At 41.4% G+C, this 57,671-nt stretch carries 61 protein-coding genes and 2 pseudogenes (2 of these 63 cut by a window edge); 35 read left to right on the top strand and 28 right to left on the bottom strand.

Annotated features, from left to right (window positions below; all coding sequences use genetic code 11):
* The 8 genes and pseudogenes from MKY12_RS22580 to MKY12_RS22545 all read left to right on the top strand — a co-directional run.
* Positions 1-297: the 3' end of a carbohydrate ABC transporter permease gene (locus MKY12_RS22580; RefSeq protein ID WP_339310947.1), read on the top strand. 579 nt of this gene lie to the left of the window's left edge; 297 of the gene's 876 nt are visible here — the last part of the coding sequence; its start codon lies beyond the left edge, outside the window; it ends in the stop codon at positions 295-297.
* A 29-nt stretch (positions 298-326) separates the two neighbouring features.
* Positions 327-1,928, top strand: coding sequence for a hypothetical protein (locus MKY12_RS22575; RefSeq protein WP_339310945.1), 1,602 nt, complete (start codon positions 327-329; stop codon positions 1,926-1,928).
* Positions 1,929-2,271: 343 nt separating this feature from the next.
* The gene (locus MKY12_RS22570) at positions 2,272-4,179 is read left to right on the top strand and encodes a family 43 glycosylhydrolase (protein WP_339310943.1); all 1,908 of its coding nucleotides are present in this window, start codon (positions 2,272-2,274) and stop codon (positions 4,177-4,179) included.
* Between the two features lie 162 nt (positions 4,180-4,341).
* Complete coding sequence (locus MKY12_RS22565; protein WP_339310942.1) at positions 4,342-6,234, top strand: hypothetical protein; 1,893 nt, start codon at positions 4,342-4,344, stop codon at positions 6,232-6,234.
* A 113-nt stretch (positions 6,235-6,347) separates the two neighbouring features.
* A complete protein-coding gene (locus MKY12_RS22560; protein WP_339314953.1) occupies positions 6,348-6,647 on the top strand; it encodes an alpha/beta hydrolase in 300 nt (99 codons plus the stop codon).
* 49 nt (positions 6,648-6,696) lie between these two features.
* Positions 6,697-6,858, top strand: coding sequence for a hypothetical protein (locus tag MKY12_RS22555; protein ID WP_339310940.1), 162 nt, complete (start codon positions 6,697-6,699; stop codon positions 6,856-6,858).
* A gap of 58 nt (positions 6,859-6,916) precedes the next feature.
* Positions 6,917-7,841, top strand: a pseudogene (locus MKY12_RS22550) (glycoside hydrolase family 88 protein); the annotation flags it as partial.
* A gap of 12 nt (positions 7,842-7,853) precedes the next feature.
* Positions 7,854-8,009 carry a family 43 glycosylhydrolase gene (locus tag MKY12_RS22545; RefSeq protein WP_339310938.1) on the top strand — a complete coding sequence of 52 codons (156 nt, stop codon included), beginning with the start codon at positions 7,854-7,856 and terminating at the stop codon, positions 8,007-8,009.
* A gap of 489 nt (positions 8,010-8,498) precedes the next feature.
* On the opposite strand, the gene MKY12_RS22540 is transcribed toward MKY12_RS22545, so the two are convergent.
* Complete coding sequence (locus MKY12_RS22540; RefSeq protein WP_339310936.1) at positions 8,499-8,714, bottom strand: hypothetical protein; 216 nt, start codon at positions 8,712-8,714, stop codon at positions 8,499-8,501.
* A 341-nt stretch (positions 8,715-9,055) separates the two neighbouring features.
* Here MKY12_RS22540 and MKY12_RS22535 point away from each other — a divergent pair, with 341 nt between their 5' ends.
* Positions 9,056-9,322 carry a hypothetical protein gene (locus MKY12_RS22535; RefSeq protein ID WP_339310934.1) on the top strand — a complete coding sequence of 89 codons (267 nt, stop codon included), beginning with the start codon at positions 9,056-9,058 and terminating at the stop codon, positions 9,320-9,322.
* Positions 9,323-9,582: 260 nt separating this feature from the next.
* On the opposite strand, the gene MKY12_RS22530 is transcribed toward MKY12_RS22535, so the two are convergent.
* The 3 genes from MKY12_RS22530 to MKY12_RS22520 all read right to left on the bottom strand — a co-directional run bounded on the left by MKY12_RS22530 (position 9,583) and on the right by MKY12_RS22520 (position 12,590).
* On the bottom strand, positions 9,583-10,632 hold the full coding sequence (locus tag MKY12_RS22530; protein ID WP_339310932.1) for a tyrosine-type recombinase/integrase: 1,050 nt from the start codon (positions 10,630-10,632) through the stop codon (positions 9,583-9,585).
* Positions 10,633-10,837: 205 nt separating this feature from the next.
* On the bottom strand, positions 10,838-11,593 hold the full coding sequence (locus MKY12_RS22525) for a site-specific integrase (protein WP_339310930.1): 756 nt from the start codon (positions 11,591-11,593) through the stop codon (positions 10,838-10,840).
* Positions 11,594-11,756: 163 nt separating this feature from the next.
* On the bottom strand, positions 11,757-12,590 hold the full coding sequence (locus MKY12_RS22520) for a tyrosine-type recombinase/integrase (RefSeq protein WP_339310928.1): 834 nt from the start codon (positions 12,588-12,590) through the stop codon (positions 11,757-11,759).
* 1,037 nt (positions 12,591-13,627) lie between these two features.
* Here MKY12_RS22520 and MKY12_RS22515 point away from each other — a divergent pair.
* The 5 genes from MKY12_RS22515 (at position 13,628) to MKY12_RS22495 (ending at position 19,421) form a co-directional block, all read left to right on the top strand.
* Entirely contained in the window at positions 13,628-14,323 is a 696-nt protein-coding gene (locus MKY12_RS22515) for a response regulator transcription factor (protein WP_339310926.1), read from the top strand.
* Between the two features lie 3 nt (positions 14,324-14,326).
* On the top strand, positions 14,327-15,571 hold the full coding sequence (locus MKY12_RS22510; RefSeq protein ID WP_339310924.1) for a HAMP domain-containing sensor histidine kinase: 1,245 nt from the start codon (positions 14,327-14,329) through the stop codon (positions 15,569-15,571).
* 104 nt (positions 15,572-15,675) lie between these two features.
* Positions 15,676-16,362 carry an ABC transporter ATP-binding protein gene (locus tag MKY12_RS22505; protein ID WP_339310922.1) on the top strand — a complete coding sequence of 229 codons (687 nt, stop codon included), beginning with the start codon at positions 15,676-15,678 and terminating at the stop codon, positions 16,360-16,362.
* 8 nt (positions 16,363-16,370) lie between these two features.
* On the top strand, positions 16,371-19,013 hold the full coding sequence (locus MKY12_RS22500) for an FtsX-like permease family protein (protein ID WP_339310920.1): 2,643 nt from the start codon (positions 16,371-16,373) through the stop codon (positions 19,011-19,013).
* Between the two features lie 180 nt (positions 19,014-19,193).
* Positions 19,194-19,421: a hypothetical protein gene (locus MKY12_RS22495; RefSeq protein ID WP_339310919.1), complete on the top strand. Its 228-nt coding sequence runs from the start codon at positions 19,194-19,196 to the stop codon at positions 19,419-19,421.
* A 59-nt stretch (positions 19,422-19,480) separates the two neighbouring features.
* Here MKY12_RS22495 and MKY12_RS22490 read toward each other — a convergent pair whose 3' ends face one another.
* Entirely contained in the window at positions 19,481-19,942 is a 462-nt protein-coding gene (locus MKY12_RS22490; protein ID WP_339310918.1) for a helix-turn-helix domain-containing protein, read from the bottom strand.
* Positions 19,943-20,195: 253 nt separating this feature from the next.
* Here MKY12_RS22490 and MKY12_RS22485 point away from each other — a divergent pair, with 253 nt between their 5' ends.
* The 3 genes from MKY12_RS22485 to MKY12_RS22475 are packed head-to-tail and all read left to right on the top strand — an operon-like array spanning position 20,196 to position 21,473.
* Positions 20,196-20,483, top strand: coding sequence for a spore germination protein (locus tag MKY12_RS22485; protein WP_339314951.1), 288 nt, complete (start codon positions 20,196-20,198; stop codon positions 20,481-20,483).
* A 1-nt stretch (position 20,484) separates the two neighbouring features.
* Positions 20,485-21,186, top strand: a complete 702-nt coding sequence (locus MKY12_RS22480) for a hypothetical protein (RefSeq protein ID WP_339310917.1) — start codon at positions 20,485-20,487, stop codon at positions 21,184-21,186.
* A 41-nt stretch (positions 21,187-21,227) separates the two neighbouring features.
* Positions 21,228-21,473: a Ger(x)C family spore germination C-terminal domain-containing protein gene (locus MKY12_RS22475; RefSeq protein ID WP_339310915.1), complete on the top strand. Its 246-nt coding sequence runs from the start codon at positions 21,228-21,230 to the stop codon at positions 21,471-21,473.
* A gap of 975 nt (positions 21,474-22,448) precedes the next feature.
* Here MKY12_RS22475 and MKY12_RS22470 read toward each other — a convergent pair.
* Entirely contained in the window at positions 22,449-23,051 is a 603-nt protein-coding gene (locus MKY12_RS22470) for a TetR/AcrR family transcriptional regulator (protein ID WP_339310914.1), read from the bottom strand.
* A gap of 172 nt (positions 23,052-23,223) precedes the next feature.
* On the opposite strand from MKY12_RS22470, the gene MKY12_RS22465 reads away from it, so the two are divergent.
* From MKY12_RS22465 to MKY12_RS22455, 3 genes and pseudogenes are all read left to right on the top strand, one after another.
* Positions 23,224-23,778, top strand: coding sequence for a pyridoxamine 5'-phosphate oxidase family protein (locus MKY12_RS22465; RefSeq protein ID WP_339310912.1), 555 nt, complete (start codon positions 23,224-23,226; stop codon positions 23,776-23,778).
* Positions 23,779-23,901: 123 nt separating this feature from the next.
* Positions 23,902-24,345 carry a hypothetical protein gene (locus MKY12_RS22460; protein WP_339310910.1) on the top strand — a complete coding sequence of 148 codons (444 nt, stop codon included), beginning with the start codon at positions 23,902-23,904 and terminating at the stop codon, positions 24,343-24,345.
* Between the two features lie 7 nt (positions 24,346-24,352).
* Positions 24,353-24,472, top strand: a pseudogene (locus tag MKY12_RS22455) (sugar phosphate isomerase/epimerase); the annotation flags it as partial.
* Between the two features lie 110 nt (positions 24,473-24,582).
* Here the strand turns inward: MKY12_RS22455 and MKY12_RS22450 are convergent.
* Positions 24,583-24,924 (bottom strand): hypothetical protein, encoded by a 342-nt coding sequence (locus MKY12_RS22450; RefSeq protein ID WP_339310908.1) that lies wholly within the window; start codon positions 24,922-24,924, stop codon positions 24,583-24,585.
* 664 nt (positions 24,925-25,588) lie between these two features.
* On the opposite strand from MKY12_RS22450, the gene MKY12_RS22445 reads away from it, so the two are divergent.
* Positions 25,589-25,855 (top strand): hypothetical protein, encoded by a 267-nt coding sequence (locus MKY12_RS22445; protein ID WP_339310907.1) that lies wholly within the window; start codon positions 25,589-25,591, stop codon positions 25,853-25,855.
* A gap of 57 nt (positions 25,856-25,912) precedes the next feature.
* Here MKY12_RS22445 and MKY12_RS22440 read toward each other — a convergent pair whose 3' ends face one another.
* Complete coding sequence (locus MKY12_RS22440) at positions 25,913-26,542, bottom strand: TetR/AcrR family transcriptional regulator (protein ID WP_339310905.1); 630 nt, start codon at positions 26,540-26,542, stop codon at positions 25,913-25,915.
* 159 nt (positions 26,543-26,701) lie between these two features.
* Here MKY12_RS22440 and MKY12_RS22435 point away from each other — a divergent pair, with 159 nt between their 5' ends.
* The gene (locus MKY12_RS22435; protein WP_339310903.1) at positions 26,702-27,826 is read left to right on the top strand and encodes an alpha/beta fold hydrolase; all 1,125 of its coding nucleotides are present in this window, start codon (positions 26,702-26,704) and stop codon (positions 27,824-27,826) included.
* Between the two features lie 257 nt (positions 27,827-28,083).
* Here MKY12_RS22435 and MKY12_RS22430 read toward each other — a convergent pair whose 3' ends face one another.
* The 3 genes from MKY12_RS22430 to MKY12_RS22420 form a co-directional block, all read right to left on the bottom strand.
* A complete protein-coding gene (locus MKY12_RS22430; RefSeq protein WP_339314949.1) occupies positions 28,084-28,344 on the bottom strand; it encodes an AraC family transcriptional regulator in 261 nt (86 codons plus the stop codon).
* 691 nt (positions 28,345-29,035) lie between these two features.
* Positions 29,036-29,200, bottom strand: a complete 165-nt coding sequence (locus MKY12_RS22425) for a hypothetical protein (RefSeq protein ID WP_339310901.1) — start codon at positions 29,198-29,200, stop codon at positions 29,036-29,038.
* 141 nt (positions 29,201-29,341) lie between these two features.
* Positions 29,342-29,860 (bottom strand): type IV secretory system conjugative DNA transfer family protein, encoded by a 519-nt coding sequence (locus MKY12_RS22420; protein WP_339310900.1) that lies wholly within the window; start codon positions 29,858-29,860, stop codon positions 29,342-29,344.
* A 755-nt stretch (positions 29,861-30,615) separates the two neighbouring features.
* Here MKY12_RS22420 and MKY12_RS22415 point away from each other — a divergent pair.
* Entirely contained in the window at positions 30,616-30,894 is a 279-nt protein-coding gene (locus MKY12_RS22415; RefSeq protein WP_339310899.1) for a YolD-like family protein, read from the top strand.
* Positions 30,895-31,299: 405 nt separating this feature from the next.
* Positions 31,300-32,781: a DNA/RNA helicase domain-containing protein gene (locus MKY12_RS22410; protein WP_339310898.1), complete on the top strand. Its 1,482-nt coding sequence runs from the start codon at positions 31,300-31,302 to the stop codon at positions 32,779-32,781.
* Here the strand turns inward: MKY12_RS22410 and MKY12_RS22405 are convergent.
* Positions 32,761-33,243 carry a hypothetical protein gene (locus tag MKY12_RS22405; RefSeq protein ID WP_339310896.1) on the bottom strand — a complete coding sequence of 161 codons (483 nt, stop codon included), beginning with the start codon at positions 33,241-33,243 and terminating at the stop codon, positions 32,761-32,763. The genes MKY12_RS22410 and MKY12_RS22405 overlap by 21 nt on opposite strands.
* On the opposite strand from MKY12_RS22405, the gene MKY12_RS22400 reads away from it, so the two are divergent.
* From MKY12_RS22400 to MKY12_RS22355, 10 genes are all read left to right on the top strand, one after another.
* Positions 33,236-33,898, top strand: coding sequence for a transposase (locus tag MKY12_RS22400; protein WP_339310894.1), 663 nt, complete (start codon positions 33,236-33,238; stop codon positions 33,896-33,898). The genes MKY12_RS22405 and MKY12_RS22400 overlap by 8 nt on opposite strands.
* Before the next feature lie 100 nt (positions 33,899-33,998).
* Positions 33,999-34,760 (top strand): transposase, encoded by a 762-nt coding sequence (locus tag MKY12_RS22395; RefSeq protein ID WP_339310892.1) that lies wholly within the window; start codon positions 33,999-34,001, stop codon positions 34,758-34,760.
* 454 nt (positions 34,761-35,214) lie between these two features.
* Positions 35,215-36,345 carry an ABC-three component system protein gene (locus MKY12_RS22390; RefSeq protein WP_339310891.1) on the top strand — a complete coding sequence of 377 codons (1,131 nt, stop codon included), beginning with the start codon at positions 35,215-35,217 and terminating at the stop codon, positions 36,343-36,345.
* Complete coding sequence (locus MKY12_RS22385; RefSeq protein ID WP_339310889.1) at positions 36,327-36,824, top strand: three component ABC system middle component; 498 nt, start codon at positions 36,327-36,329, stop codon at positions 36,822-36,824. The genes MKY12_RS22390 and MKY12_RS22385 overlap by 19 nt, the downstream gene beginning before the upstream one ends.
* Positions 36,821-38,746 carry a DUF3732 domain-containing protein gene (locus MKY12_RS22380; protein ID WP_339310887.1) on the top strand — a complete coding sequence of 642 codons (1,926 nt, stop codon included), beginning with the start codon at positions 36,821-36,823 and terminating at the stop codon, positions 38,744-38,746. The genes MKY12_RS22385 and MKY12_RS22380 overlap by 4 nt, the downstream gene beginning before the upstream one ends.
* A gap of 34 nt (positions 38,747-38,780) precedes the next feature.
* Positions 38,781-39,743 carry a hypothetical protein gene (locus MKY12_RS22375; RefSeq protein ID WP_339310885.1) on the top strand — a complete coding sequence of 321 codons (963 nt, stop codon included), beginning with the start codon at positions 38,781-38,783 and terminating at the stop codon, positions 39,741-39,743.
* Complete coding sequence (locus tag MKY12_RS22370; protein ID WP_339310883.1) at positions 39,736-40,245, top strand: hypothetical protein; 510 nt, start codon at positions 39,736-39,738, stop codon at positions 40,243-40,245. Before MKY12_RS22375 ends, MKY12_RS22370 begins: the two co-directional genes overlap by 8 nt.
* Before the next feature lie 74 nt (positions 40,246-40,319).
* Positions 40,320-40,868 (top strand): hypothetical protein, encoded by a 549-nt coding sequence (locus MKY12_RS22365; RefSeq protein WP_339310882.1) that lies wholly within the window; start codon positions 40,320-40,322, stop codon positions 40,866-40,868.
* Between the two features lie 128 nt (positions 40,869-40,996).
* Entirely contained in the window at positions 40,997-41,740 is a 744-nt protein-coding gene (locus MKY12_RS22360; RefSeq protein ID WP_339310881.1) for a nucleotide-binding protein, read from the top strand.
* A 245-nt stretch (positions 41,741-41,985) separates the two neighbouring features.
* Entirely contained in the window at positions 41,986-43,308 is a 1,323-nt protein-coding gene (locus MKY12_RS22355; protein WP_339310879.1) for an IS4 family transposase, read from the top strand.
* Positions 43,309-43,745: 437 nt separating this feature from the next.
* Here MKY12_RS22355 and MKY12_RS22350 read toward each other — a convergent pair whose 3' ends face one another.
* Positions 43,746-43,940, bottom strand: a complete 195-nt coding sequence (locus MKY12_RS22350; RefSeq protein WP_339310877.1) for a hypothetical protein — start codon at positions 43,938-43,940, stop codon at positions 43,746-43,748.
* Positions 43,941-44,041: 101 nt separating this feature from the next.
* Here MKY12_RS22350 and MKY12_RS22345 point away from each other — a divergent pair, with 101 nt between their 5' ends.
* Positions 44,042-44,299, top strand: a complete 258-nt coding sequence (locus MKY12_RS22345) for a hypothetical protein (RefSeq protein ID WP_339310875.1) — start codon at positions 44,042-44,044, stop codon at positions 44,297-44,299.
* Positions 44,300-44,446: 147 nt separating this feature from the next.
* Here the strand turns inward: MKY12_RS22345 and MKY12_RS22340 are convergent, their stop codons facing one another.
* The 15 genes from MKY12_RS22340 to cpaB all read right to left on the bottom strand — a co-directional run.
* Positions 44,447-45,466 (bottom strand): hypothetical protein, encoded by a 1,020-nt coding sequence (locus MKY12_RS22340; protein WP_339310873.1) that lies wholly within the window; start codon positions 45,464-45,466, stop codon positions 44,447-44,449.
* Between the two features lie 96 nt (positions 45,467-45,562).
* Positions 45,563-47,377 (bottom strand): hypothetical protein, encoded by a 1,815-nt coding sequence (locus MKY12_RS22335; RefSeq protein ID WP_339310872.1) that lies wholly within the window; start codon positions 47,375-47,377, stop codon positions 45,563-45,565.
* 5 nt (positions 47,378-47,382) lie between these two features.
* Positions 47,383-48,216 carry a C39 family peptidase gene (locus MKY12_RS22330; protein WP_339310870.1) on the bottom strand — a complete coding sequence of 278 codons (834 nt, stop codon included), beginning with the start codon at positions 48,214-48,216 and terminating at the stop codon, positions 47,383-47,385.
* A 3-nt stretch (positions 48,217-48,219) separates the two neighbouring features.
* Complete coding sequence (locus MKY12_RS22325) at positions 48,220-48,900, bottom strand: hypothetical protein (protein WP_339310868.1); 681 nt, start codon at positions 48,898-48,900, stop codon at positions 48,220-48,222.
* A gap of 18 nt (positions 48,901-48,918) precedes the next feature.
* A complete protein-coding gene (locus MKY12_RS22320) occupies positions 48,919-50,667 on the bottom strand; it encodes a hypothetical protein (protein WP_339310866.1) in 1,749 nt (582 codons plus the stop codon).
* A 62-nt stretch (positions 50,668-50,729) separates the two neighbouring features.
* The gene (locus tag MKY12_RS22315; RefSeq protein ID WP_339310864.1) at positions 50,730-51,296 is read right to left on the bottom strand and encodes a DUF6550 family protein; all 567 of its coding nucleotides are present in this window, start codon (positions 51,294-51,296) and stop codon (positions 50,730-50,732) included.
* A gap of 117 nt (positions 51,297-51,413) precedes the next feature.
* A complete protein-coding gene (locus tag MKY12_RS22310) occupies positions 51,414-51,953 on the bottom strand; it encodes a hypothetical protein (protein ID WP_339310862.1) in 540 nt (179 codons plus the stop codon).
* Positions 51,950-52,342: a DUF4320 family protein gene (locus MKY12_RS22305; protein WP_339310861.1), complete on the bottom strand. Its 393-nt coding sequence runs from the start codon at positions 52,340-52,342 to the stop codon at positions 51,950-51,952. Before MKY12_RS22305 ends, MKY12_RS22310 begins: the two co-directional genes overlap by 4 nt.
* Before the next feature lie 33 nt (positions 52,343-52,375).
* On the bottom strand, positions 52,376-53,251 hold the full coding sequence (locus tag MKY12_RS22300; RefSeq protein WP_339310859.1) for a secretion protein F: 876 nt from the start codon (positions 53,249-53,251) through the stop codon (positions 52,376-52,378).
* Between the two features lie 15 nt (positions 53,252-53,266).
* Positions 53,267-54,016, bottom strand: coding sequence for a JAB domain-containing protein (locus tag MKY12_RS22295; protein ID WP_339310857.1), 750 nt, complete (start codon positions 54,014-54,016; stop codon positions 53,267-53,269).
* The gene (locus MKY12_RS22290) at positions 53,997-54,233 is read right to left on the bottom strand and encodes a hypothetical protein (protein ID WP_339310855.1); all 237 of its coding nucleotides are present in this window, start codon (positions 54,231-54,233) and stop codon (positions 53,997-53,999) included. Before MKY12_RS22290 ends, MKY12_RS22295 begins: the two co-directional genes overlap by 20 nt.
* A gap of 15 nt (positions 54,234-54,248) precedes the next feature.
* Positions 54,249-55,187 carry a hypothetical protein gene (locus tag MKY12_RS22285; protein WP_339310854.1) on the bottom strand — a complete coding sequence of 313 codons (939 nt, stop codon included), beginning with the start codon at positions 55,185-55,187 and terminating at the stop codon, positions 54,249-54,251.
* The gene (locus tag MKY12_RS22280) at positions 55,184-56,533 is read right to left on the bottom strand and encodes a CpaF/VirB11 family protein (protein ID WP_339310853.1); all 1,350 of its coding nucleotides are present in this window, start codon (positions 56,531-56,533) and stop codon (positions 55,184-55,186) included. Before MKY12_RS22280 ends, MKY12_RS22285 begins: the two co-directional genes overlap by 4 nt.
* Positions 56,530-57,396, bottom strand: a complete 867-nt coding sequence (locus MKY12_RS22275) for a hypothetical protein (protein ID WP_339310851.1) — start codon at positions 57,394-57,396, stop codon at positions 56,530-56,532. The genes MKY12_RS22280 and MKY12_RS22275 overlap by 4 nt, the downstream gene beginning before the upstream one ends.
* Positions 57,389-57,671, bottom strand: partial view of a Flp pilus assembly protein CpaB gene (cpaB, locus tag MKY12_RS22270; protein WP_339310850.1) — the 3' end only. It continues 467 nt past the right edge of the window; only the last 283 of its 750 coding nucleotides appear in the window; its start codon lies off the right edge, out of view; the stop codon is at positions 57,389-57,391. Before cpaB ends, MKY12_RS22275 begins: the two co-directional genes overlap by 8 nt.

Below are 57,671 nucleotides of genomic sequence, written 5' to 3'. Positions count from 1 at the left end.
ACCATAACTTTGTTCTATGCCGTTGACCGCTGGAATGAATGGTGGCTTGCGATGCTGTTTATTAACGATCCCAGCTATTATCCGCTGCAATTGGTGCTTCGTAACGCAATCACTAATCTGAGTTCGCTAATGACGAGTGCCACGGCTACCCAGATGGCCCAAGGCACGACACGAATATATGCCGATTCCGTTAAGTCTGCAATCATTATTATTTCTGCATTGCCTATTCTAATTATCTATCCATTTATCCAGCGGTTCTTTGCACAGGGTCTTATGCTTGGGTCAGTTAAAGGATGAAAGTAAAAGCCAAACAAGGGGGAATTAGCATGAAAAAAGGGATAATGATAAGTCAAGCAGCGGTTATTGCACTTTTGTCCACTGTACTGTCGGCATGTGGCGGTGACAATACTGGCAGGACTATGGAAAGCTCGGAAGTATCTTCGTCAACCGCATCGGTAGGCACAAACGAGGTAATAAAGGTAGCAATTTGGGGGATTCAGGATGCATTTAAAGCAAATGGCGCCACTAACGACACCGTCTTTAACAATCTTCAGCAAAAGCTGAATGTAACGATAGACCCTGTACAGATAACCTGGAACGATTGGCAGGAAAAGCTGAAGGTCTGGGCAGCATCCTCACAGCTTCCCGATATCTTTCCAAATGATCTCGCTGGCAACCTTGCACTTTATAAGACTTGGGCTAAACAAGGAATAATTAAAGCGCTTCCTGATGATCTAAGCCAGTATCCTAATATTCAAAAAGTCATGAGCGATTCTTCCATTCAATCCTTTAAGATAGATGGGAAGTTCTATATGATTCCGCGGATGACTTACTCCAGTTCCAGTGATTGGGTAATGGACAGACCGATATCTTATCGCAAGGACTGGGCGGCTCAAGCTGGATTCACAACGGCTCCGCAAACCTTCGATGAACTGGTTGCGATGATCAAAGCTGTTCAAGCGCAGCATCCTGGAGCAGCAGGGATTACAGTAACGGGGAAATCCTTTCTGCTTACCCATTTTCTTAGCAGCTTTCCAGAAGAAACGAACGATAAATCGTGGGTGAATGAGGACGGGAAATGGATTCCAGCCTATGCATCTGCCCGAATGTACGAAGGGGTTGAGCAATTGCGTACCCTGTACACAGAAGGTATTTTAGATAAGGATATCGCCATTCAAAAAGACAGCGACGGCGTAATGAAATTTGTAAACGGTCAATCCTTCATTCTCTTTGGCGCACTCGGCTATGCCAATATTGAAGCGTTCTTAAAGGCGAACCCGGACACTTCAATTGAAGACGCCTACGGCTTAATGGACTGGATGCCCGCAGCCGACGGTCAGCAATATACATTCTCCGAGACGCCGTTTTGGTCGGAAATTTACTTCAGCAATACGATGAGCGACGCCAAGTACACCAGGGCCTTGGAGTTGATTGATTACATGATGAGTGATGAATATGCGGAACTTGCAAGAAATGGAGTCGAAGGGACGGATTACAAAGTCGAGAACGGCCAAGCCATTTCACTATTACAAGATGGGCAGACGCTTGATAAAAAGTATCCGATTACCAATATCTTTTATCCGCTCGGTGCATGGTTCGGCGGGTTTCTATATTCGGGAAAACAGGTTGTGAACGCTAATCCGAATTATGCCGCATACGATCAAATGTTCATTGAAAAATACAATGAACTTAAGTCCAAAGCGAAGCCAGCACCGATTAATTTTGAAGTGATGACCTTGTCTACGCCGGCCAAAGACAAGGCAGCCAACTTAAGAACGGACGCTTTGGACAGCTTGTTCAAAGTCATTATGGGTAAAGAGGATCCGATTGAGATGTGGAAAAAAGAAATTAAGAATTTAGATGGTAAAGGGCTTTACGAGGCAATTGAGGAAACGACTCAGGCAGCGGAAGAACAAGGAATTAAATAGTGAGGAAGAGGTGATGCGGCATTGAGTTCTTTTACCCGCATCACCTTCTTTATTGGGAAGAGGCTGCTTTATATTTGGATATTTCTCTTGTCTAGCACGATGACAGCTTATAATTATAAGGAATCTATCAATATTACCATAGTAATAGCAATCTAAAGATTCATACAATATAGGTTGTAAGAGTATTTTAATAATTGGATGTATATGAACAACGAATACTAAGCCAGAGGAATTAAGCTTCTTTTGTGAAGAATACTGCTCAGGTCGTGGTCTACCAATTTCAGGGCAAACCTTCAAGGGAGCCGCAGGTAGAACAGTAGCTAAATAAGGAGATGATGGAGAAGTGAAGGACACATTACAAGCCTTTGGCTCAATCCTTACATATGTAAGTAAAGGCGATGGAGGATATTTATCTCCCGCAGACTCGAGAAGAACGGATGCATTATACATTGCTGCTAAAGAACTATTCGAAGATGAATACACCGTACTGAATAAAGGCAAACCCATAGTGTATGTGAAGTGGGAAGAGTCTGTCGATAACGCTCCGAATGCCCAGATGGGGTCACCCAGCTTCTTTCGCAAACCGGATGGCACCTATGGATTGTTAGCTTCCGAGAACAATAAGGGCAGCGCTATCTATTTGTGGGATTCAGCTGATCTGATTTCGTTCACAAATCAAAGGCGGGTTCCTGTCCATACGAGTGGACTGATCGTTAAGAATCCCAAGATGGTCTATGATGAGCGGGCGGATGCGTACCAGTTGTTCTGGGAAAATGGTGACGATGAAGCAACGTATGTTTCAGTCTCAAATGATCACTTACAATCATTCATAGCACCAGTCAAACATGACTTTAGAGCTGCCGAGATTAAAGGATTTCTCCCTTCCAATACGAAGCAGGACGAAGCCTCTATATTCGAGGTGACTAAGCCGGAATATGAACGAATCATCCGAAAATATGCGCCTGTAAGGAACACTGGTGTCCAGCCATGTGAAGAAATAACTGTTAGATCAGGCGATGACCTGCCATCACTGACTGATCGTGTCAAGCTATTCTACAGTGATGGCTCGTCTAAAGTTTTAGGTGTGGACTGGAACCAAGAAGATATTCGATCGATCAATGTGACTCAACCAGGAAGTTATACAATAAGAGGAACAATCGCTCAATCCGTATTTGATTACCCTTATATTGAAGAACGAGCCGACCCGTTCATTGCTTTTAATCAAGATGACGGTTATTACTATGTGACTGGCTCTTATTATCCTGAGTCAGACCCTTCCACTTGGGCAGATTTTGTTATGAAAGAGATAGATTATGACAGAATAACGTTACGCCGGGCAAAAACGCTTGCGGAATTGCGCTTGGCTGAAGAGTACGATGTATGGATACCTCGAGGTGAAGACGGATTCGTTCCGGTGCTCTGGGCACCTGAAATCCATAAGATTAATGGAAACTGGTATATTCTAGTCGGAGCTGGTCAGTCTGATAGCGGCAGACGTGGATGCAGTACAATGGTTCTCGTGAAATACACGGGAACATTGGAGGAAATGCAGCAGGGCGGTATGCTGAATCGTGACAACTGGAAGCCAAAAGCCATTCAAAACTCACCATGCGGTTTTGATATGACATTCGCCGAAATTAATGGTACGGGATATTATATTTGGCCACACGAATGCCAACTGCATATCCAGAGAACAGATCCGGCTAATCCGGCCAGACTTATTGGCGAAGCCACAGTAATTAAAGGGATCGAATGGCCCTTCGAGTATGGCAAGCATAATATTCACAATACAGACCAGGGGATTGTAGAAGGGGCTGCGGTTCTGCAATACGGAGATAAAATATACCTTAGCTATGCAGGGGCTACGGTAGATAAGTATTATTGTACAGCGGTTATGACAGCAAACGCATGCTCAGACATCATGGATCCTAATAGCTGGACACGTCCGACATATGCAGCACTAAGTACAGAAGACGTTCTAAATATTGTTGGGATTAATCCGCACTGCGGACCAGGTCATAATTCGTTTACTTTAGATGAATATGGTAATCCGATTAATGTTTATCATGCTAGGCCGGTTCCAGACCCACATGAAGGAGTTGGTGCAGGAGGACTTCACGATCCATGCCGGCATACGATGGTCAGGTCAGCGCACATTGCCTTCGACGGCACGTTAATTCTGAATATGACACAGGAAGAAGAATTGGCACCGCATAATAGAAATGTAGTCTTGAAGGTCAATGTGAACTAACTGTAGTGATTTTCTACAATGTTTATAAAAAAATGTAACATACCTTGAATAATTGCGATAGTAATGACGTCTGCAAATTTTTAGAATATGGGTTGTAAGCGCTACACAGCTGCACAAGAGAATAAGTATTTATTATTAATAACTGGAAAAAGGTGATCGATTATGAAAATCTACTGGAAGCAGCATGAGCAGGATACCGGCTATCAATTTCGATTAGGAAACAAGTATATCGGTGACGTATTGCCGTTCACGGACGAACGCTTCGCTGTAACGGATACGTTTGAACAGGCAAAAGAAGGACTGGTGCAGTGGACACGAAAGTTTACTTTTCTGGGTAAATCATCTGAGAGATGCCGTCTTTCAATGGATTTTTCTGCCAATTATAAGCCTGAATATTATATGATACCATCCGTCACGTATAACGGGAATGGTTGGGGCAGTGGTCAGGAGCCGAAGGGGTTGCTGAGGGATGGACAGCCTTGGGTATTCGCATGGCATCGAACAGCAGTGCCGGGTGCAACTTACTCCGAAGGAGGCGGGATTGCCGTTGCCCTGTTCGGTGAACCTCCTGATGATATGCAAGGATTTTCCTGTTCACTTGCACCGGCGCAAGGACAAGTCATTCATCGGCTGGTCTGGCCGGAGGCTGAGACGCCAGCGACTTATGATGACCGTGATCATTACGCTGAGGGATATGAAGAAGAGATGCTTTTTGCGGCAGGAGAGTCGTATACGACTCGGGCATTTCTGGTGCTTACTTCTTACACAGAACCGCGCACTTCATGGAGAACGATGCTTAAAGAGGCTTGGCAGATGCAGATGCGTCCACGACAGGTATGGTATGACCCAAAGCGTATCTGGGAACTTGGTATGACCTATGCCAAAAATGGCTTGTGGGCCGAAGATGGAGAGTTCCGGGGATTCGCAATTGGCCGGAGATGGAACGGTGAAGAGTGGGTACAAGCCCGCCATTACGAAATTGGATGGTGCGGACAGAATGCGTCATTGGCCAATTCTTTGCTAACGGATTATTTAAATAACGGCAATGAAGATTCGCTTCGCAGAGGTCTAGCCGTATTGGACGGTTGGACAGCTGGCGGCAAGCTGCCGAACGGAATGATCCATTGCCACTATGACTATGTGCTTCAATTCAAACCGGCAGAGGAGGAGGTTCAGGATGCCTGTAATCTGGGCACAGCTGCCATAAACCTGTTTGAGGCTGAAAAGTTGGCCCTTAAATGTGGTGTTGAACGTCCGATTTACTTAGAAACCGCACTTGGCATTTGTGATTTTGCTTTATCTGTGCAGTCGGCCGAGGGACGGATTGGTAAGTCGTGGAAAAATGATGGGACGCCGTACGATCCGGAAGGTACCGTCGGATGCTTTTTGGTGCCTCCTCTTGTTAAGGCATATGAAATTACAGGAAACGAGGCATATCTTCGCGGAGCAGAGGCTGGTTATTCCTTTTATATAAAGGAACTGCTTGATAACGGCTACACTACGGCAGGAGCGCTGGATACATATTGTGTTGATAAGGAATCCTCTATTCCCTTGTTGAAGGCGGGTCTTTCTCTATACCGGATCACTGGTGAACAGATGTATCTCAAATGGGCAGAGCTTGCCGCTTGGTATCTGGCCACTTGGCAGTGGCATCATACTGTTTCTTATGATGAGAAGAATCCATTGGGAGCCCTTGGCTACGATACATTTGGCGGTACATCCGTATCCACTCAGCACCATCATATTGATCCTTATGCTTTAGCCTTTATCGAGGACTGGCTTGAACTATCCACCATTACAGGGAATAAAATGTGGCGGGAGAGAGCGGTTGCCGTATGGGCGAATGCGACGATCGGTATTTCTGATGGCAGTCTGATTATCAATGAGAAGTTGCGGCCAGAGGGAAGTCAAAGTGAAGGCTTCTTCCATACTCGTTGGGCAAAGACGTTCGGCGTGTCGGACTGGCTGGTAGCATGGCCGACAGCCTTCCGTCTTGAAGTTCTGCGCCGAGTTGGTATAGAAGCTGTGGAATCATTTGAACTTAGTCTTACTTGAGAATTGCAGTAAAGCAATGAATCCGGGAATTATACTACATTCATATTCCCGCATGGATACAAGCACGCTACTATCCTTCCTATTACAATGGAAGAATATAAGAGGGTAAAAGCATAATCGAGGGCGAGGATTATCTGCATGCCGGGGACCTGAGACAGCTGCTGGAGCAATTGAATATTGAAGCGTTTCATCTGGTGGGTTTGTCGCTCGGTGCCTTCGTTGCACTTGATTATTGGGCCTTATACCCGGAGAAGGTGCGCTCCTTTGCCGTAGCCAGCGCCGGCATTCCAGATTCCAGAGTGGAAGATACGTCCACCGTCGATGTCGATAATTCAAGCGGGAAGGGTACGAGGGGCTGCTTATCCACTACGGATCGGATCATAACGGCTTTTGTCAGCGGCAGTGGAGCATGATCTCCGACTGGAAGGCAGATAGCCGACGCACCACGAGCCGGAATGCCTGTTGCGGAAGCGGCTGCTCGACCATGTGCCGCAGGCGGCAACCGCCGAGATTGCGGATGCCCGACATTTTTGCAGTATTGAAGTGCCGGAAGTGTTCAATCCGGAGCTGCGGAACTTCTGGCGGAAAGCGGAGTCCGTTCTGAACTTCCCGTCTGCTCCTTAAGACCCATTATCATTCGAAACAAAACGAGACCAACACTATGTATACGACAAATCCGCTTGCCTTGTATCAGCAAGCCGCTGAGCATCAGCTTGCCAGCTACAAGCAGCGGATTGAGGAGCAGATCCAGACCGATACGTATGATCTGGGCTTCCTGTACTCGTTGTCTGCGGTAGCCGAATTTAAAATAACGGGCAAGCCGCTGGCCAGAGCGACTGCGCTTCAGGCGGCTGATCTGCTGGCCGGAAGATATTTTCCGCAGGCGGGCATTATCCAGGCTTGGGGCGATTTGAGCGATCCCGAGCAATGCGGGCGGATGATCATCGATTGCCTGCTTAATCTGCCGCTGCTCTATTGGGCGACAGAGACGGGTGGCGATCCGCGCTACGCGGAGTATGCCCGAACGCATGTTGCGCAGGCGGCGCGTTATCTGGTGCGCCCAGATTACAGCACCTATCATACGTATTATATGGATGTGGAAACCGGAGCGCCAAGGTATGGGAACACCCATCAGGGCTATGCCGATGATTCCTGCTGGTCCCGAGGGCAGGCCTGGGGCATTTACGGCTTCCTGCTAAGCTATAAGTATACCGGCGATGCTTCACTGGTTGAACTGTCAAAGGAGCTAGCCCGTTACTTTCTGGGCCGCACACCGGCAGACGGGGTAGTGTACTGGGATTTGATCTTCACCGAGGGAACGGAGCAGGAGAAGGACTCGTCTGCGTCGGCTGTGGCTGCCTGCGGCCTGCTGGAGCTGGCGGAGCGACCCGGACAAGGCGCTGTTCCGGAGTGAGGCATTGGCCATTCTGCAGGCACTGGCCGCTGCGTATACGACCGGCGATCAGCCGGAATCCAACGGCGTGCTGAAGCATGGCGTATACAACAAGCCGCGCGGCATGGGTATCGACGAATGGACCATCTGGGGCGACTACTATTATTTTGAAGGCCTAGTGCGGGTGTTAACGAAGCACCGGCTATATTGTTAAAGAGGGATGGAGATGACGATGACAACAATTCACAATCCGGTGCTGCGCGGCTTTAACCCCGACGCTTCGATGATTCAGATAGGCGATGATTATTATATAGCCACCTCAACGTTCGAGTGGTTTCCGGGCGTAGTGATTCGCCATTCGCGGCTGACAGGCGACCGCTGAGACGTCCCGGCCAGCTTGATCTGCGAGGTGTATCCAGCTCTGAGGCGTCTGGGGGCCGGCGCTCAGCTATGGCGTATATCGTGCTTTTATTTATAAAAAAGGGGTGACCCAAGCAGGAGATTTATGTTGGGTTAGCCCCTATAGGCGACATCCTGGATGGAGTGGCGGCGCAGCTGCAACAGACGCCCGGCTTCATAGACGCGGAGCATATTGATATATTCAATTAATGTCTTTCCGGTTGTTTTCTTGAACAGGGAACAAAAACAATTGGGGGTAACACAGCACATACGGGCAGCCTCGTCCACTGTGATCGGTTCCTAAAGTGATTACCCAGATGTATAAGCTAGGGATGTACGCCCTTTTCTTGACGTTCTGCCTGCCTGCGTGAAGGCTTCGATTTGCCCAGTTGAAAAGCATAACCCAGAGAGGAGAGCAACTCTCCCTTGATCTGTAACTCCCTCCCCGGTCCATTCTCCTGATAGCTGAGAATTATTCGCTCAATACTTTCTTGATCAGTCTGGTAATCTGAATATCTGCAGTATAAAAAGCCTGGAGCAGCAGCTCTCCCGCCAGCAGCGGCCGGATATACTGAACTTCCGTATAGTCGTGTATTCCATGCAGCAGTGCTTCGTTAAAGACGACAGCGTACAGCTCACTCCCTTCCTCGTTCGGATAAGCAGCATGCATCCGGGGACCGCAGGCCAACGCGGATTCTCCTGCACAGAGCTCCCGGGAAAGGGACCCTACCTGCACATGGAATCTGCCCCTGGTAACCAGGATCCATTCCAGATGGTCATGCCAAAGGGGCGGTATGATCGACCTGTCGGGGAAATAAATATGAAAAATATTAACCGGAAATGTGTATTCAGGAATTTCGGTATGTTCTTTTCTCCACGGACGTCAAGTGATTCCATAGCTCTAAATTCTTCCGCTTATAATCGTAATATCGTATGAATAATGCATATTTTTATAGATACTCTGCCAGGAGATAGTTGACTATAATTTGGCATATACGCACATTATATTTCCATTGGAGGATTGCCGCTATGTTTCGTTCAGAAAATGGAAGACTGATTAGAGAATACGACCACGACGAGAAGGTCTGGATTGAGCCTTGGGGAGCAAATTCCCTGCGGATCCGCGCCTCTTATGCAGCAGTACAGGATGATGACTGGGCGCTGCTGCCAGCCCCGCCCGTTGAAGCCGGAATTACGATTGAAGAACATAAGGCGATAATTGTTAACGGAAAGATCAAGGCTGAGATTACAAAGCAGGGGCAAATCTTCTTCTACAACACGGAAAACTGCTGCTGAATGAAACTTAAGATACGTACCAGCTGAAGTATGGCGGCCGGGAGCTGAAGGCTAGCCCGGCCGCTTTGCCAGTGATCTGTCGGGTATTGAAATCCAAAACTCATCCTAAAATTACAGCCCTCATCTTGGTGTCAAGGTGTGGGCTTTATCCCGAAGATTATGTTATCCCGAAGTTTTTAAAGTCGATGTTTAGAATCCTCAATATTTCTGAGATTTCTTGAATTTTCCCTTAAAAACATTGGGATAATATTTTTTGGAAATTAAGATTTAAAGCCGAATAATATTTTGAGAAACTCTTCATCATTCTCCATCCTCCACACTGGAAGTTCAGGCTCAGAGCTTTGATTCGTATTGGTTGCTGCAAGAATGGCAGCCCGTTTCATCTCCGTATCCGCATAAGCATAGACACTGGTTGTTTTAATGTCAACATGTCCAAGGTATTCCGCGAGCAGTGGCATCGGCATACCGCCTCTGTATAGATGAATCGCCCTCGAGTTTCTGAGTTGATGAGGATGCACCTGATCTGGAACTTCAGAGCATATCTTTTTTGCTAATTTACCGTAACGCATCATGAAGCTAGCAGAGTTATCTGGTGACATGCGATGTATCTTACCATGAATGATGGTGTAGAATAACGGATCATCCGATCTTCGTTTTTCAACGGGATGGAACAGTTCCAGATAATTTTGAAAATGCTTCATCGTCTTTTCCATAAGAGGAACGAGACGTTGCTTTGAACCTTTACCAGTAATACGAACATATGGATTCTTCGGGCTAACAGTTACATCACCAACAGATAAATCCAAAATCTTTTGATTTCGCCCAGCCAGATCATACATCAGAATCATGAAGAATTGGTCGCGTATGTTCAGCTTTTTCGTAGTATCCGGTTGCTGGAACAGAGTTTTTAGTGCGTTCTCAGTAAGAAACTCAACGATAGTAGCTGGCACTCTCTTTGACGGTATATTGTTAATTTCCATACTGCATGCTATGCGTGCTGGGTTTCGAATTCCTGCATATTTAAAAAAGGATTTCAGGGCAGCTAAACGCTGATTCCTTGTTGAAGTAGAACAATTCCTAATACACTCAATCCATTCAAGAAACTCGGTAACAAGGGAGTTATTAAAAAGTTGAAACGTTACATTTGAATAGGGAATACTCTTAATCTGCTTAAGAAATTCCAATAGGAGAGTAATGGTTTCTCGATATGATTTTATAGTTAGCGGACTGCAGCATTTTTGCTTCGGGAGAAAGACGGTAAGGAAATCACGTATTGTTGTGAACAGTTCTTCATCATAAGGTTTCTTCATGATGGCACATCTGGAATAAGGTCTGCGAACCTCGATAAATCCATCTCAGCCATCTGAGGAAAGAATTCCGGAACCAAGTGAATATAGTAAGCTGTATAAGAAAGGTTAGAATGACCCAAATAAATACTCAGATATGGCAACCAAGCATTGAGGTCTCTCCCGTCCTCCATCCAGTTGTACATGCAGTTTGTCGCGAAATTATGCCTCATGTCATATACACGAGGTGAGGGACATTGTCCGGTGGTATGCCTGCAGAATTCCAGCATTGCTTGAACGTTTTGTCCAATAGATAAGGAGAATATATCATCCCTTTGTGATTCGGGAAGAAATATTCACTTTCTGAAAAGATGGAAACCGTCTTCTTTCTATAGATCCTACATAAAGCGCGCATGTCATCTGAAACCACGATTACGCGGTCTGTATGCCCCTTGGACTCTCTGATATAAAGGGTTCCGGTTTCAAGATCAACATCTGAAACCATTAACTGACGTGCTTCAATTGGGCGGAGACCACAGGTATATAAAAGACGAAACATAACAGGGACCACAAGATGACGCGCTGGACTATTTGGGGTGTATCTCAGCCGGTCGGCAGCCCTAAAAAACAAATATAATTCCTCACGTGTAAAAAAGTGGGGTACATATTTATTTCTTCTTCCTGTAAGCCCATCGGGTATGACAAATGCCTGTATTCCAATTCTTTGCATATATTTCCCTAGCTGCCTAACCGGTATAATTCGATTACTGAGCGTCGCATTACATTCAGAAGGCCGTCGCTCTGCCCAACGCATGCACATGTCTCTTGTAAGTTCGGTTTCTTCTGAATAGTGTTCAATACAGAATCTTTCAAAAGCTGCAAGTAGGGTCTGACTATGTTCATACAAAAATCCTAAGGCCTGCTTTTCTTTGATTAGCCCTTCGATGTAAAGTTTGAAGTTCCCCGAGAAAATGCAATTAATCATATCGAATCTTCTGATGTCACTTTAATACCTTGGAGACTCAAAGAACAGAGCTTAAGTTTCTCAAGGTTTATTGAGAGATAGGGTTTGGAAGAATTCATATGTGAATGACCCAGTACTTCCTTAATTGTACCCAAAGGAACTTCGTTCTCTAGCATCCACGTACCTAGACTACGAAGGAAACTGTGAAACCCTTTCCTTTCACCTGGTTTTGGGATACACCGACTGCATTCATGTACTTACATATGATAGAATGCATCGATGAACTATGGTTCGTCAGTTTTGTGAATGGTGGGCGCATTCGAAGAAAAATATAAAGGGATTCTGAGGTAGGTCTGCCGTGAAGAACGTAATCATAAATGGCATTACCAACATCCGTTTCTAATGGGAGAATTAAGGGTCTGTTTGTTTTACGTTGAATGATATGTATCTCATCGTTCTTCCAGTCTATGTTAGTAAACTTCAGATTTACAATATCCGTGGAACGAAGACCGGTGTTCTTTGTCAACAGTAAAATAGCATAATCTCTCTTTCCGATAGCTGCCTCTTTATCTACTGCATTGAGGAGTGCATCAACTTCGTCTCGCGTAAATCCAAAAATAACTTTCCTCCTAGGTGCGACAACAGTCTGGAAGGCTGATAACAGATTATTCTCTGTAAGATATGTTTCCTTAAGGAATTTGCAAAAGGAGCGCAACGCGGTCATTACTCCATGCATCCCAGATGGATGCTTATTGGATATATAGGGGATGAAACCACTTGCAGTTTTCTGTGTTACAGTAGAAAAATTCAAATGCCCAATATCTTGAACATACTTTAAAAACTGAAAATTAATTCCTTTATAGATTTCGACAGTACTGTCTGAAAGACATCCCTCTTTTTTCTTAGTGGTTACATAAGTTTGTAATATTACCGCGAAGTTAGTTTTCAGATCATTAATTTTCCAATTGCGTAGTTCTCTCCACTCAAGGGTTCCAGTCATAAAAACTTCTTCCATCATAGAAGTAGCTTTCCGAAGATAACTGAAACCATGATAAGATAACTGACCATTTTCGTATTTTAGCGAGCCTGAAGTACACAGCATTTCAAGGACTCAACTGAAATATTTTCCTGATTACAGGTAGCAAAATACGAAAGGATTGGTTGAATTCCTGTTTTTTCATAGTACTCTAAGGTTGCAGGACTGAAACCGAATGTAACCATAGCCGCTTTAATTTGATCACAAAGAACCGAGAACTCAAAATTTTTCAAAGAGAATTGCCACCATACTTTATAAAGTCAGGGATTTTATTTCCTGCTATTATAACTAAGTGCCCTGGCGGATGGTGACTTAATCATTTTGAATGTAACATTATTGGGTTGGGAAATTTCAAACTTAGACAAAACAGAAAAATATTATCCCGAAGTTTCTTAAGCGAAATCCGAAGAAAACCTAGTAAACAAGGTTATTCTGAGGGTATGTTTCAATAAATTCGGGATAACATAATCTTCGGGATAAAGCCCCTTATCCCGAATTCAAGATAAGGGGCTATTTGACGCTTACGCTTACACGCTTTTTACGTATAACGTGCTTTCTTTGCATATTGCTAATACTCTTCTTGTTAAACGGATTTCCTTCTGCGAAAGCTACAACCCAAGTTGCGAGCTATGAAAAAATTGATCATTTGCTGTGGTTCTCATGGTTTTTGGCGGGGCAAAAAGTGCAAGTTACTTTAGGGGCTAGCAATACCGCCGCGCGGAACACTTAGGTGCATTATTCGAGTCACGTTAGGTACCAGAGTTCGATTCCTCAGTCCGCTAATTTCCGTGAAAAATGGTAGCTGTTATCCGCTGTGCTTATTTGATTTAAGCTAACTATCAGAGAAGTTGTTTCGCTATAATTAAGTTAATGCTAGGATGAAATAGAATGCATGTATTGCCTTAGGATTTTATTACGCATTCACACTTTTCACCAGACGATATAACCACCCCAATCAAGACATTAAAATGAATAGAACCACCCTATACGTGTGAAAATAATGAAAGATGAGGTGCATAATGAATCGAATATTGCTTGTTGAAGATGATGAAAATTTGGTGTTTGGTATTGAATATACCTTAACGAGTGAAGGATATACCGTTGTTGTTGCTGGTAGCTTAGAAGAAGCCAAAAAGGCATTCAAGACAAATGTCGTCGATCTAATTTTGTTAGATGTGAATTTACCGGATGGTTCTGGGTACGAACTCTGTAGGGAAATCCGGGCATCGTCTCAGGTTCCCATCATATTCTTGACTGCTTTGGATGAGGAGACAAATGTTGTTGTAGGGCTTGATTTGGGAGCAGATGATTATATGACCAAACCGATCCGGACCAAAGAACTTCTATCCAGAATGAAAGCCGTATTAAGGCGAAATCATAAACCTAAGGATGAAGTAAATAGATGGATATCCGACGATATTGAAGTCCGAGTTCTCGAAGGAACTGTCTTCAAGTGCAATCAAGAGCTTTTGTTGACGGGGTTGGAATATCGATTACTATTAATGCTAATAACTCACCCGAAACAAATTTGCAGCAGAAGTACCCTTCTTCACAGTCTTTGGGATATGTCAGGAGAATTCATTGATGACAATACCCTTTCGGTCCACATCAGAAGGTTAAGAGAGAAAATTGAGGATGTTCCTGCTGCACCGAAATATATCATTACCAATCGAGGAGTCGGATACAAATGGAATGCAGATGTCATAGGACGATAAACCATGATTGAAGTCGTCCGTAATCCAGAGTGGAAGTCCATCGCCGGTAAAGTCATTGTATTACAAGTATTGTTAGCGGTACTCGTGTTCGTTTTTATGAGTCAGCAAGTCGGGCATATCAATAAGGCCATAGTTAATCAGAATGTTGCGCTGATTGGTCACGTTTTAAAGAAAGAGCCGCAATTAGAAAATGAAATCATACACTACATCACTCAGGGAGCCCAAGAACATGAAGTAACAGAAGGCAAAAGGATATTGGCGCAATATGGTTACAACGAAGAGATGTCAGTCGAAGATCAACCAGCCCTTTCAGGCATCGCATTGCCCAAGATTACGGCAGCTCTCGTTTTTCTTCTTGTCATTCCATTCATGCTGTTGTTGCTATGGGAATATCGTAAATTGTTTGGCAAGATCAGGACCGTTGCCGTTGCCGCGGAGGAGGTCGTAGAACATCATTTCGACAAACCGCTTCCCGAGAACGATGAGGGCGACTTTGGTTTTTTAGGACGCAGCTTCAACGCCATGGCGGGAAGGTTGCACAACAGTCTCGAACAACTGAAACAAGAAAAAAGATTTCTGCGCAACTTACTCTCCGATATTTCGCATCAGCTCAAAACGCCGTTGGCATCGCTAATTGTTTTTAATGAGAATTTGCTAAATGGTCCAAATATGAAAAATGAAATGAAAATGAAATTTCTAGAACGGAGCCAACAGCAACTTGAACGAATGGAATGGCTGATTATCAGTTTACTGAAGCTGGCGCGGGTCGAAGCGGGTGCAATCGTGTTTCACAAGGAAGAGACTCGATTAAGGGAACTGATCGAAGATGCAGTACAGTCGTTGCGATTGTTATCTGAGCAAAAGAGGCAAACGATCTGTATCAGCGGTGGCGAAGAAATGCTCGTAAAAGCGGATGCGGAATGGCTGACAGAAGCTTTTATTAATTTGATCAAAAATGCACTGGAGCATACCCAGAGAGACGGGGAAATCAAGATCGTTTTGGAAGAAAAAGCACTATTTTTTACGGTCAGTGTTCGCGATAACGGGGAGGGTATTTCCCAGGAAGACCTGCCTCATATTTTCAAACGATTTTATAGCGGGAGAAGCGCAACAAAGCCACAAAGCATTGGCATTGGATTGTCGTTAACCAAGTCAATCATTGAAGGACAAGGCGGGATCATAACGGTTGATAGTAAACCAGGAGAGGGGACCGAATTCAAGATTTCGTTCATTAGAGGAAACGGGTGAAGAGGAAGCTTACGAAAAAGTAAGCTTCCTCTTCACTTTATCGTAAGCTTCGAGGCTTATACTAACAAAGAGAAACGTGAAACATAAGCTTAGGAGGTAGACAGGTGGATATACTAAAAACCGTGAATTTATGCAAAACCTATGGAAGCGCAGAGGCGAAGGTTGAAGCATTAAAAGATGCAAATTTCTCCGTTCAACAGGGAGAATTTGTTGCTATCGTAGGGGCCAGCGGATCAGGGAAGAGCACTTTGATGCATCTATTAGGCGGGGTGGACCGCCCGTCTGGCGGACAAGTCATCATCGATGGTACGGATATTTATAACAAAAAAGAAGCGGAGCTCGCTATATTCCGGAGACGAAAGATTGGATTTATTTTTCAATCCTACAACCTGATCCCGGTCCTATCTACGGAGGAAAATATTAAGTTGCCGCTATTATTGGAGAACAAAAAGGGTGATGAAACATATGTGCAGGAATTAATGGGGATATTAGGCCTCACCGAGCGAAGGCACCATCTTCCATCCGAATTGTCAGGCGGACAACAGCAAAGAACAGCTATTGGACGTGCTTTAATCAATAAACCCTCGATTATTTTAGCGGATGAGCCCACCGGAAATCTGGATAGTAAAAGCAGTAAGGAAATCATGGAGTTACTAACGTTCTCCGTTAAAAAATATCATCAGACATTAATTATGATCACGCATGATCTAAATATTGCCAAAACCGCAGATCGAGTCGTAAGAATCGAAGACGGCCTCCTTCAACAGCCAAATGAGGTGAATGAACGTTGAATAGCTACATGGGTCTTACCGGGAAATATTTAAAGGGACAGAAAAAAAGATCGCTGCTTACGATTTTCGGTATTATCTTGTCGGTTACGTTGCTCACATCCATTGGAACGATCGGGATGAGCTATTGGGATAAATTAATCAGACAAACCATAAATCACTACGGAGATTACCACGTCTCCATCAATGGCATTTCAGGAGAAGCCGTCCCGAAGGTAAAAAACAATGCATCCGTGGAAAGTGCCGGCGTCATCAGTAGGGAAGGATACGCCATCATTAAGGAAACAAACGAGAAGGAAATGCACGAAAATCCGTTTGCCGCACCCTACCGATACTTGAATGTCAAGGGATATGATGCGAATGCGATATCCATGCTTCAAGTACAGCTCGACTCAGGCAGGCTGCCTAAAAATCCGAATGAGATTGTCCTTTCATCATCGAGTTTGAGTCTCTTTTCAGAAAAACCGAAACTTGGCGATACGATGGAGCTCAAGCTTGGGATTCGGAAGGTGGCGTCCACCGGTGAAGACAAGAAAATTAACGGACTTGGTGATTTTGGCTGGGATCTTGACGAAGCTTTCCAAGCTCAATCTCAAAAAGAATATACCATCGTCGGCTTTATGAAGCCGCCAACGGGGAATTGGTCTTCCAGTTACATCTTTCCTGCCATTACTTTCAACGATTACAAGACCATCGACAACAAGAAAAAGTACTTCGTTTATGTCAAAATGAAATCTTTGAATGGAATCCAAAAGAAAACGGAAACCATCATGTCCTCTTTACAGCTGGGTAATGCCGAACAAGGTTCTGCTATGCAACTGGATAAGGATAATTTTATTAAGAATGTAAGAATTGAGTACAATAATGAGCTACTTAAATTGTATGGCAAAAGTATTTATAAGGGGGTAAACAACAGTCTAACCCTTGCGTTTGTCGCAGTTATTGTGATTATTATGATTTGTACGATTGCTGTAATCTATAATACTTTTCATATTTCTGTACTGGAACGAATTTTGCAATTTGGCATGCTGAGATGTATTGGAGCTACACCAACCCAAATTCGCAAAATTGTGATGCAAGAAGCGAGACTATTGAGCTTGATCGGCATACCTATCGGGCTTCTTACGGGGACCCTTTTTATGAAGTTATTGTTCTACAATATCAGCTTGTTAACATTAGGTTTCTTAAACGATATGAGAATGGTCATCTCCATACCGATTCTGATTGCTGCCGGTTTATTAGGCTTGCTGAGCGTATTTTTTTCCGCCATTGGACCAGCAAAACAAGCAGCTCGCGTATCACCTCTGGAAGCGCTAAAAAGTACGGGGAACACGAAGGTTGAACATATCACGAAGGTCAAAAAGTCCCGGTTCGTTAAAAAGCTGTTTGGCATCGTAGGGCAATTCGCCAGCAGGAACTTGCAGCGGAACAAAAAACGGTTCCGGATAACAGCCTTTTCCATGATTATTAGCATTACTTTGTTTATTGTATTTAGCGGTTTGGTTGATTTTCTGCGGCAAGCAACACAGATCTCTGGTGCTCAGTATTCTTATTCGCTTTCCTATGATGGCCCTTCAAAACGAATAGATGATACCGTGTATCAGCATATTGCTAAGCTTGATGCTGTTCAACAAGCTTACAAGTATTACAATGATCAAGTAGAGGCAATCATCCCTAAGGATAAGGTTGATCCCAAATATTATGAATTAAGAAAGGGTCGATATGTCGTTGCTGAAGGCGAGGGGTATCGAACAGATAATAATTTCCTTACGTCCTATGGAGACAATGGCTTGGATGCTCTGCAATTCAAACTCACGGCCGGAAAGATCGACAAGGAGAAAATGAACCAAGAAAACGGAGTTGTCGTTCTACAAAAAGTAAGCACGAATACGGAAAGTGGAAAACAACTGATTATCGATCAAACCCGCTTTAAGGTTGGAGATCGCATCAAAATTCGAGCAACGAACGGAGACCGAAAAGTTTACCAAACCGTGACAGTGGCCGGAATCGTTGATCAAGATTTGTTGATGAAGGGATATACTAGCAGTGAAATTATTTCATTCATTACGACGTCGGAAGTTTATTCCAAGATTATGGGGATCGACGCATATTCCAGAATCTTCATTCTTGCAAATCCGGATATATCGAACCAGCCTATAACAGACTATCTCAAATCGTTAAATGAAAAAGACGCAGGATTTAACTACAATGATCGAGTGGCGGAAGTAGCCCAAGCCAAAAACGACGCAATGACTTTCAGCATCTTGCTTTACGGTTTTATTGGTGTCATTGTGTTAATTGCTTTCTTGAACATTGTGAATACAGTGAGTACGAATCTCATTCTTCGTACGAAAGAGTTTGCGGTTCTCAAGGCTATCGGCATGACGCAGCATGAAGTGAGGAAAATGATTGTTTTAGAAGGCATATTTTATGGTCTGTTTGCCGCCGTGATCGGGATTATCATAGGGACAGCTCTGAATTATGGAATACATGTTCTCTTCGCAGGTGCTTTGGATACAGCCTGGGTGATCCCATTGGACAGTATTGGCATTGCTTTCGCGGGTGCGATGATTACGACGCTCGTCGCAACGATTTGGCCGATGTACAGGTTAAATAAAGTAAATATCGTAGATGCTCTTCGGAGGGAGAATTAGATTATAGGGTACCCTGCAGCAAGTAGATGATGCCTTCTTTCAGGTAAGGCAGGTCGAATAAGGGAGACAGTGATCATGGGGCAAACAGCTCCAGACGAATCTCACCCTTATACCAGCGCGTGAAGGAATGTGAGACAACTAAATTGTATTAGCAGTAGCTTTGTAGTGGGGGAATAACCTATGAATATACAAGTCAAAGCATCAATATTACGACGACATGAAGCGTTATGTTATCAAATCTGTTATTACTACACCCAAGATGATGAGCTTTCCATTCAAGCAGCTTGTGAGGCTCTATTAGAGGTAGCTCACAATTCAGATTTCTTTACCGATACTCACGAGGGACAAAAGAAAAAAGTCATGTTGGCTGCGGTCCGCTCTACTTTGAAGATCGAGGCGATTGCGTGATTCACAAGGTGGTGAGAAGATGGGAATTGTGCCACTACAACGAGAAAAATGGTCTTGGTTCAGGAATTGATTTTATGCGGATCGATGGCCGCGGTGATCCCTATCCGGATAGAGAGGTGATTATACCGATGAAACACAATGGTATCATTTGATTTTAAGGTGTACTGCTGGTAGTGATAGCAGAACTGCGAATACATGAGTGGAATCTCTTGGCTGGACCGGCATTGCTCACAGTACTCGTTCCAGAGCAAACTAAGCGTTACGCCGCTTTTCGCCATCTCTTTGTGGATGTACGCGTAATCTGGTTGCTTGCGCCTGGAGGATTGGACTGGCTCGGCAAAGAGGCGCCCTCGAAGCTCTCCATCTGTGAGCTCCATTCCTAACGGCCAGGCGATTCCCAGTTCGCTTGCGCGTTCAATAATCTTGGAGACGGTGTTGCGTGAGCAGGCGCAACTGAGGGCGATGTTACGTTGGCTGATTCCTTGGCTGTGCAGCCGCAGGATTTCACGGTATTGGGTCATAGTGACCTCCTCTGAATGATTAGCGTTATCTTGCAACAACGCATAAGGTTCATTCTAGCAGGAGGTCATTTCGGTGGCTCATCCCGCCCGGAAGGGTGGCTCAAAAACGGCGGAGACGTGGCTCTCATTCACCGGAACGATGGCTCAATTTGCCCCGGAGTTAAATTCAAACACTTAATGAAAGAAGGCTCATATAAAATGTATGTTTATATGGGCCATCCTTCATTACGGTATTTCCTTTTGGTAATTTCGTATAGTACACGCTTACGTTGTAACCGCTCCTGTAATTCCCAACTACAATATGTCCATCTCAATCCGGCTAATCCGTTTTTTGTTCATGGGTGCAGCCGCCTCCTTTGGGATTTACGGCTTGACCATCGGCTTTCTCCTGCTTATCGTGCACTTATGCAGTCTGCAGTCGCTCGGTGTCCCATATATGCGTCCATATGCGCCGTATTCGAAGAAAGAACAGGTAGACGGTATGTTCCGTAGTCCCTATTGGTCAAGCTCACGGAATAAACGCTCGAAGGATGGAGTTTAAGATGAGAAGATCGGTAATGATGATCTGTGTCCTGACCTTAATGACAACACTATTGTCTGGCTGCTGGAGCAGAAAGGAGTTAGGTGATTTAGCTGTAGCAATCGGTCTCGGAATTGATAAATCCGACAAAGGGTATCGCGTGACGGTGCAGATTGTTGCACCCAGCATGGCTGCTGCCAGCACTGGAGGGGGGAACTCGGGATCACCTGCACTGGTTGTGGAAACGGAGGCGGTGACGGTTATGGAAGCCTTGCGCAAACTGACGACGAAGCTGCCGCGCAAGATTTATTTATCACATTTAAGCATCCTTCTGCTGGACGAAGCTACGGCCAAAGCAGGTATCCTTAAACCTCTGGATTTCATGTTCAGAGATCATGAGGTCAGACTTGATTTTAATGTTGCGATCGTCCGAAACGGAAGTGCTTCAGAGGCTTTGTCCATTATGACACCCCTTGAACGATTGCCCTCCAGGGATTTGTATGATTCTTTAAACGGCTCACATAAGTTTTGGGCTCCCACTTCCGCCGTGAGGCTGTTAGATCTGATGAAATGGTTTGATTCAGAAGGACAAGAAGCGGTGTTAACCGGCCTTTATTTAGAAGGTAACCTTGAGAAAGGGAAAACCAAGGAGAACGTGGAGGTTATTAACAGCCCACTCAAATTTGAGTTTAGAGGCATAGGTGTTTTTAAGTATGATTATTGATAGGTTGGCTTAATGAGGCTGACAGTAAAGCCTACAACTATGTGATAGGAAAGGTTAAGTCTACAGTTGGAAAAGTGGAATGTCCAGATGCCAAGGGGGATTTTGTAATGGAAGTCCTTAATGCAGAGTCTAAAATCACCCCCCATATAAAAGATGGGGAACCTTCTGTTACTGTGGAGATCAGAATTGAGGCCAATGTGGCTGAGGTAGAATGTAATCTTGATTTAGAGAGCAGGGAGGGCTTAAGAGCGATGAAGGAACTAGCCATACAAAAACACAGAAATTGATTTCAGAGGGAATACGTACGGTGCAGAAAGAGTATGGCGCAGACATTTTTGGGTTCGGGAAAAAGTTCCACCAAAAGTATCCTGTGTACTGGAGAAAATGGCATGATGTATGGAATGAGAAATTCAGTGAAATGGAAGTAGACGTCAATGTGCACTATGAGATCAAGGGAAGGGGAAGAATCGTGAGTCCAATTCTGAAGGCAGACGTCAAATGAATTTATTTCTGGTCCGGACTCCTCTACTGCTATGGGCATGGAAATTCCGGCAGTATCAGGGGGCGCGGGCAAAGGTACAAGAGAAAACGATTGTGTATAGCTTTTATGCCATTGCGTTTGGTCTCAGTATCATGTCTATGAAGCACTGGATAATCCCGGATTTAATGAGACCTTTAATTATATTGTACCCGAGCTCACACTTGGCACTGAATTTGGGCTAGCATGAATTTGAAGGAAGGGGAAATCAGGTGAGCTCTCGACAGTTTACTATGCTGCTTACACTGTATTATTGGGGAAGTGCTCTACTTACTCTTCCCTCTATGTTAATCGGGATCTCGGGAAAAGATGCCTGGGCCTCCATCCTTATTGGCTTGCTGGTCCAACTATTGATCATCCGCTTATCTGTGGCGCTTTTCGTCCAAATGAACGTGTCCGCTTATCGTGTTTACTGTTCATAAAATAAGGTATAGAGATAACTAAAACTCACCTAACTTTATAAGTGTCCTTATATACGACGATAACGCATTCTTTGCAATCGCTGCTGTAGGTTTCCGTCGGTACATCTATATTTATCCGAAGTTCACTCCCTAATAGAAAGTTCAATCATATGCTGTATCTCCAGCCGTGTCTCACAGGGATTACTGTACTCGTTGCTATAATCTCATGAATTTTAAACTAAGCCCAGAAGCGCTCGATGACAATATTGTCTTTTGCGCAGCCTTTGCTGTCCAGGTTACGCTTACCAGATACGAAAGTTGAGTTAGTTAGATAAATATGCATCCAAAAAAACACCAACACCTCGCTCAACGCACCCGCTGATTTGAGCATCGGATGGATCCTCAATCATGCCGAATAGACATTTTTCCACTAGCTCTGATTCGATCAAGGCTATATAGTGTGATACAACCATCCCTGTATTCCTCATTTTCATCTTTCGAGCATTCATTTCTTTCTCAAAGTGCGCGGATAACAAATCGAGAACTTTCCTTTGTCCCTCTTCAAAGAATAAAATTCCAATGTCAGAGCGCGCGGACTCCCCAATTAGCATCCGGTTGATGGCAATCGTATCCGGACTACATCGTTGATGCAAATAATGCTCCCCGAAAATCTGTAGCACTGTCTTAAGATCATCATTTTCTGTCAATATGGACTTTATTGTTGTTAATTCGGGTTGAACGGACTGTTTGACCAATTCTGCAAAGACTTCTTGTTTTGATGAAAAGTAGTTATATAAAGTTGCTTTAGAACCGCCTACACGCGCAGAAATTTCGGACATGGATACGTCATGTGAAGCACTTTCTTTTAGCAATTGTAATGCTACATCAATTATTTCTTTTCTCTTGTTTTCACTTTTGGTTCTCAAAAAAACAGCTCCTTATATAATCTGAAAATTCTGAATTCATTATAAAATTTGAAACCAGTATCGTCAAATAAGAAAATGCTAGCTCGTAAGCAAAATGGAAATATTGACGGTTAGTAATTTCCTCGTTATAATTAAACTGTACCGTACAGTTTAATTAATTGGAGGTTTGATTATGAGCGATAGTAAATCAAAGTATTGGATTGAAAACAGATTGGAACAAAAAGGACTTATGCCTAAGTTAGTTAAACAAGAAATTGAAAATGAAGTTAGGCAGGATATTTTGGAGTTTTTAAGAGTACAAGAGGTTGCTAGTCTGGCAACAGCAACTCCAACTCATTGGCCACTTGTTCATGCTGTACATTTTGCCACAGTCGCAGATGAAGAATACAGACCTGTGTTCTACTTATTTTCTGTTCCTGGTACCAGAAAGGTGCATAACATCAATGTAAATACACAGGTTTCATTATCCGTATATAATCTGCCAGGATATGAAAATAGAAAGCAGGCAAAGGCATTTCAATTTATGGGAATCGCCAAAATTGTTGATGACGCAGAGGAACTAAAAATAGCGTTGGCAGCTCAAAGAAGTAAGCCAGGGTATGAATTTACTGAATATTTACCTCTAGAAAAACAACCTTGCATACGAGTAGATGTTCTATATGGCACGTGGATGGATCAATCAAGGAAACACCCGCTTGTATCAATAGATTATCTGCGGCATGTATAGTATCATTTGCTGGAGCTTCATTTAAAGTCACTTTCTCTCTCTTGTTGCAAATCTAAGGGAATCGATCCTTATTATTTTCATCCGTACCCGCAACGTCTATATTACAGATGAGGGGATTAATATATGAAGAAACTACATGCGTTTGCTAGCATTATATCTTTTCTATGTATTTCCAGTTTTTTAATATCTACTATTATAGTAGATTTATTCTGTAGTTATGAAACGATCGCTATACTTAAAAGTTTGATTGTTCTACCAGGATTGATCGTTTTGATTCCAGCCATAGCACTAACTGGGGCAACGGGCTTCAGAATATCTAGGGGTAGAAAAGGAAAGATTATTGAAAAGAAAAAGAAACGTATGCCATTTATTGCTTTGATCGGTATATTAATTATGATACCTTCTGCAATATTACTTAATATGTGGGCATCAGCAGGTGAATTTGGCACGAAATTTTGGTGGGTTCAGCTGATTGAAGTCGTGGGCGGTGGTGTCAACCTATTCCTAATGAGTATAAACATGAAGGATGGATTCGTTCTTACTGGAAAGTTAAAACTTAAAAGATAAAAGCCTTCGTAACAGCGTTTCTGATATGCAATCCTACAATATGATGATGAATCGAGCATGGAAATTCCGCTTTGTAGGCTTTGGTCATGACATAAAAACTAGGGCGGACATTATGAGTGTCCTTCGGTGGCAGCATCACACCAAAGGGGATTTAATGCTGCCTTCTTTCCTATCTGAAATGATTACCGGAACAGTACGCAGATACCCGGCTCCCTGAAATAACGGGTCAGCTTCGGCTCACGGCCGCAGTTTAGTTTTTGGCCCAGACAGCCGATACATTGGAATTGCTGTACTGTCCTTGAGACAAGTTTTAAATATATAGCTATAATCCCACTGGTCTTGAATATCTGCTGTCGAGCGGTACATATGTGCGCCTGATTCCCGAATCCAATGATATACATCATCTTCTCCCCAGTTACATGCCGAGAAGAAAATATTTCGCCCACAGTTTTTAAGAGCCAGGCTCATCCATTTATACAGCAGTACTACGGAAATATGCCGCGGTTTGAAGCAATAGTCGTATTTAAGAAAATCTACGCCCCATTCAGCATACTGCTGCGTATCCGCAAATTCATGCATGAAACTTCCCAGATAACTGGCGCAAGTGTGGGTGCCGACGCAGGAATACATGCCGAAATTTCAAGCCTCTATCGTGAATATAGTCAGCCAGCGTTTTCATGCCGCTTGGAAACTTGGCCTCAGGTACAAACCGGCCTTCCAGCTTGATTTCCGCCCACCATCCCCCTATTTCTCCTTGAAAGAATCCAGTATTTGTGATTTTATTGGAAACCCAGTTTGAACCGACCTACAGGATCAGGGTAAATACCGACTTCGTTAATCGAAAAGCGGTCGCTGACGAGAATTGAAAATTCAGCAGTCTGGTCTGATAAACATACGTATCGATAATCTGGCAGGCAGATTTAGCGTATTTTGCAAAACATAAATTTGTGTGAGGTTGTTATTCAGCATTCCGCTGACAGCAAAAATAACGAGTACCATTAAGGTTGGAAGAATGCCCGGAATCGTCACATGGAGTATTCGTTTAGATCTTCCCGCCCGTCAATGGCAGCCGCTTCATGCAGACTCTGGTCATCCAGCCATAGTGGCCAAATACAGAAGGTCGCCCCACCTGCCTACTTTACCGGCAAGGACGAACTGGTCTGGCTCCAGGAGGATCCTGTATTTGGCCTAGCTTAAGTCAATTGAAAAGAATGTAACTGCGATCTGGAAATTTCACGACCCTATGCATTTAGCGGATACAGACCGGATCTATGGCGGCCTTCTCAAGGAACTGGAATGGGAGAATAAGAAGCTTGACGAGCAAGAGTCCTGTGGGTATCTAATTGAAGACACAACGGTTGGAGCACTGGCAAGTTTTCTGAAGCAGAGAACGGGTATGAAGGTTATTCAGATTGTCGGGAATACAGATACCGTTTGCTCACGAATAGGAATATTAGTAGAGGCTGAAGTCTCGGGCTTGGCAGGGAGCAAATGCCCATGGAACTTATGAGGGATAAAACACTGGATGTCATGACTAGCAACAATATCCAGGGCACTTAGTTCATTTCTAAAATGAACTGAAAATACTCATACCTTTCTTCGTAAGATACGGATATATTAGGTCTTTTAATGCCGTGTGTAATTCAATTCTTGGTATGCTTTCATCGTAATATTGTGTTGTATTTTGCCACCACATTCCACTCAAATACACAACAGTATATGCCAGCGTTTCATATTGTTTTGTAGAAATGTCATTACGTAATATTTCCTCTTGTTGAAGATTTAAGAAAGATGATAAATAGTACTGATAAATTTTTTGACGGAATGTATCCACACTACTGGCAATGGCACTCGATTCCTGACATAATTCTACAATATTTCGATAAAAAAATGCATTTTTTTTTCTATTCTCATTTATTCTCAAAAATGAATTTATCATATTCTCAAATGTTAACAAGCCATCTTGTTGATCGACGAAATTATGTAAAAATTCCGTATAAAGTTCACTTTGAATTGCAAAGACCAAATTTTCCTTTTGGGGAAAGTGATAAGTTAAATTTCCAATTGTGGTTCCAGCGGCTTCAGCAATATCTCTTAATGAAACATTATTATAACCTTCTTCATTAAATAAGCGCTCAGCTTGACTAAGAATTTTTTCTTTAGTAGTTGCCATTATTATATATTCCTTTTTTGTCATTTGTTTTATTGCTCTCTAAATAGAATATCATCAACCGTTTCCTTTATACAATAATGTTCAGAACTTTGTCATTTTCTAATGGAATGGGTATATTGACGACGATTCCAGTACAATGTACTATAAATGTATTAGTACATTGTACTGGAAAGGGGAATGAAAATGATTACCAAAAAAAGATTAAGACCACTCGCTCAGGATATAGGTAGAATGTTAGGACAAGGACTATCGCCAGAAGATTTTATTAAATTAATGAATCGTACCGAACTAAATTGCGATACATTGGAAAAAATTTCTGAAGGAGAAGATTTTGTATTAGCAGCAGATAGCTTGGGTGATGACGCATATGCATATGCCGAAGAACACGAGAAATTGGGACACTTGGCAACTGCAAGTCAATATTTTTCTAACGCTTGCGCATTATATCGTTTGGCAGACTACGGTATTAAAGATCCTACTGAAGAAAAAATGTCCATCAACAAGAAGATTTACAATAGTTTTAGAAAGAGTAAAGCAGTTACATCTTACGATAAAGTTATTAATATTGAAGTTCCATTCGAAGGGAATTCAATCCCAGGATATTTATTAATCCCTGATAATGCACCAAAAAATGTTCCTGTAGTTATTTACGTACCAGGTGCAACAGGTTACAAAGAGGAAAATTATCTAAATGCTCGAAAATGCTGGGAACGTGGGGTAGCTACGATCATTTTTGATGGACCGGGTCAAGGTGAAGCATTACATTATCGAAATATGTATTATACCGTTGATAATTATGAAAGAGCAGTAAAAGCAATCATTGACTTTATCCATAATGATCCTCGTCTTGGTAATAAGATTGGTATTATGGGTATAAGTTATGGTGGATATTTGGCAACCAGGGCCACATGCTTTAATAACGACTTTATTTCTGCACTTGTTTGCCGTGGTGGTTCTTCAAAAACAGATGATTTAACACGTCGTCCAATTGCTGGTATAGAAGATTTTTATTTAAAAAATTTCACATTCAAATTTAATGAATACGATAATGAGATAGCCAAAAAAATTAGCTCTGAGATGAACATTGGACCATTTCTAAAAAATATTACTTGCCCTGTTCTTGTTCAACATACTGAAGAAGACCCTATTCTAGGCGTAGAAGGTGCAAAAAATATTTATGAAATGGTTTCAAGTGAAAATAAAGAATATTATAAAATTCCAGGTAATGTACATTGTGGTTGTAACGAAAACGAAAAAGTCGGCAACCATGGTGCAGACTGGATTGTTGATATACTGTTGAATGCTTAAGTTTGAAACTATTAATCTTTAATTATTCATTAATGAACATAATTGCTGAAGGAAACCATCGGTTGTGCGGGGGGTTCCTTCAGTCCTATAAGGACAAAATATATTGTGTAAACTTTCAATTAATGTTTCCGTATATAAAAATTTATGAATAAATTATGTTTCTGTAAGCCGAACAATAAAGAGGCTCTAGAGTATTCACAATTGGAGAACCGCCTGAGGATAATATATACCTCAGGCGATTTTCTCATATAGACCCTTTAAGAAGTTGGAAAAGACGATGACTTACGGTATTCATTTGGGCTTATCCCCATTTTTTTGCGAAATACCTCCCGGAAATATGCTGTGTCTTGGTAGCCAACACTTTTTGATATAGTTGCCATTTTATTGTCTGTTTCGATTACTAAATGGCAGGCAAGTTCTATCCTTTTATACTGCAAGTAATCTGAAAAATTCATTCCTGATTGTTGCCGGAATAATCGTATGATATGTCGACTACTGAATCGAGCTTCCGTTGCCAGCTATACTAGTCAGATATAGAATCATTATTTTACCCTTCCTTTATGATTAACAAAATGATCCCGGTGACCACCAGACCCATATAGAAGAAAAGCTCTCTGAGCTGTTTCTTTTTGTCCACGCTCATCGTCCTCCTGTAGTTCCCATATAAACAAACTTATATTCATGGATATCAAAATGGACATGCAACCTTTTAGATCCAATCATCAACAAAGTATGTTCGCGTTTCTTGCCAGCCAGGAAGTTCGTTTGCATCTGTTAAGTTATAAAGCTCTCGAGTTTCTTGGAGGTTTACCCGGTCTGTTCCCATCAAGATTTTGATACTAGGAATATACAGCAGCGCTTGCCCGTACATCTTAACCTCAGGAGCTAGAAAGTCGACGACACTTGAGAGATAATTGCCAATCCGGCTTCATATTTACGGGCACGTTTCTCTACATTACGAAGGAAAACTAGGCTCTGTGGGACGTTAGGGTCGACATCAAATAACACTCATCACAGATCAGCAGCACCCGTTCTGTTCGATCCTGAGACATTTGTTCCCAACACCAGGATAAAAGGTTAAAGTACTGGGTTCGATTGATATTCTCAGAAGTATTCTGATGAGTATGGGGATCCAAATAAATGCAGCGGCTTTAGGTTTGAATCGTGCTGTGACCATTCCATAAAAAAGAGTCCCCACCATGTGCAATATCATGCAGCAGTAAGGACAAACTCTTTATAAACTTTATCGCCAAGTTTCTTTTCCTTACCATGAATCAAAGCGTAGAGGTCAGAAAAAGTTGGGAAGTCGGTGCTGGATAGTTTCATAATATCAGTGGTCCAAGTAATTTGAAACTGATCATATAATTTAATCAAGCATTGCTTAAAAACAGCCTTTTGCATCACGGTCAGGTCAGGGATGTAGATGTTAAAGAAGATTTCAAGATTCTTCAGATGCAGTGCATGTCGGACATACCATTTCCTTCATCTTTATAGAGCGGAAATTCCTCATCTTCTTCATCGCGGAGAGCAGGCGAATTTGCAGAGGATTAATTCTATATTCGATCCACCGCCGACGTTAATACAGTCACCGATTAACCTCTGGCAAAGCTCCTTATATTCCGATTCTGGATCAATAAAAATAATTTTGGTACCTTTCATGTATTCACTACGTGCCACATGTTTCACAGCTGTAGATTTACCTACGCCGGTTACGCCCATTATGACGATGTAAGAATTGGTTGGGTCGCCGCCGCGTTTCCGTGTAACGGCGATAATCAATCCGCCACTAGCATCCTTGGTGAAGTGATAATCGGTTCCAACGGTGAAGCCAGAACTTGCAAAGGGAAAGCCTCCCACAAAGGCACTCATAGGTTTAATTTTATTAGTATATCGCCAGTTTGATCTTGAGCAGGGTACGTGGTGGATAGGTGACGAAAGCTCTCTTGTTGGAGAGGGGGCAGGATGCGAATTTGGCAATGAATCATACTTAAGTTTTTTAAACTTGTCTACATACGCTGGTGAACTGCTTGTCATCTTCTGCAAATGGCATAACCATTACATTCATGAAGCTAACGGTTTCACCGTTTTGGTCAATCTGCATATTCTCACCATCTGTAGCCGCCCTGTCTGCTCGTTGACGGGTAAGAGGATCTTTTGCGCTGTTGGTATAGAAAATAGAATCGTGATACCGTGCGCGGTTTATATGAATATTGTAAAATTGACGTTCATTGTCGATCGAGAGACAGGGTTTGGATCGAATTATTATGTTAACAATGGCATTACATTAACAACAAAGTAATCAATATTATTTGAAGAAACAGCACATAATAATGATTATGCGCTGTTTTCTTGTAAGTTGATGTTTTTACTTGAGAGTCATAATAAGTTTTTAATATATCCACTGAAATCTACTGAATTACGTATATTTTATTAATTTTTGAATATACTATAGTATAGAACCATCGAATAGGCGAAGCTTGCTGCTAAGACAAAGACTGTACACTCGTTATTGAGTAGCAGTTTTTGTTTTTTTCTTTAGAAAAACCCTTTAGTCATTTCTATTGATACAAAATCAATTACTAATTTTGTTAACAATTATTACAAATCTGCCTCTGATTATAGATATGAAGTGATTCTGCTGAGTTAATTATTGCTAAAAGAAGTTCGCATATATATAATACAAACAAATGTTCTTTTATGGGTAAAAATGATTCACTACATTCTTTTATTAATCTTACTAATGGATATAGTTTCTGGACTTACTGTACAAATTATCAGGAGGACAATAAATGATAAGAAAAATAGATGAGATTATATTAAATAAAGAAAATAATTTACGCACAAAACCTCAACTTACCACGCATCAGTTACAATTGATAAAAAGTGCCATAAGTAAGTCAATTGAAGATCACAGTCCTTTGTGGTTGAAAGTCTTTTATCAAAATTATGATAGAGTGCTACATGGTATTGTAATGACTGCAGATTATCAGTTACAACGAATTGAATTGAGAACAATTAGGGAACAATCAGAATGGATAGAAATAAGGAATATCTTAAATATAATTTAAACATAGGAACTGTGACGGCCAGTCAATCCATTAGTACCGAATCTTGCAGGAGACTTATCAAAACTTAATCAGTAGAATATTAAAGGACGGGTCTTGGAGGAGTAATAAAAATTATTTAAAGTAATACAATGCCTTTAGCGCGGGTTTTGTCATATAAATTGAGGAAAGCTTTTTTTCGAAAACATCTGGTTAATCGATTCCTTGTTTATGAAGTGAATATATTTTAAGAAATATTGGATTCCTTAAAGTCTGAATGGATGGAAACCCTTAAGGAAAAAATAATCATATATCCATGGTTTGTGAGTTGGGATTAGCATTTACAATATATTGAAATGGATTTAATATATGAAGGTGCCAAGAATTTTCGTGGTAGAAAAATTTGAAAGTGGGTTCGAATTAATTATTATGAAAGCAATCAATCTAAGTTCATATGCTGACGCTTTTAAGGCTTTGAAAGTAGAACAATTCAATAGATATCTTTTATACTTTGGGATTTCGGTTAAGCAACAGGAAGGCAACGATATCAACGTCATGATTTCGGAACTTCTAGAAAGTGAAATTCTTTCTGTTCAGATGAGCGAATTTTATATTGGATATACTATACCTCAAATATCCAAAGAATTTGACCTCCTTCGTTTCGGGGCCAACTTTACACTCAACATTGAAGTGAAGAATAACAGCTCCCTGGAGCGTATCCAGAAGCAGCTATCTCAAAACAGGTACTACTTGCGCGCATTAGGTCAACCTGTCAAATCGTTCGCTTATGTTGCACAGACTCAAGAGATCTATACTTTAGACAATTCTGAAACTCTCATTAAGTCTAACATTACAGATTTGATTAATGTGATAAAAACACAACAACCTAAAATCGTTCCGGAAATAGATGCTCTATTTAAACCAAGCGAATATCTTGTGTCCCCACTAAATGCAACTGAAAAATTCATAGGCGGGAATTACTTTCTAAACGGCAGTCAACTATCAGCGAGAAGTGAAATTATAAAAATAATTGATCAGAAGACGTTGCCGTTCATCGCGATTGAGGGAAAACCTGGAACTGGTAAAACATTATTAACGTTTGATATTGCCAAACATTACATCGATAATGGATGGAATGTTGGGATTATTCATTGTGGTATGCTCTCAGATGGCCACGATATTCTAACTAACAATCATGGATGGAACGTCTATTCAGCAAAGGAATCAAACGCTGCACTAGCAGATAATGAATTCGACCTAATCATCGTTGATGAAACACAACGTATATATTCTGGGCAACTGAACAATATCGTCGATTATGTTACAACCAATAGCATTAACTGTATCTTTGCCTACGACCGCGATCAAATCTTCACATCCGATGAAATATTTCGTAATACAGCTGGAGTTATCGAGCAATTAAATCACAAAAAATATATGCTTACTGATAAAATAAGAACCAACAAAGAAATCGCTTCCTTTATCAGTAATTTGTTTAATAAGAGAAATGTTAATCCGGGAATTGAATATAAGAATATACATTTACGATATTTTAATTCACCATATGCTTTGGAAGACTACCTGAAGCAGTTAAGAAAGAATGACTGGGAAGTAATTAATTATACTTCTTCAAATCGAAATTTTCTTACTTATGATAAGTACCAGGTTGGATCACAAAATGCGCATAAAGTAATAGGACAGGAATTTGATCGCGTAGCAGCTGTTATTAACCAGCATTTTTACTATAATGGCGAAGGAATATTAATTTCAAAGTTCGAATCTGGTGCGCCAAAATACCGGTTAGATAAAATGTTATACCAGATGCTTACACGAGCACGTCAAGAGATAACGATTATCGTATATCAAAACCCAGTCATGCTCGAAGCCTGCTTAAAAATATTGAACAAATGAGTCTTCGGATCTAGATAGGAAGAGCATCCCAACCCAGAACTTATCACTACTCTCGATATAGTTACCGCCGGTTTTACGTCGGTCTCGAATTGATATAACATTTGAAGAACGATAAAAAGTTGAAAAGTTATCATTAGAGAGGGGCTGTCCCAAAAGCCATGAAATGGCTGCTTGAGACAGCCCTTTGTTTTGAAGTAAAATCAACGTGAGCACTTGGGTGGACGCTGCGCGAACGGACCGTTGTTCCAATCGCTGTGCTCTCCAGATTTTTTTCATTCCCCTTAGCGGTGAAAATCCGGAGACCAAGGCGACCGCTGCCGCTTTTCCACAATCGTTCCGTTCTCTCCGCTGTTTAAGCGAAAATAGACGACAATATTTATAAAAACGCAAAAAAAGAAACCTCTCTTTTATTAAAATGGAGTTACCACACAACCATTTCAAAGGAGGGGTTTCTTTGTACATTCAATATACCATGGACCAACTTTGCTTGCCAATGGATCTGGAAGAAGATATCCCGGAAAATCACCTCGTTCGCGTCGTGAATGCCGCCGTCAATCGGCTGGACAACGCCATTTTTGACGCTGCTTATCCCGGCGGCGGCCGCGACAGCTACCATCCCAAAATGCTTACTAAAGTCATGATCTACGCCTACACCCAACGCATCTATTCCTCCCGTCAAATCGCCAAAGCGGTGCGTGAGAGCATTCCCTTCATGTGGCTAGCCGGACGGCAGCGACCTGACTTTCGTACGCTGAATCGCTTCCGTTCCCAGCGGATGAAGAATGTCCTTGAAACGGTATTTACCGCCGTGCTTCAGTTTTTGACTGACGAAAAATACGTTTCTCTGGAGCATTACTTTGTGGACGGAACCAAGATTGAGGCCAACGCCAATCGCTATACCTTCGTATGGGGCAAAGCCGTTAGTAAACATAAGTCCAAGCTGCAAGAAAAGATACAGGCTTTGTTTGAGGGCATTGAGGCTGCAGAGAAACAAGAAGAACAGGAACACCGCGGCCAGGACCTGAGCGAACTTGGCGAGTCCGCTGAGATCAGCAGTGAGAAACTCGAACAAATGACTCGACAAGCCCCTAAAAAAGACGGTTCGGAAGTTGCGTAAGGATTTGCTCCCTCGACTGCAGAAGTACGAACATTATCAAAAGCTGCTTGGGGACCGGAACAGTTTTAGCAAGACCGATCCAGAGGCAACGTTTATGCGGATGAAAGAAGATCACATGCGAAATGGCCAACTGAAACCGGGAACCAATGTGCAAATCGGGACCGAAAACCAATTTATTTTAACCTACAGTATACATCAAAGACCAACCGACACCCGCTGTTTAGAGCCGCATCTGGAAAAAGCCCAGCAGATCCTAGGAAAATGGCCAAAGACAGTCATTGCGGATGCAGGCTACGGCAGCGAGGAAAACTACGCCTATCTGGAAAAGAAAGAGATACAGGCGGTGGTGAAGTACGGCAGCTACCACAAGGAAAAGACTAAAGCCTGGAAAGCGAATGTTGGTAAAATCGAAAACTGGACATACGATACAGCTGAGGATCACTGGACGTGCCCAGTTGGGAACAGGCTGCATTTCCACAGGGAAAGCAAGGAGACCCTAGAGAGTGGCTATGACATTCGCAGACGGCATTACCGAAGCAGCTCCTGTGAAGGCTGCCCCCTAAAGGAGCGCTGTACGAAAGCGGCAGGAAATCGGGAGGTGGTCGTCAGCCTGGAACGGCTGCGATACCAGAAACAGGCGCGCGAAATTCTACGGAGTGAAGAAGGTTACACCTTGGCCGTACGCCGAATGACGGAGCCGGAAAGTGTATTCGGACAACTGAAGAACAACCGGGGGTTCCGGCGATTTCTGCTTCGCGGCATGGAGAAAGTGACGCTTGAGGTCGGATGGCTTTCCCTTGCTCATAATCTGCTGAAGCAAGCCGCCAATGACCAAAAACGCAGAGCAGCGATCCTCCAATAACGGGAGAAACGCTGCTCTGCTCACTTTTTGTAGCATTAAGAATGAAGAGAACGGTCTTCCGCCGTAGAAAATCTACTTTTGGGACAGCCTCTTTTAGTTTTGTTATGATACATCGGCTTGTTAATAAAATATACACATGGGATATAAATAAAAGATAACAATAATTTATAAAAGTGATAGTCAAGGTCTTATGGTCTGTGCTGCCTATTATTAGGTAATGCTGTTTTCAACATTTCTTTAAACTTTAGATTTTGAATAAGCATGCTTATGAGATTACACTGAACAATCATTGACACTCTCAGTGTAAATAGAACTTTTAATTAAGAAATTAGTTTTCCACATCTAGGAGAAATGACATTTGCGATAGGTAGGAGAAATTTATAGTAATTAGAGGTATTTTCCAATATCATGTCGAAAAATACAATATGATCTATGTTGGAGGGGAGTGAAGTAAGTGCCAAAGCCACAAAAAAATGATGACACAAAAACAAAATTGGGTGATATTTACCATTATTATATAGTACTTAAAAACTGTTTGGAACTACAAGAGAAGGAGACTCTATATATAGAGAAATATGGTGATATCTCTCTTGAATCAAAACTAGATTCGAAAAACTGGGAGATTAAGCATCACACAACAAAGCATCAGTTAATAGACCGAAATATAGATTTTTGGAAAACACTTCGCAATTGGATTAAATATTATGAAAATATGAAACAATTTAAGAAATTGATTTTGTTCACAACGTCAGAATATCCGCTTCAGGGTTCTTTTCAAAATTGGAATAATATGAAAGGATCCGAAAAGATCGAGGCATTGATAAAAATTGGATCGATAAAAAAAGACGCAGAGGAAACCTTTCGACCTCTATATAATGAAATTTTCAAGAATGAATATGAAGTTATTTTTGAAATAATTGAAAAGACAGAGCTACATCTAAATCAGGTTGATGTTTCTCAAATTGAAAAGGAATTAGTAAAAAACTCATTTTTTAAAAATGTTAGAAAAGAAGATAGACATCATTTTATTACTTATTTAATGGGGCACATTTTGACTATCCCTGCTCATGATTCCGCTGCATGGAGTATTACTTGCGAGGAGTTTGAATCTATATCTTGTGAATTAAGGGATCGATTCAAAACGGATTCAAAGCCTTTGGCACTACCAAGAGATATTCCAGAATCACCGGAAAATATTCAAGAATATCACGGTAAAAATTTTGTTAAAGAGATAAAGGAAATACAGTACTTAACAAAGATTAGTTCCGCAATCTCAAATTATTATAGAGCACAAGAAACCATTATTCATATGTCAGTGGATAATCCGATTTTTTCATTAGACTTAGGTGATTTTCAAGAGGACTTAAAAGATTCATTGTCCGAGTATAAGTCAAGTTTACTTGATGAATGCGATACTAATGATTCCACAGATATTATTACTAAATCTAAAAGACACTATGACAAAGCTATGGAACATCCAGTATCAAATTTTGGAACAATCAATCCAAATCGTCCATATTTTCAGAAGGGAATTATTCATAAAATTGTTGAAGAAAGAGGATATACATGGAAGATAACAAAATAAAAGTAAAATACGTAGATCCTATTCAGAATATTACAACGAATCCTTTCTTCGCAAGCCGACTTTTACATTCCTTTTTTACTGGATATGACAAAGAAAACGCATCTTTAAATCTTATATATCTAGTGCTCCCTCTAGTATTTTATCGATCTTCCAGAAATTTATTGGTTACAGCTAAAAGTACGAGCTCCCTACGAAGCCTTTTCGTGGACGATTCGGTTAAAGCGACTTCTTTAGGAGGTCTACAGGAAAGAATATTATATTTCGAGAAAATTAGCAATCAAGCTCTTATCATTGCAGTAAACGATGAGAAAATGAAATTAGATGTGGAAGGTATAACTTTAAAAAAAACATTTGACTATAAAAGTATTTTGAATCAAAACGTTAAAGATTATTGTCGGGCAGCCTATTATCTAGGTTTGCTTTGTTCCAGAACAGAGTTAGCAAATATTTATCGTCTACTGGGGGTAACATTAGTATGAATTCATTTATTAAAGCTATTATTGTTTTTAATGATTATGGTGAGAAGCGATATGTAAAATTAAATGAGGGTTTAAATGTAATTACCGGTGATTCCAAGAGTGGGAAAAGTGCGCTTCTAGAGATTATTGATTATTGTTTAGGCAGTTCGAAGTCTACTATTCCTAAAGGCGAAGTTACAAAGTTCAGTTCATTTTATTCACTAATCTTTAGGTTTCCTAGTTATTCTTTGTTTATTGGGCGAAAGAGGTTTGAAGACACAGGAAGAAAGCAAATGTATTTATATAGAACATCCGAAGACTTAAATCCGGAGTTTTTGACTATCGAATTATTCTCGGAAGAAAATGTATTAAGTTTAGATCAAGCTAAAATTGAACTGAGTAGAGAATTTGGGGTTACTATTACGGATACAACTGAAGAAACTGATGCCCTGAGAAAAGAAGCTAGACCCTCGGTGCGTAGTATGACTTCATATATGTTCCAACACCAAAATCTTGTTGCTAGTAAATTTACACTTTTTTACAGATTTGAAGATTCAATAAAACGAGAGCAGGTAATTGGACAGTTCCCTATATTTGCGGGGTGGGTGGATCAACATTACTATAATCTTAAGCTTGAGTTAGACGAGCTGTTAAAAAAGAAAAAACGTACAGAAAGGTTACAACAATCTTATACTCAAGCTACTGACAAGATTAAAGCAAGACTGTTAAATACTTTTAAGCGCTATTATATGTTGGTTGGTGGGAAACTTGATGATAACATCTCTTTACAAAAATTATTACAATTAAGAAGAGAACTACCTGATTTCACTAGGGAAAGTTATTTATCTGAAGAGATGGAACATAGATATAATGAATTGAAAATGCAACGAGAAGAACGTAAACAACTTAGATATGATGTAGAAACGAGTATAAGTAATTTACAATTAAGTCATGGGTACGGGGAAAGCTATTCGTCAAATTTGAGCTCACTTCAGGCTACATTAAATCATTCAATAAATCTTCAAGAACATTATTCTTGTCCTCTATGTGGTCATAATGTTGACGAAATTAATGATAAAATAGTATCTTTGCGTGAATCAAAACAATGGTTGAAAAAAGAAATAAAAAGTGTAAAGGGGCATGGTGTTGAATTTCATGCTCAGATACAAAAATTAATGATTCGCAAGAATAATATTAATGAAGAAATTAGAGAGTTGAATAGTGAGATATTTAAGATAGAGAGCGTAACTGCACGGTTAAAGGATAAAAAAAGATTAGATAATGAAGTGATATATGCTAGAGCTGCCATTGATATTGAATGTAATACAATTGAAGAACAAATTAAGAGCTTGAGAAATTCAAACGATACTGACTCCGACATCGATAATCTCAATGCAAAAATAAATGGATACAATTTAAAAGTTACATATGCTCAAGCTACGACGTTTTTTAATACTAACATGAGTAGAATAATAGAAAAGTTGGATTTTGAAAAAGAATTCCGACCAGCTAATATTAATTTTCTTTTAGAGACATTCGATTTGTATCACCTAGAACAAGGGACGAAGTCAAGAGTTTATTTGAGCGAGATGGGGAGTGGAGCCAATTGGCTAGCTTGTCACGTGAGTTTATTTCTTTGTTTCCTACATTTTTTTGCAATACAAAAAAAATCATCCATACCTTCAATCTTGTTTCTGGACCAGCCAAGTCAAGTTTACTTCCCTGAGAAAAATTTAATAGGAGGAGATAAGCCACATGATTTCCAAAAAGTTGAAGAAATTTATAAAACGCTTCTAGAAGAAATAGATTTAATAGAGAAAATAGCAGGTTTTAAACCCCAAATTATTGTTACTGATCATGTAGGAGGATTAGATATTGAAGGATATAACTTTGATTCATATGTTCGTGAAAATTGGAGAGGTGACGATAATAAATTTATATAAGGGTTAATTAATTGAATTTAGAGGGAGTGTAAGAGTGTCTGAAGGTGCTAGCTTTAGTGCGGTTGTTTTAATGATAGCGGTTATGAGTACTTTTGTTTTGTTTATTATAAACAACATGCTTCGAAATAAGAAGACAAAGAAATTAATTAAAAGTTTATTTTTAAAATACATTTTCATATCTATGGGAGTGATAATTCTTTTTTCCTTTTTTTATTTTCTTGTGTATATGTATGATTTCCAAAATTCGATTGATACATTACCAAAAGATGATCATGAATTAGCTGCTAAGATGATAAGAGAATTTCCAAACCTCCAAGGGGTGGATATTGACTCATATAAAAGTGATGGTTGGATCATTCTTGATTTTCTATATTTTAGTGCATCCATATATCTACAATTTCCAAATGATATAAAGATATTAGGGCCAGGACAATTCATAATGGTTTTTGAAAGAATATTAGGAACGCTAGTTCCTCTATTGTTAGTAGGGTTTTCTTTTACTCAAAGAAAAAACGAAGGAGAAAGTGGCGATTATCAATTATTTCAGATCTATTTACATCGAGGTTGGAATGTTATACGAGTTCTGCATTCAAAAGGAATAGTTGAACTCATTAATGAACAGCAAGAAGAGTTAATAGTGAAGAGATTATATTTTAGTGATTTGGATGAAATCAAAAAGGAGATCGAGGAATTTGCAGTGGACTGGAATAAAATTGATATTAATCTAGTCCCATACTATTTAAAATATCTTGAGGAGACATTAAGAAATATTTCGGGTGATTTTAAATTTGAAGCGTCAGAGTTATTTTATAAAAGAAATAGCGATAAAAAGGATTATTATTTAAGCTTGTATAATTTTATTGAAAAAATATCAAAGGATGAAGGTGTGTTGAAATCTGATATTGATTTTAAAGATTTAAATGTTATAAAAGGAAGAATCAAACTTTTTTTAGAAAAAACATATTCAATCTTTTTAGGAGAACAAAACGATGAATAAACAGTTCATCCTAGAAAAACTGGTTAGAGTATATATTGAAATTGGAGTAAAAAATGAGAAGTATAGTTTATACATTTTCTTATTAGGTTTTTTTCAAGCGATTAGTATAGCAATATTTATATTCTCATTTTTGCAAATAGTGTTGCTTTTTATCTCAATTAATAATTTCACACGGATTTCCTTGGCGGTAATTGTTAGTTCTTTATGTTTATTCAAGATTATATTAGATTTTATGATCCGTAAAAAAGATTATTATTCTAAAAAAATAGAAGACTATGAAAATCAATTGCACAAAATACGCAAACGATTCAATATGTTTTATAATATAATCTCAGAAAAAGAATTACATGAGTTAGACTTGGAATTGGATTCTCTTGAATCAAGATACAATAAGCCATTGTACTCCATTAATGTCGATATTTTCTTTGAGAAAAAATTCTTGAAACGTGGAATAAACAGTTGGGTAAAGATAACCAAAGAGAATATAAATAATGACATATAGGAAGAATGTTTGACGATAGTAATTAATTATATTCTCAAATATAGCTGATATTAAATACTAAGGCGAGGGATATAATGGGCAAAATTGATGAGGAACTAGCAGGGAAAATAATTAAAAATGCAGAAATAGACAAAAATAAAAAATCTATTATTCTAGATTTTAGTACTGGTAGTCGACTTTGTATTCGATTAACTGAAGATTTTGATATGGATGTTGAATATCTAAGTTCTCATCAAGTGGATATGTTTAATATACAACTATCAATCGACAAAATTGTTAGAGAACGCGGGACTGAAATATTGAAAACATTATCTCAAGATGGCGTTATAGTAGAGGGGGAATTCGATTTTAATCGGGGGATTTTGGAAAGAAACTTAGTCTATTTAGAAAACAAACTGTCAGAAATTGGTTTGATGATTTTAATTAATCATGAGGCAGATGAATCGGAGATTGGGTTACCACGGCTTATAACCGGGTATTACCCAGGTACAGATTCATCAATAGATTATAATCATTTTTATTACGTGTACCGTAACGGATTTTTAGCCAACAACAAAGATGAAGATAAAAAGAGAGCCGAGGAAGTAGCCTTAGAAAAGTTTTGTGAAATAAATGGATACTAAATTATTGTGGAATCTTAAGTTGAGTAGCTATTCAATGATAGGGACACTTGGCTTCACTTTCCCTAGCATGAAGACTCGTAGTAATATATAGTGGAATTCTGTGTATATATTTTTAATGGGAGGACAAAATGAACAATATTGCCAATAATATAAGACTTATAAAAACAATTCAAAGAATTAAAAAGATTATCAGTGAAAGTAATACCGTAAGTTTATTACAGGTAGAACCATTTGTTGAAGATTTGAATACATACTCGAAAGAATACGAAATCGGAAATTTCTATTTTCATTCTCCGAATCATCTAAAAAATAGTGGAGTGGATCTGAATGGAAAAGGAATCGAAGCTTTGAGAGATCATATGGAAATTATAGAGGTTTTAATAGATAAAAGCGAATCCACGACGGACAAAGAAACAAGTAGTAACATCGAAGTGAAACAAAAGATTTTTATAGTACACGGAAGAGATGAATACACTAGAAACGAAGCAGAATTGTTACTACATAGAATTGGAATCGAACCTGTTATACTTTCATTTCAAGCAAATCAAGGGGCAACGCTTATTGATAAGTTCGAAAAGTATGCTGATGTCTTGTACGCCATTGTTTTATTAACTCCTGATGATTTTGGTGGTTTGGAAGGAACATCAATCTCTAACCTAAGAGCTAGACAAAATGTGATTTTTGAACTTGGTTATTTTTATGGGAAATTAGGAAGAAGTAATGTTTGTATAGTAATGAAATCAGATGTAGAAATACCATCAGATATACAAGGCGTTGTTTATACTAGATTTGAGAATAAATTAGATGAAGTGAAATCAGAAATATACAGAGAAATGAGTGCTGCTGGAATTAAATTCAAAGAGAAGTACTGAGGTAAGCGATTACCTATACCTATTGCTTTTGGAAGTAAAAGGAGGATCTTTTTGAACCTCTCTCAGAAAAATGGGGACCTTGAGGTCAATGTCATTAAGTTAAAGCGCAGGACCAGAAAATCAAAAAAAGGAGCAGGTTATCGAAAAGATAGCCCGCTCTTTTTTTTGCACGAAATACCAATAAGACTTGACAATCGGTTGAAAATGTGTGGCGAAGCCCCTTGAAAAACGAGGAGGTTACGCCAATGAATGAGTACGCGAATTCGCTAAAAGAAACGCTGACATCCCTCATCCGAGAAATGTCAGCCGCGCCCACACCCTTTGTCAAAAACCCTGAAAAAGATTTTACTCGAAAGAAAAAGCTACCCTTTGAAACGGTCATGCAACTCCTAATTTCCATGGGAGGAAACAGCCTATACAAGGAAATCTTAGAATCGCAGGGCTATGATATCAACACTGCAACCACTTCTGCTTTTGTTCAGCAAAGGAATAAAATCCTGCCGTCCGCCGTCGAGTTCTTGTTTCACAAATTTACAGAGTCCTATTCGGAAATCAAGGACTATCGAGGCTATAGATTACTCGCTATTGACGGTTCGGATTTACATATCGCAACGGATCCTACGGACACGGACAGCTATTTTCAAAGTCAACCGAATACGAAAGGCTATAACCTTCTGTATTTGAATGCAGCCTATGACTTATGCAACAGAATGTACGTGGATGCCATCGTTCAGCCACGAAGGTTGTGTAACGAAGGAAGGGCTCTGGCTACGATGGTGGATCGTTCTCCCATCCAAGGGAAAACCCTGGCTATCGGGGATCGAGGGTATGAAAGCTATAACAATTTTGCACATCTTGAACGTAAAGGATGGAACTATGTCATACGGGTAAAGGATTTGGATTCGAGTGGTATTCTTTCGAGCCTAAGATTGCCCGCAGGCGGAGAGTTTGATCAGGACATTCATCTAACACTCACCAAAAAACAAACGAAAAAGATCAAGGCTCATCCCGAGATCTACAAATTCGTCCCCGCCTCTTCCACCTTTGATTTTCTGGATTTGCAGGAGAACTTGTTTTATCCGATTTCCTTTCGGGTTGTTCGTTTCAGCCTGCCTAGTGGCGCTTACGAAACCGTCATTACCAATCTTTCTGCTGTTGATTTTCCGCCCGATGAAATCCAATCCATTTACAGCATGCGATGGGGCATTGAAACCTCTTTCCGGGCATTAAAATATACGGTCGGACTGACAAATTTTCACGCAAAGAAACAAGAGTCCATCACCCAAGAGATATTCGCAAGAATGATCCTATACAATTTTGCTGAAATGATTACCTCGCACGTAGTCATTTCACAAAAAGATAAACGGCACCTCTACCAAGTCAACTTCACGGTTGCCGTTCACGTGTGTAGGCATTTTCTGCGCTCAAGGGACGATAGACCTCCGCCTGATGTTGAAGCACTGATTCGCAAAAACATTTTGCCGATTCGACCCATTCGCCCAGGGCAAAAGAATACACGCAAAATCCGTTACAAATCCGTCGTTAGCTTCGTTTACAGAGTAGCATAATTCGGTTCACATGAACATTTTTTTAAGCGGATATTCCATCCGCTTTGTTTGCTTTGCGCGTTTTCCTAGCTTGCACAAAAAAACAAACGGCACAGGGCTTTTCCCCATGCCGCTTTGGATTCCAGTTTTATTCCCTATCTTATCTTTGAGCTTATCTTAATGACATTGACCTTGAGGTTCCCATTTTGTTTTTAGGACATAACTTTATGTATGGATAACTATCTGTGGTGTGTTTTTCCTAACGTAGAGTAGTAATTTATATTAAATAATTCGTGCAGCTGTATATGAGGTTCTAATGGATATCGATTATTTTGTAAATTTTGTGGTTAAGTGAATTATTGTTTGTCAGATATCCGTTTTTGTATCATTCAATGACATATGTGGTGAGTATTTGATCCCATAATCGCCCTGTAGTAAGCGGGGGTGACAGGGGGGCATCAAGGGAATTTAATTATCCTCGTAACGTGCTGTATATCTGCTATAGGAACGTATACTACGCCTTCCTCATTGGTTATTTTTACCACAGCACTCATTCCTGTCTTCTTTGGTATCCCCATTAAAATATTTCCATCTTTTGTTTGGATACTTAATGTTTGGTTCTTTGCAATTGCAGTTTTAAGGTCTTTTAGCATAAATACATTCCTCATTTTCTAGAAAGATGATCCTTATTAACTATTTCGGTAAATAATCTGATAAATTAAGAGATAGGTAAATAATATAATAGAGAATATTTATGTTAGACAAGAGAGTGATTTTTCAACGTTTTAATATTATTGGTATTTATGTTTTTTGCTTGTCTGAGTGCAGGATACAATATCCAGGTTTGATACAAGCAAAGACAGAAACTTTTAAACTTGGGTTGAATCAGTTTGTGCAGATGGGTTGGAATAGAATTATAAATGCTAAAGGAATTTCACTTGATTTTTTATTATTAGAGACAATTGGAGGTTGCATGGTGATTTCAAGTCTACAAAAGAAGATTGTTAAATAATAAAGATGGTTTCAAATTTTATTGTGTAATTTTTAAATGAAGAGAAGGGCTGTCATCTTCAGACAGCTCTTCAATAATTACAGTTCTTTATATATATTTATTTGATATAGATTTTGCTGTTTCCTCTTGGAATATATTTTTTTACATTCAATGTTGGATATATTTATTTAGTAATTTACTAAATACTTCGCCATTAGTCTTTGAATCAAATAGATCACGGGACGTATTACAATAAAGGATATCCTTGCTAATGTTCATTGATAGATAGGGTTTAATATTATCCGGTACAAACAAGCCTAATGCTTGAACAGAGATGCCTTTACATCGTGCCATAGTACGATAAAATCCTGCTAGTTCGTAAGGCATTACCGAGCTGCAGAGTAACCGAATGTGTGAGTTCACAAAAGAGTCTTGAAGCTTGTTTTCTCTTAACATACCACAATCAAACACGATAAAGTTATAATCCTGATTTACCTCCTTTGTAAAATAAAAATCAGAATCTTTCATTACATAAGCATATCCACTTTGCTCTGGTTTAAATAACTGAATGATATGAGCTAAGTGATTATTGGTATTTGATTCAATATAACAAGCTTCTCCCCCATGACCGTTAATCCAACATACCAGGTTAAATGCTGTGGTGGTTACACCCATACGCCGATCACATCCACCGATAGCAATAGTGACATTAGTGCAATTAAAACGGTATTGTGGTAATTCCTCCGCAGATGAAATTTGAGGCATTTCCTCAAGTGTGACAGTTTCTTCATTAGGTTTACCCCGCAGCATCCCCTCTTGTGAAAAACACGTCCGGATCTCATCTTTAATTTTTTCTATATCTGTGGCTATAACAATGTTTTGAATGTTTGCCTGTATCAGTTCTTGTAGAAAAGGACTGCTTTCTCGCAGTCCTTCCACAATCATAATGATCCTAATTTCATACATCATCTGAAAAGATAAAAGTGCTTGTAACATTTCTCCATCAGTCTCTTTTATCGCTCCACGCTCAATAGCTAAATAGCGAACATGGCTATAAAATTGCATATCTTTGACCACGAAGGAATTGAGCGAAAATGACCCGATCAGTTTTTTTACCGGCAATTCCAATTCGTTCTCAATAAAATCAAGCAGATTTACTTTATTACTACTCGTCAGATATAGAATCATGATTTTACCCTTCCTTCATGAATAACAAAATGATCCCTATTACCACCAAACCCATGTAGAAGAAAAGCTCTATGAGCTGTTTCTTTTTGTCCACGCTCATCGTCCTCCTGCAGTTCCCATATAAGAAAACTTATATTCCGGGATATCAAAGTGGACATGCAACCTTTTAGATCCAATCATCAATAAAGCATGTTCCCGCTTCTTGCTGGCCAGAAGTTCTTCCTCTGCGTCTGTTAGGTTATAAAGCTCTCGTGTTTCTTGAAGGTTCTTCCCGTCTGTCCCCATCAGTATTTTGATACAAGGAATATCCAAAAGCGCTTGCCCATACATCTTGACTTCAGGTGCTAGAAAGTCGACAACACTATGAGAGATAATCGCAAGGCCGGCTTCATATTTGCGAGCACGTTTCTCTACATTTCTTAAGAATACTAGGCTCTGAGGGACGTTAGGGTCGATCATCAAATAACACTCATCACAGATCAGCAGCACGCGCTCTGTCCGGTCCTGAGACATTTGCTCCCAACACCAAGATAAGAGGTTAAAGTATTGGGTTCTCTTGATATTCTCAGAAGTATTCTGAAGAGTATGGGTGTCCAAGCAAATGCAGCGGCTATGGGTTTGGATAGTGCTGTGACCATTCCATAAAAAAGAGTCCCCACCATGTGCAATATCATGCAACAGTAGGGACAACTCTTTATAAACTTCATCTCCAAGCTTCTTTTCCTTGTCATGAATCAGAGCGTAGAGGTCAGAAAAAGAAGGGAAATCGGTGCTGGCTAGTTTCGTAATATCTGTGGTCCACGTAATTACAAACTGATTATACAACTCAATCAAACATTGCTTAAGGACAGCTTTTTGCATCATGGTCAGGTCAGGGATGTAGAGGTTAAAGAAGATTTCTAGATTCTTCAGATGGAGCGCCATGTCGGACATACCGTGACCTTCATCTTTATAAAGCGGGAATTGCTCATCTTCGTCATCTCGAGGAGCTGGACGAATTTGAAGAGGATTGATTCTACCATTTGATCCACCGCCGGCGTTAATCCAGTCGCCGTTAAGCCTTTGGCAAAGCTCTTTATATTCCGATTCTGGATCAATAAAAATAATCTTGGTACCCTTCATGTATTCACTTAGTGCCACATGTTTTACAGCTGTAGATTTACCTACGCCGGCCACGCCCATAATGACGATGTTTGAATTGGTTCGGTCGCCGCCGCGTTTCCATGTATCGACGATAACCAATCCGCCGCTAGCATCCTTGGCAAAGTAATAGCCCGTGCCGTCGTTGAATCCAGAGCTTGCAAAGGGGAAACCTCCAACGAAGGTACTCATTGGCATGATTTTGTTAAGTATATCTCCAATTTGATCTTGTGCCGGGTACATGGGGGATAGGTGACGAAAGCCCTCTTTTTGAAGATGGGCCAGGTTGCGAATTTTGCAGCGCATCATACTGAAGGTATTTTCAACACGTCTACATGCGCGGGTGAACTGCTTGTCATCTTCTGCAAATGTCATGACCATTACATTCATAAGGCCAACCGTTTCACCGTTTTGGTCAATCTGCATCATAATATTCTCACCGTCCGTAGCCGCCTTGTCTGCTCGTTGACGGGTGAGAGGGTCTTTAGCGCTGTCGGCCATGCTGCGATTTTGTGTAATGGATTTGGATATTGCTGAGATTAAGGCGCTATTATCTATAGGTTGAAAACCAATGGATATCATGGTAGATGGCATATTGGTTAGAGTGGAGAGCCAACCGACATCGGCTTTGGGAGGATACTGAATGACGCCATACATTTTAGCTGTTTGTTCACCAATCACAAGGCCGTTACGAGAAAACTCCAGGCCCATAGGAGTGATTGCGTTTAGAAGCGAAGGATTCACAGATAAAGATGGAGATGTGGGTTTCAAAAATATCAGTTCTCCTTTCCGCTTATGATCCAGAAGGGGCCACCTGCTGCTGCATTCTTTCGGGCTTCGTTCAAAATAATGGAGAAATCCCATTCTTGCTCACTTCGCTTTCGACTGGCTGGATCGGCGACAAGAATCTTGCCTTCAGAGGTGACACCTCGAAGGACCATGAAATGCCCTGAAGAAGTGAAGTGACCTTTACCCATAATGGCAACAACCAGTTTTCCACTAGATAAGGCATTAATGATGGTTTGCTGGTCTTTTTGAGCAGCACCTTGAACATTTAAACCGAAATGCTGAGCACCATCAGGAATTAAGCTATGGTAGCTACCGGTTCCTTCTGCCAAATAACCATTGTTATATGCCCAATTAGCCATAGTGACTGGATCGATCCTTTTACTAGTGAGGGTCGAAACGACAATTGATAAGGAGGTTGGACCACAACCGGATACTCCAATGGTGTCCCTGGGACCATAGGGTTTATCTGCCCAACGGGAGTCCATTTGGTTGTAGTAGACAACTTCACGACTTCCATCCTTAAACGTTACTCCCTCATATTGCTGTCCCTGACTTTCCACGTATCCTTCGTCGGTATTTTGTAGAATTTGGGTGAAGCCATAATCGGTACGCATTTCATTTACAATGGGAGTTTCATCCGCCGAGAGCCATATTTTGAGTGACTCTAAGGGGGAGGTAAGCAGTTGTAGAACCATAGCGATGAGAACTAACAAGGTGGCTGCCGGAGCTAAAATCAGTATCAGCATTCGTTTACGAGCTTGTTCGTCGGAAGCGATTTTCAGGGATATTTTGGAAAGTAATTTCACGGTGAAGGGATCCAAATTCTACACCTCCCACTTCGCAAGAAAAGGAATCACATTTTCAGGTTCTGTCGTTTCGAGGTGGGTGTAGGAGGGATTGTTAACTAGGTTGCATAACTGAACGATGTCTTGTTGTTTTAAAAGTTGGGTCTGCACTTGGCCATCTTCAAAATGCTGGGCAAGCCGTTTAGCTTTGTCCAAGAGGTCCCGTTCAGTCCCGTCATTTTGTCGCTGCCAGAGGATTAAATAGAATTGTCGCTCAACTACTTCACCTGAGAGAGTGAGCGTGTTCATCTCCAGCATTTCTTGCCGGAGCAGTTCTTTCTGCTTAGGGTCTGCGGTAGAGAGTAAGGCACTGAGTTCTGAAATTAGAGGGGAAATATCTACAGGGCGGCTTACCGCAAGAAACTTAAATGGATAGTTAAAAGAGGATAGTTCGGCTGTTAGCTTGCTAATAAGCATCCGCTTTTCAGAGGTACTCAATAAATCCAGGCTAATCGGGAAGATCCGTACATAGCTCATTAGCCAACCGTCTTGTGTATGAAGGAAGTTCCCATGAATGTCTTGTACTTGGACGAATTCTTGTGCTGTTTGCATGGCAAGATCAGTAGTGATATTAGATTTTGATTTACTTTTCATGAGGCGTAATAAAACAACTCCTCCGCCAAGAAGGCAGAGGAGCAGCACAATGATGGGCAGCAGCATAAAAGCAGCACCAACTTTCTATTTTGTTTTTTTCGGTGCAATATGCCAATCAGAGAATAGGTTCCCGGAGATCGTAATCGTTCCCTGTAATTGAAGGGTTAGCATGCCTGCAGGCGTCCAGGCATCCAGAAGGCGTGTAATTGGAATATAGGGACCGTCAGGGAACCAAACCGGCGTAAAGTGAACTCGACTTTGGTAGGATGAGTATTCATTGGTCTTCAACCAAAAGCTGGCGTTCACTCCACCTGATTTGAGGTCATGAAGCCGCCAGTAGGTTTGATAAGAAAACTCCGGAAAATAGGTGACGGCGTGCTGGGCACCGGTGATGTGACTACTAGGAGCATTAGAAGAGGTAGTGCCGTTGCTGGTTATCTCAATGCCATATCCTGATTTCATCCTATTGGAGGCAAGAGCAGGTGATTTAGTATCAGGTACGACTGCTTGGTTGGCAGATAGGGAAGCGAAATAGCTAGTCCAGATATAATCCCACCACCCTTTATCTTTCCAATATCCATAATCTATCCAGTAGCCGGTGTCCTTTCCGGTACTGTGCCATTGCCAGTTAGAAATCCAGACCCAGTATTCATGCCAACTAGCCGACCAGATTCCCCAGGAGGCAGTAGTTATTGATGGATAGTTAGGAACTGTAGGGAGTTGAAATGAGTCGTTACGATCTGTGGCAGTAGGATTGGGCGGGGGATTCTGGTTTAGATCGACAATAGAAGCTGTTATAGAAGAAACATTAAGAGATCCGTTTGTTGAGCGCACCTGAATAGAGATTGATTGTGGTGAGCTAGGTGTGTGCCATTTTATCCAAACCAATTGACTGTCGCCTTCCGGAATGACGATATTCGTCACTGTGTAAGTGCTGCCCATAATCGCAAACGTAACGCGTGCAGGATTATCAGGTGTGATTTCAGCAGAGGTGAAAAGATGTACGGAGGTAATCACATCGGTATCTGTTCGGTATTGGTAGCTCGTCTGACTGGGGGAAGGGATAGTAGGGGCGTTATTAAAGCGAACGATGCCCAAACCAAGGAAAGTAATTATTTGATCATTACTGACACGACTGCTGGTAGAACCATTCCAAGCGGGGAACCCAAGATCGGAGGTCTCTAAGAACATTGAGAGTGGTAAATTCTGATGGCTAAGGCTAACCATTTTGGAACGTAGGCCACCGTTTAGAATTTGATCGTACAAAGCGGCTTCATGAGCTGTCATTCCCATAAAGCCACCTTCAAATGTAAAATAGGCTATCGGCTCTAAGAGGAGCTTATAGTTGCCACCCGTTAAGAGGGCATAGTCTATCCCAGTATCATTTGAAATCATTTTTATTGCCCCTTCAGAGCAGAAATACTTTTTAATAACCTCGATATTCGTTATGCTTCCACCTGAGCTGATGATCTGAGGCATTGGCAATGCGGGTATTTGGTAAACATATCCCCCAACCCGAACGCTAAGGTTAGTTCCATTGCGATATTGCATTTTACTGACTTTTCCAAAATGAATTAAGCTCGATGAAGGTTTTTTATTTGTATAATCCACAGGAGTAGATATTGGCGTTTCATCTGATGCACGAATAACTGTCACTCTAACCCCATCGTAGCCAGGTACCCACTTATTTTGGGACGTTCCTGACCCCATGCCGCCTCCGCCATTATCAATATTTCCATCACCAGTGCCATCAGCAAAAGAAGTAAGCTGAAAAAGGGAAAGCGCAAGTATTGAAGAAAGAAGAAATAATAGAAACCGTTTCAAAGTATTCACCTCCAAAATAAAAGAGTACAGGATTATCGCCTGTACTCTTCTTTAACATGGATTAAATTGGACTAGTCCATTGACCCTACTTGTTTGTTCCAATCGCCATCTGATTCACTGGTGTTTCCCTTATTGTCACCCTGATCCTCAACCCATCCAAAGCCAGGAACGTAAACCTTCCCATCATTATTTTTAGCTCCAGCCTTTGGTTCATCTTTTTGTTTATTAGGCTGAGTTGTCTTTTCCTCATAAGCTGGAGTATAAGCAGGAGATTGTGGTTTTGTAGATGCCTTAACTTTGGGCTTAGGTGGCTGGGTAGGTTTTGGTGTTTTTGCAGGTTGGGTAATAGGTACTACAACATTCTTCTTTTCCTTTTCCGGCTTAAGTATAGGAGTTTCAGATATAGTAGGCTGAGGGGTGATTTCGGCAATAGAGATAGGGGATGGACTTGGACTCTGAGGGGAATAAGTAGGGCTTGGCTCTATTTCAGAAACATTGATCTTAGAAGGATCTACTGCAGTCATAGTATTTGTTGAATCAGGTATCTGACTACTGTCTTGATGTGGCCATGCCGCCCAAGTGACAATAAGTCCGATAATCACAATACCTCCGGCAAAAGCCCATATCTTTCGCTTCATCGTTCTCGACTCCTTATAACATATTTGTGTTCTTACAAGAGGATACCGTTCTTCTATTTTACTGTATAATTCTGTAAAATCCAATGAAATCAGCTTACATAATAATTTTTTATGCGTTTATGAGCTGAACCGAGGCATATATACTGCTTTAACATGTAATTCTGCCTTCATAGAAGGTAGATGACCCCAGCCAAAGGAAAGTGGCACCTCTAGCTGTATTACTGCTTCAGCTGTGAATTGCTCTATGGTGTTCGGAGAAGAAGGAGCGAACGGTGCATTGATAAGAGTTACTACTAAACCGGATAAACTATATTCCACCTCATCTCCAATCAGTTTAGTATATCTTGTCCCTTGTTGGGCCAGTCCCAAATTCTCTTGTAGCCGAGGATAGATATGTCCTGTGGAGACCTGCTCCTGCCATTCGTTTCCGGACCGTAAATAACCGCCGGAGTAACTTTGCCGCAGGCTGCTGTATACATTACTGTAGTTTTCAGCCGCCACGGCAATAATGGAGCTTTGCACGGCATCTCGTACACCACTGGCGATAATTGTTAGTCGCATATATTCAAAAATTACACAGGAAAACATCAGTATTGCCAACACAATGGCAACAACTAACGGAAAGCCATTTCCGGATTTGTTAGTCAGCCACTTCATTTCCAATACACCTCAGACTTTCCTTGAGCTCTAGCGGTGAGTTCAATGGGGAAGGAGCCGAACTCTCCAAATAGTCCGATATTAACAGTGGTTTTCAAGGTTACAGTTACTTCTTCGTTAATGTGAATTTCTCGGGTACTACTCCACGAAATTGAAGGATATAGGCCAGTTTGAGTTTGTAATTCACTAGCACGCTCTGTAGTCTCATTGCCAACTCTGCCGGATATCTCAGCTTCTCGTACCAGTTCCGCAGCGAAAGTATCCAATTGATGTTTTACAACAAAGACCGGAAACACTTTAATCGCCAAAGCTACGCACAACATAGCGGCCAATACTAGCACCACCACATCGACGTAACCTTCTCCTCGCTTACTTCGGAGGATGGACACCAAGCATTCCTCCTTCCTTCTGGATGGTATGCATCAGAATAACTTGCCCATCGCCCGCATGATCTCCATGCCCAAAATGACAATGTACATCAGCATAAAGCAACCGAGCATATAGAATGAATACTTGCGTACTTTGCCTGGACGTTTCATTGCAATAAGCTTGAGACGCTGAATCTCTACCAATTTGAAGTCATGTGCGAGCATTTCAAAATAGACGACTCCCTGATCCCCGCGCAATACGGCTAGCAATCCCCGTACAATATCGGATAACATCGTGCTGCCGATACGGGTCTCGAGCCTCAGCAGTGCCGTCTCCTGATTGCCGCTTTTTATATCCGCTATAGTGATAAATAATTCGCTCTGCAAGCTACTCCCGGCATTTTTGGCGTAGACCTCAAGCATCCGCAGCACGTCTCTGGTTGCTTTAAGTTCTTGCGCGATAGTGGCCACAAACCGGGGGAGTTCAGCTTCAATGTCTTCTCTTTTTTTGCGAACGGATTCACTTGCCGCACTTATGTTTTTGAAGAATACAGCGATTGCTAAAAATATAAAGAGTGGTGAAATCAGCGGTAAAATTGGAAGACTTACTAATCCTCCACCAAAAATCAGACCTGCTTTTACAATGGAATGAGCTACATAAGCTTGCGGGGTTAGTGGGATGCCAGCTGACTGAAGGGTCGCAGCAGTTTTGCGTTTATAGTAATCGCTTAATCGAAGTTTAGGAGCTAGCCAGGAAGACATACGAAAGATGAGAGCATCGAATGTAGAACTGTTTTTCTTCCCAGTTCGTGCGACCCGAATGATTGCCTTGGAGGCAGCAAGTGTGGGAAGTTTAATCAGGTCTGTGATAACGAGATAAGATCCAGCAGCGAAAAACAAACCAATGAACATTAGTAATCCGGACATCATAGACAATTACCTCCATTAGCGCTCCCATTCTTCCTCACGCACTACACCATCCCATGCAGGCTCCGGGTAAGGAGCGTGAATATACGGTTCGACTTCCTCCAGACTTTTGAGGGTGATGGCCTCATAACTAATCGCCTCTTCAGCTGATTTCGGCAATTTCCCCATCTGTGTCAATGAAGTAAAGCCTGCATTACCAATAATGATGTGATCCAAAATACCAATGTGAAGCGGTTCGAAGATCGCAACTATTCGTTTGGTCATCTCGATATCTTCCCAGGATGGCTTCAGACTTCCGCCCGGATGGTTATGTGCCATAATGATGGATGTGCAGTCACAATTCAACGCAGCCTTTAAAATATTGCGGGGGTACACAGGAGCCTCAGTGAGACCACCTTCAGAAATAATCCGTGTTTCAATCACATGGTTACCATTATCTAAGAAGGCGACCATGAAGCGTTCTCGGTCCCGTAGCCCATGTAAAAATGCGGAGAAGTAGCTTCCTGCCAGCTCTGGAGAGGTGATTTTTCGCTGTGTATTCTCCACTTCCCACTGCAGAACACGGTGAGATATGAGGAATTCATTAAGCTGCTCAACTTTTTGTAATTGCATTGAAGTGAGTTCCAAGGAATGGGGATGCTCCAGAGCATTCATTAGGTTATTGGTATTTCCATAGTTCTCTAATTTATCGAGTGGAATTCCCGTTAACAGATGAAGGGATTGGATATATTCCTTGACCATTTTCTTATCAAGAGAGTCTTGGCCCATCGAATTCGCTCCCTTCAGGAGATGGGACTGGCTCCAAGGCATGTAAGATCTTCTTTACTGCCTGCAGCTTGCTTTTCAAATCGCCAGACAGATCCTTTTCCTCGAACCGGTCCCAAAAGTTATGGAACCCGTATTCCTCAATCAGGGATTGTAAGATGATCTGCTCTTGCGGGGATGCCTCAATCAAATTGCCTAGTAACCGAATAGAATCGTGCATTTGAATTCTCCTTTCTTACCGTTTATATTCCAGAGGACGTGTAAGCCGGATCACTGCTGCCAGTGAGACAAACAATGCCAATGCGCAGATTGAAAGCACGATATGCCCAGGAGTGCTGGTAGTCAATGTATGGAACCAGTCGCGATTCAGAAAATAAAGTAAGGGAATATTGCCGACGAGTAGGATAGCCATGGTTAGAAATTCTTTTAACGGCTCATAGAGTAAATAGTCAAGCTCCGCCGAGACAACACGCATATCGGATAATTTGGCGACAATGGGCATGAGTGTGGATTTCAACGTTCGATCATCCTGACAGGCAATCAGGGCATCACACCATTCTTGAAAAACAGTGTTGTTAATTCGGCCTCTAAGCTGTTGAGTTGCTAGTCTGAGGTTGGCATGAATCAGTTTCGTTTCAGCTAGGAATGCTTGAAACACATCTGCTACGGGAGGATTCAAGTAAGGGAGATTTTCTTCAATCGCTGCCAGAATGTTCTCGTTACGCAGGTAGGAGGTGGTAATGACGGAGAGCGCCGTTTCTAGTTCACTACCCAGTCGCTTCTTGTAGAAGGTAGAGCTGAACAAGATACCCCAAAAAGGGAGGAGGGCAAAACCCCCAGCCATTACGGGTAACAACCACAAGTTGTTCAGGAGGATTGCCAGCATAGCTCCGATAATTGCTAAGGATAGGGAAACGGCGATAAGCAAACCAAACCGTTGACTATGACCCGTCTGTTCTAGAATGGCTTGGGCTTCATGTACTGTAGCTCGCCAGCCTTTAAGTTTCTTTGGGTGCTGAACAGCACGGATCCGTTTTGCTAATGATGGATTTCGAATAGACAAATGGGAGAGTAGTTCGGAGAGTTCTTGTGCTAATGTGTAAGGAGTGAGTTGAAGGATCAACATGCAGCCTGCAGTTAAACCGATAGAGGCTAACAGCAGCATAAACGTCATGAGGCTTCACCTCCAGATAACAAACGTTGCAATGAGGACAAGGGCAAACCGTTTTCGAGCAACCGTTTCTGTAGGCCGATGGAAATGTCACTAACCTTCTCATAAGCGCCGTCGATGCAAATACGACCGGCTTCTTCGTAAGTAGCATGGACGGCAAACCGGAATAGCGTATGAATGACACGCTGACCATCTGGGAGTATGCAGCATTCTGTGATTTCCATCATCCTGCGAGTATTGTCCTCAAGTTTCTTCACAAACAAAATGAGTGGAAAAGCTTCTGTTACCAGGTTGTACAGGGTCTGGTCATTCATATCATATTTCTGGGTACAGAGCGTCACCATCCGGTAGTAGGTAGCAAAACAAGAATTCGCATGGGTAGTGGTGATCACAGTATGACCAGTTCGAGCTGCTTCTTGAGAAGCAAAAGCTTCAGCAGATTTCATTTCTCCGACACAAATAATATCGGGGTTTGCAGTCAGGGCGAATTCCAGAAGTTTTTCCTGATCGATATGCTGGCGGGGGTCTTCGCTGGAGCGTGTCACAGTATGCACCACATTGTTCAGAACGCGGCCGTTTTCGTCGGTAATGACCAGATCAAACTCACGGCAATCATTCTCAATAGTGAAGATACGTTTGTCAAAGGGGATCGTGGATAGCAGCCAGCTCATCAAGGTTGTTTTCCCGCTGCCGGTGGCTCCAGTGACGCACATGGATAACCCATACCTTAGACAGATGCTAAGGAAGTCCAGCATTTCCGCAGTCGCTGTTTCATTCTGAATAAAATCCTCTCGGGCTAACTTCTGAGGGTTAATGATCCGTATGGAAGCAGCAATCCCTTTATCTTTATCTGTAATGGGAGCACCGAACACGGTAATGCGAATATTGTTGGCCAGATGGCCCCGGACAATGGGCTGAGAATAATCCAGGATCATACCAGACTGATGCAGTAGCCGCCGGATGACATCCACCGCATGCTCTGGTGAAGAAAACTGTTCTTCAGCTGGGAGTATGCGTCCATCCGTATAGCTGATTTTCACGTCATTGTAGCTATTGATATTGATTTCTTCGACATCTCTTGAAAAGAGATAACTAGTCAAAAAGGAATACTCCACCATCTCGGCATACAGTCGGTCAATCAGTTCATCGAAGGTAAGCCCTGGCACATGCAGCCGCTGGTCGGTCAAATATTGGCTCATATAGGAGATGATCTGTTGTTTTTGTTCTTCAGGATGACGGCTCATCAGTGTGGCATATTTCCCAGAAAGATAAGTCTGAACTTCCTTTAGCACATCCGCAAAGGGCTTAGACTGATTGGCAGAGAAAAATAGAGAAGAAGCTTGATTCATTGACCATCACCTCGGCGTTTTGGTAGGAATGATTTCAGCCAATTGAGGAGATTTAAAGTTGTTGAATTATGGATTGGAGTTGTAGAGGATTTATCTTTTGACTTCGCTACATGCGGGTGTTCTTCCGGTAAAGCCAGTTGAATCAAATGTTCCACACCACTGAGATAGGTCTTTGCTTCTTTGCCAGATAGGTCATCGAGCAGCCGGGCATCTGCCGTTTGTTGCTCAAGCTCAGTCACATAGGGAAGGGTTACCTCAATACCTCCGAAAACTTGACTGTATTCCCGTTCGTCTTGCCCTGCTTTAACATTGGATAGTACAGAGACATTCAATGAACGGCGAAACCGTAAATCCGACAACAATGGTAAATAGGAAGCATAGAACATGAGGCTTTTCAGCTCACAACTATGCAGCCTATAGACGGTATCGGCCAGTTCGAGTGCTACCGTGGAAAGGGGATCGGCGGACAGATAGCTGGAGCAGTCAACCAATATCACATCTGCTAGATGTCTTGCCAACGTTAGAAGATCGACAGCTCGCTCTCTGTCGTAAGACGCATACGTAAAAGCGGTGTCCCCTTTTTTGTAACCAATCAAAGCAACATGAGGAGAACCGTCCAGTGGTAGAGCAAACCGTAGTAATTCTTCTTGGGTTAGCGCAGGCAGACTAAGTAGTTCGCCCAGGGAGCGTTGTTGCTTGGCGGCTTGCGGTAGGATTGTGGAAGCGGAGGGGCAAAGGGCATCGCAGCAAAGAATCAGAACATTTTTCTTTTTAGCGGCAAAGGCTTTAGCCAGCTTGATCGTCGTTACGGTCTTGCCGCTACCGGGATTGCCCCAAACAGCGATCAACGGTTTATTACTCATTTGCCTCTCCTTTCTTTTGCTGGGCTGTAAAGTAAGCATCTTGTTTGTCGGTAAAAGCTTTGGCGGTAGCAGGGTCGCCGCGGTACACGAGGGACGTATGCAGCTTAGCTTTATTCTCAAGATCGGCTAAAAGTTGAGCCTGCTGCGGTTGGACAAGTAAGGTTAGGGTCGAAGGGAGTTCATTTTCCTCATCGTCTTCAGCGGTGACTTTAGTACCTGTTTGGGCGTCCAGTCCGCTGCTTGCAGTGACAGCCAATACTTCAACATATTGCAGC

The organism is Paenibacillus sp. FSL M7-0896 (assembly GCF_037975415.1).
Taxonomy (GTDB): Bacteria; Bacillota; Bacilli; order Paenibacillales; family Paenibacillaceae; genus Paenibacillus_AQ; species Paenibacillus_AQ silagei.
This window is presented reverse-complemented; position numbering and strand designations above follow the sequence as displayed.

What these genes read in the sequence shown, in the direction of transcription:
- MKY12_RS22575 (WP_339310945.1), top strand. Translation starts at nt 327, where the DNA reads ATGAAAAAAGGGATAATGATAAGTCAAGCAGCGGTTATTGCACTTTTG.
- MKY12_RS22565 (WP_339310942.1), top strand. Translation starts at nt 4,342, where the DNA reads ATGAAAATCTACTGGAAGCAGCATGAGCAGGATACCGGCTATCAATTT.
- MKY12_RS22545 (WP_339310938.1), top strand. Translation starts at nt 7,854, where the DNA reads ATGACGATGACAACAATTCACAATCCGGTGCTGCGCGGCTTTAACCCC.
- MKY12_RS22535 (WP_339310934.1), top strand. Translation starts at nt 9,056, where the DNA reads ATGTTTCGTTCAGAAAATGGAAGACTGATTAGAGAATACGACCACGAC.
- MKY12_RS22530 (WP_339310932.1), bottom strand. Translation starts at nt 10,632, where the DNA reads ATGAAGAAACCTTATGATGAAGAACTGTTCACAACAATACGTGATTTC.
- MKY12_RS22525 (WP_339310930.1), bottom strand. Translation starts at nt 11,593, where the DNA reads ATGATTAATTGCATTTTCTCGGGGAACTTCAAACTTTACATCGAAGGG.
- MKY12_RS22520 (WP_339310928.1), bottom strand. Translation starts at nt 12,590, where the DNA reads ATGATGGAAGAAGTTTTTATGACTGGAACCCTTGAGTGGAGAGAACTA.
- MKY12_RS22515 (WP_339310926.1), top strand. Translation starts at nt 13,628, where the DNA reads ATGAATCGAATATTGCTTGTTGAAGATGATGAAAATTTGGTGTTTGGT.
- MKY12_RS22510 (WP_339310924.1), top strand. Translation starts at nt 14,327, where the DNA reads ATGATTGAAGTCGTCCGTAATCCAGAGTGGAAGTCCATCGCCGGTAAA.
- MKY12_RS22500 (WP_339310920.1), top strand. Translation starts at nt 16,371, where the DNA reads ATGGGTCTTACCGGGAAATATTTAAAGGGACAGAAAAAAAGATCGCTG.
- MKY12_RS22495 (WP_339310919.1), top strand. Translation starts at nt 19,194, where the DNA reads ATGAATATACAAGTCAAAGCATCAATATTACGACGACATGAAGCGTTA.
- MKY12_RS22490 (WP_339310918.1), bottom strand. Translation starts at nt 19,942, where the DNA reads ATGACCCAATACCGTGAAATCCTGCGGCTGCACAGCCAAGGAATCAGC.
- MKY12_RS22480 (WP_339310917.1), top strand. Translation starts at nt 20,485, where the DNA reads ATGAGAAGATCGGTAATGATGATCTGTGTCCTGACCTTAATGACAACA.
- MKY12_RS22465 (WP_339310912.1), top strand. Translation starts at nt 23,224, where the DNA reads ATGAGCGATAGTAAATCAAAGTATTGGATTGAAAACAGATTGGAACAA.
- MKY12_RS22460 (WP_339310910.1), top strand. Translation starts at nt 23,902, where the DNA reads ATGAAGAAACTACATGCGTTTGCTAGCATTATATCTTTTCTATGTATT.
- MKY12_RS22450 (WP_339310908.1), bottom strand. Translation starts at nt 24,924, where the DNA reads ATGCATGAATTTGCGGATACGCAGCAGTATGCTGAATGGGGCGTAGAT.
- MKY12_RS22445 (WP_339310907.1), top strand. Translation starts at nt 25,589, where the DNA reads ATGCATTTAGCGGATACAGACCGGATCTATGGCGGCCTTCTCAAGGAA.
- MKY12_RS22440 (WP_339310905.1), bottom strand. Translation starts at nt 26,542, where the DNA reads ATGACAAAAAAGGAATATATAATAATGGCAACTACTAAAGAAAAAATT.
- MKY12_RS22435 (WP_339310903.1), top strand. Translation starts at nt 26,702, where the DNA reads ATGATTACCAAAAAAAGATTAAGACCACTCGCTCAGGATATAGGTAGA.
- MKY12_RS22420 (WP_339310900.1), bottom strand. Translation starts at nt 29,860, where the DNA reads ATGACAAGCAGTTCACCAGCGTATGTAGACAAGTTTAAAAAACTTAAG.
- MKY12_RS22415 (WP_339310899.1), top strand. Translation starts at nt 30,616, where the DNA reads ATGATAAGAAAAATAGATGAGATTATATTAAATAAAGAAAATAATTTA.
- MKY12_RS22410 (WP_339310898.1), top strand. Translation starts at nt 31,300, where the DNA reads ATGAAAGCAATCAATCTAAGTTCATATGCTGACGCTTTTAAGGCTTTG.
- MKY12_RS22405 (WP_339310896.1), bottom strand. Translation starts at nt 33,243, where the DNA reads ATGTACAAAGAAACCCCTCCTTTGAAATGGTTGTGTGGTAACTCCATT.
- MKY12_RS22395 (WP_339310892.1), top strand. Translation starts at nt 33,999, where the DNA reads ATGAAAGAAGATCACATGCGAAATGGCCAACTGAAACCGGGAACCAAT.
- MKY12_RS22385 (WP_339310889.1), top strand. Translation starts at nt 36,327, where the DNA reads ATGGAAGATAACAAAATAAAAGTAAAATACGTAGATCCTATTCAGAAT.
- MKY12_RS22380 (WP_339310887.1), top strand. Translation starts at nt 36,821, where the DNA reads ATGAATTCATTTATTAAAGCTATTATTGTTTTTAATGATTATGGTGAG.
- MKY12_RS22370 (WP_339310883.1), top strand. Translation starts at nt 39,736, where the DNA reads ATGAATAAACAGTTCATCCTAGAAAAACTGGTTAGAGTATATATTGAA.
- MKY12_RS22365 (WP_339310882.1), top strand. Translation starts at nt 40,320, where the DNA reads ATGGGCAAAATTGATGAGGAACTAGCAGGGAAAATAATTAAAAATGCA.
- MKY12_RS22360 (WP_339310881.1), top strand. Translation starts at nt 40,997, where the DNA reads ATGAACAATATTGCCAATAATATAAGACTTATAAAAACAATTCAAAGA.
- MKY12_RS22355 (WP_339310879.1), top strand. Translation starts at nt 41,986, where the DNA reads ATGAATGAGTACGCGAATTCGCTAAAAGAAACGCTGACATCCCTCATC.
- MKY12_RS22350 (WP_339310877.1), bottom strand. Translation starts at nt 43,940, where the DNA reads ATGCTAAAAGACCTTAAAACTGCAATTGCAAAGAACCAAACATTAAGT.
- MKY12_RS22345 (WP_339310875.1), top strand. Translation starts at nt 44,042, where the DNA reads ATGTTAGACAAGAGAGTGATTTTTCAACGTTTTAATATTATTGGTATT.
- MKY12_RS22340 (WP_339310873.1), bottom strand. Translation starts at nt 45,466, where the DNA reads ATGATTCTATATCTGACGAGTAGTAATAAAGTAAATCTGCTTGATTTT.
- MKY12_RS22325 (WP_339310868.1), bottom strand. Translation starts at nt 48,900, where the DNA reads ATGCTGCTGCCCATCATTGTGCTGCTCCTCTGCCTTCTTGGCGGAGGA.
- MKY12_RS22315 (WP_339310864.1), bottom strand. Translation starts at nt 51,296, where the DNA reads ATGAAGCGAAAGATATGGGCTTTTGCCGGAGGTATTGTGATTATCGGA.
- MKY12_RS22310 (WP_339310862.1), bottom strand. Translation starts at nt 51,953, where the DNA reads ATGAAGTGGCTGACTAACAAATCCGGAAATGGCTTTCCGTTAGTTGTT.
- MKY12_RS22300 (WP_339310859.1), bottom strand. Translation starts at nt 53,251, where the DNA reads ATGATGTCCGGATTACTAATGTTCATTGGTTTGTTTTTCGCTGCTGGA.
- MKY12_RS22295 (WP_339310857.1), bottom strand. Translation starts at nt 54,016, where the DNA reads ATGGGCCAAGACTCTCTTGATAAGAAAATGGTCAAGGAATATATCCAA.
- MKY12_RS22290 (WP_339310855.1), bottom strand. Translation starts at nt 54,233, where the DNA reads ATGCACGATTCTATTCGGTTACTAGGCAATTTGATTGAGGCATCCCCG.
- MKY12_RS22285 (WP_339310854.1), bottom strand. Translation starts at nt 55,187, where the DNA reads ATGACGTTTATGCTGCTGTTAGCCTCTATCGGTTTAACTGCAGGCTGC.
- MKY12_RS22280 (WP_339310853.1), bottom strand. Translation starts at nt 56,533, where the DNA reads ATGAATCAAGCTTCTTCTCTATTTTTCTCTGCCAATCAGTCTAAGCCC.
- MKY12_RS22275 (WP_339310851.1), bottom strand. Translation starts at nt 57,396, where the DNA reads ATGAGTAATAAACCGTTGATCGCTGTTTGGGGCAATCCCGGTAGCGGC.